The 57,671-nt window shown below is 35.1% G+C and carries 56 protein-coding genes, 7 pseudogenes, 1 riboswitch and 1 other annotated feature (1 of these 65 only partly in view); of the genes and pseudogenes, 43 read left to right on the top strand and 20 right to left on the bottom strand.

The window, feature by feature from the left end; genetic code table 11:
• Window positions 1-59 precede the first annotated feature (59 nt).
• Window positions 60-211 (bottom strand): annotated as a pseudogene (locus tag K6959_RS19295) (MBL fold metallo-hydrolase); the annotation flags it as partial.
• Between the two features lie 643 nt (window positions 212-854).
• Window positions 855-1,112, bottom strand: coding sequence for a DUF6154 family protein (locus K6959_RS13370; protein ID WP_163241502.1), 258 nt, complete (start codon window positions 1,110-1,112; stop codon window positions 855-857).
• Window positions 1,113-1,391: 279 nt separating this feature from the next.
• On the opposite strand from K6959_RS13370, the gene K6959_RS13365 reads away from it, so the two are divergent.
• Complete coding sequence (locus K6959_RS13365) at window positions 1,392-1,721, top strand: hydrolase (RefSeq protein WP_163241569.1); 330 nt, start codon at window positions 1,392-1,394, stop codon at window positions 1,719-1,721.
• Between the two features lie 145 nt (window positions 1,722-1,866).
• Here K6959_RS13365 and K6959_RS13360 read toward each other — a convergent pair whose 3' ends face one another.
• Entirely contained in the window at window positions 1,867-2,718 is an 852-nt protein-coding gene (locus K6959_RS13360; RefSeq protein WP_223086754.1) for a DUF6612 family protein, read from the bottom strand.
• A 292-nt stretch (window positions 2,719-3,010) separates the two neighbouring features.
• On the opposite strand from K6959_RS13360, the gene ytkD reads away from it, so the two are divergent.
• Window positions 3,011-3,484: an RNA deprotection pyrophosphohydrolase gene (gene ytkD, locus K6959_RS13355; RefSeq protein WP_223086752.1), complete on the top strand. Its 474-nt coding sequence runs from the start codon at window positions 3,011-3,013 to the stop codon at window positions 3,482-3,484.
• A 368-nt stretch (window positions 3,485-3,852) separates the two neighbouring features.
• Here the strand turns inward: ytkD and K6959_RS13350 are convergent, their stop codons facing one another.
• From K6959_RS13350 to K6959_RS13340, 3 genes and pseudogenes are all read right to left on the bottom strand, one after another.
• A complete protein-coding gene (locus K6959_RS13350; protein WP_163241508.1) occupies window positions 3,853-4,662 on the bottom strand; it encodes an ABC transporter permease in 810 nt (269 codons plus the stop codon).
• Window positions 4,619-5,419, bottom strand: a pseudogene (locus K6959_RS13345) (ABC transporter ATP-binding protein). Before K6959_RS13345 ends, K6959_RS13350 begins: the two are co-directional and overlap by 44 nt.
• A gap of 38 nt (window positions 5,420-5,457) precedes the next feature.
• A pseudogene (locus K6959_RS13340) lies at window positions 5,458-6,456 on the bottom strand (ABC transporter substrate-binding protein).
• A gap of 277 nt (window positions 6,457-6,733) precedes the next feature.
• Here K6959_RS13340 and K6959_RS13335 point away from each other — a divergent pair.
• Both K6959_RS13335 and K6959_RS13330 read left to right on the top strand, forming a co-directional pair.
• On the top strand, window positions 6,734-7,522 hold the full coding sequence (locus K6959_RS13335; protein WP_223086750.1) for an alpha/beta hydrolase family protein: 789 nt from the start codon (window positions 6,734-6,736) through the stop codon (window positions 7,520-7,522).
• Between the two features lie 44 nt (window positions 7,523-7,566).
• Window positions 7,567-7,812, top strand: coding sequence for a DUF2584 domain-containing protein (locus K6959_RS13330; RefSeq protein ID WP_223086749.1), 246 nt, complete (start codon window positions 7,567-7,569; stop codon window positions 7,810-7,812).
• Window positions 7,813-8,232: 420 nt separating this feature from the next.
• Here K6959_RS13330 and pckA read toward each other — a convergent pair whose 3' ends face one another.
• Complete coding sequence (gene pckA / locus K6959_RS13325) at window positions 8,233-9,819, bottom strand: phosphoenolpyruvate carboxykinase (ATP) (protein WP_223086747.1); 1,587 nt, start codon at window positions 9,817-9,819, stop codon at window positions 8,233-8,235.
• Window positions 9,820-10,208: 389 nt separating this feature from the next.
• Window positions 10,209-10,342, top strand: a riboswitch (SAM riboswitch).
• A gap of 215 nt (window positions 10,343-10,557) precedes the next feature.
• On the opposite strand from pckA, the gene metK reads away from it, so the two are divergent.
• Entirely contained in the window at window positions 10,558-11,760 is a 1,203-nt protein-coding gene (gene metK, locus K6959_RS13320) for a methionine adenosyltransferase (protein ID WP_163241518.1), read from the top strand.
• Window positions 11,761-12,257: 497 nt separating this feature from the next.
• On the top strand, window positions 12,258-14,162 hold the full coding sequence (asnB, locus tag K6959_RS13315) for an asparagine synthase (glutamine-hydrolyzing) (RefSeq protein WP_223086745.1): 1,905 nt from the start codon (window positions 12,258-12,260) through the stop codon (window positions 14,160-14,162).
• A gap of 179 nt (window positions 14,163-14,341) precedes the next feature.
• On the opposite strand, the gene K6959_RS13310 is transcribed toward asnB, so the two are convergent.
• Window positions 14,342-14,857: a gamma carbonic anhydrase gene (locus K6959_RS13310; RefSeq protein WP_163241522.1), complete on the bottom strand. Its 516-nt coding sequence runs from the start codon at window positions 14,855-14,857 to the stop codon at window positions 14,342-14,344.
• Window positions 14,858-15,187: 330 nt separating this feature from the next.
• Between K6959_RS13310 and K6959_RS13305 the strand changes: the two are divergent.
• Both K6959_RS13305 and K6959_RS13300 read left to right on the top strand, forming a co-directional pair.
• Window positions 15,188-16,275 (top strand): annotated as a pseudogene (locus tag K6959_RS13305) (tetraprenyl-beta-curcumene synthase family protein).
• A 38-nt stretch (window positions 16,276-16,313) separates the two neighbouring features.
• Window positions 16,314-17,322, top strand: a pseudogene (locus K6959_RS13300) (LLM class flavin-dependent oxidoreductase).
• A gap of 132 nt (window positions 17,323-17,454) precedes the next feature.
• On the opposite strand, the gene K6959_RS13295 reads toward K6959_RS13300, so the two are convergent.
• Together K6959_RS13295 and K6959_RS13290 are read right to left on the bottom strand one after the other, a co-directional pair.
• The gene (locus tag K6959_RS13295) at window positions 17,455-18,027 is read right to left on the bottom strand and encodes a tRNA 5-(aminomethyl)-2-thiouridylate-methyltransferase MnmM (protein WP_163241528.1); all 573 of its coding nucleotides are present in this window, start codon (window positions 18,025-18,027) and stop codon (window positions 17,455-17,457) included.
• The gene (locus K6959_RS13290) at window positions 18,024-18,989 is read right to left on the bottom strand and encodes a tRNA modification radical SAM protein MnmL/YtqA (protein WP_223086743.1); all 966 of its coding nucleotides are present in this window, start codon (window positions 18,987-18,989) and stop codon (window positions 18,024-18,026) included. Before K6959_RS13290 ends, K6959_RS13295 begins: the two co-directional genes overlap by 4 nt.
• Before the next feature lie 234 nt (window positions 18,990-19,223).
• On the opposite strand from K6959_RS13290, the gene K6959_RS13285 reads away from it, so the two are divergent.
• From K6959_RS13285 to K6959_RS13270, 4 genes are all read left to right on the top strand, one after another.
• Entirely contained in the window at window positions 19,224-19,487 is a 264-nt protein-coding gene (locus K6959_RS13285) for a YtzC family protein (RefSeq protein WP_223086742.1), read from the top strand.
• Between the two features lie 175 nt (window positions 19,488-19,662).
• Window positions 19,663-21,021 carry a sigma-54 interaction domain-containing protein gene (locus tag K6959_RS13280; protein WP_163241534.1) on the top strand — a complete coding sequence of 453 codons (1,359 nt, stop codon included), beginning with the start codon at window positions 19,663-19,665 and terminating at the stop codon, window positions 21,019-21,021.
• Between the two features lie 308 nt (window positions 21,022-21,329).
• A complete protein-coding gene (locus K6959_RS13275) occupies window positions 21,330-22,649 on the top strand; it encodes a GntP family permease (RefSeq protein WP_223086740.1) in 1,320 nt (439 codons plus the stop codon).
• Between the two features lie 26 nt (window positions 22,650-22,675).
• On the top strand, window positions 22,676-23,452 hold the full coding sequence (locus K6959_RS13270) for a 3-hydroxybutyrate dehydrogenase (RefSeq protein ID WP_223086738.1): 777 nt from the start codon (window positions 22,676-22,678) through the stop codon (window positions 23,450-23,452).
• A 109-nt stretch (window positions 23,453-23,561) separates the two neighbouring features.
• Here the strand turns inward: K6959_RS13270 and K6959_RS13265 are convergent.
• Window positions 23,562-23,935: pseudogene (locus K6959_RS13265) on the bottom strand (FAS1-like dehydratase domain-containing protein).
• Window positions 23,936-24,332: 397 nt separating this feature from the next.
• Window positions 24,333-24,559: a binding site (T-box leader), on the top strand.
• Between the two features lie 113 nt (window positions 24,560-24,672).
• Here K6959_RS13265 and leuS point away from each other — a divergent pair.
• From leuS to K6959_RS13235, 6 genes are all read left to right on the top strand, one after another.
• Window positions 24,673-27,090 (top strand): leucine--tRNA ligase, encoded by a 2,418-nt coding sequence (leuS, locus tag K6959_RS13260; RefSeq protein ID WP_223086737.1) that lies wholly within the window; start codon window positions 24,673-24,675, stop codon window positions 27,088-27,090.
• Between the two features lie 190 nt (window positions 27,091-27,280).
• A complete protein-coding gene (locus K6959_RS13255) occupies window positions 27,281-27,487 on the top strand; it encodes a helix-turn-helix transcriptional regulator (RefSeq protein ID WP_163241542.1) in 207 nt (68 codons plus the stop codon).
• A complete protein-coding gene (locus K6959_RS13250) occupies window positions 27,484-27,954 on the top strand; it encodes a hypothetical protein (protein ID WP_163241544.1) in 471 nt (156 codons plus the stop codon). The genes K6959_RS13255 and K6959_RS13250 overlap by 4 nt, the downstream gene beginning before the upstream one ends.
• Before the next feature lie 34 nt (window positions 27,955-27,988).
• Window positions 27,989-28,294, top strand: coding sequence for a rhodanese-like domain-containing protein (locus K6959_RS13245; protein WP_163241546.1), 306 nt, complete (start codon window positions 27,989-27,991; stop codon window positions 28,292-28,294).
• Window positions 28,295-28,526: 232 nt separating this feature from the next.
• Complete coding sequence (locus K6959_RS13240; protein WP_163241548.1) at window positions 28,527-28,712, top strand: sporulation protein Cse60; 186 nt, start codon at window positions 28,527-28,529, stop codon at window positions 28,710-28,712.
• Window positions 28,713-28,814: 102 nt separating this feature from the next.
• Window positions 28,815-30,026: a dicarboxylate/amino acid:cation symporter gene (locus K6959_RS13235; RefSeq protein ID WP_218943927.1), complete on the top strand. Its 1,212-nt coding sequence runs from the start codon at window positions 28,815-28,817 to the stop codon at window positions 30,024-30,026.
• Between the two features lie 27 nt (window positions 30,027-30,053).
• Here K6959_RS13235 and K6959_RS13230 read toward each other — a convergent pair whose 3' ends face one another.
• Window positions 30,054-30,299 carry a hypothetical protein gene (locus K6959_RS13230; RefSeq protein ID WP_163241552.1) on the bottom strand — a complete coding sequence of 82 codons (246 nt, stop codon included), beginning with the start codon at window positions 30,297-30,299 and terminating at the stop codon, window positions 30,054-30,056.
• Window positions 30,300-30,801: 502 nt separating this feature from the next.
• On the opposite strand from K6959_RS13230, the gene K6959_RS13225 reads away from it, so the two are divergent.
• Window positions 30,802-31,662, top strand: coding sequence for a hypothetical protein (locus K6959_RS13225; protein ID WP_223086735.1), 861 nt, complete (start codon window positions 30,802-30,804; stop codon window positions 31,660-31,662).
• A 222-nt stretch (window positions 31,663-31,884) separates the two neighbouring features.
• On the opposite strand, the gene K6959_RS13220 is transcribed toward K6959_RS13225, so the two are convergent.
• Both K6959_RS13220 and K6959_RS19290 read right to left on the bottom strand, forming a co-directional pair.
• Window positions 31,885-32,169: a helix-turn-helix domain-containing protein gene (locus K6959_RS13220; RefSeq protein WP_262421994.1), complete on the bottom strand. Its 285-nt coding sequence runs from the start codon at window positions 32,167-32,169 to the stop codon at window positions 31,885-31,887.
• On the bottom strand, window positions 32,094-32,255 hold the full coding sequence (locus tag K6959_RS19290; RefSeq protein WP_262421793.1) for a hypothetical protein: 162 nt from the start codon (window positions 32,253-32,255) through the stop codon (window positions 32,094-32,096). Before K6959_RS19290 ends, K6959_RS13220 begins: the two co-directional genes overlap by 76 nt.
• A 214-nt stretch (window positions 32,256-32,469) precedes the next feature.
• Between K6959_RS19290 and K6959_RS13215 the strand changes: the two genes are divergently transcribed.
• From K6959_RS13215 to K6959_RS13180, 8 genes are all read left to right on the top strand, one after another.
• Window positions 32,470-32,706, top strand: a complete 237-nt coding sequence (locus tag K6959_RS13215; RefSeq protein ID WP_163241558.1) for a helix-turn-helix transcriptional regulator — start codon at window positions 32,470-32,472, stop codon at window positions 32,704-32,706.
• A 389-nt stretch (window positions 32,707-33,095) separates the two neighbouring features.
• A complete protein-coding gene (locus K6959_RS13210; protein ID WP_223086734.1) occupies window positions 33,096-33,704 on the top strand; it encodes a hypothetical protein in 609 nt (202 codons plus the stop codon).
• Window positions 33,705-33,846: 142 nt separating this feature from the next.
• Window positions 33,847-33,996 carry a hypothetical protein gene (locus K6959_RS13205; protein WP_223086733.1) on the top strand — a complete coding sequence of 50 codons (150 nt, stop codon included), beginning with the start codon at window positions 33,847-33,849 and terminating at the stop codon, window positions 33,994-33,996.
• Between the two features lie 59 nt (window positions 33,997-34,055).
• A complete protein-coding gene (locus K6959_RS13200; RefSeq protein WP_223086731.1) occupies window positions 34,056-34,544 on the top strand; it encodes a hypothetical protein in 489 nt (162 codons plus the stop codon).
• A gap of 141 nt (window positions 34,545-34,685) precedes the next feature.
• Complete coding sequence (locus tag K6959_RS13195; RefSeq protein WP_223086730.1) at window positions 34,686-35,375, top strand: hypothetical protein; 690 nt, start codon at window positions 34,686-34,688, stop codon at window positions 35,373-35,375.
• An 18-nt stretch (window positions 35,376-35,393) separates the two neighbouring features.
• Entirely contained in the window at window positions 35,394-36,803 is a 1,410-nt protein-coding gene (locus K6959_RS13190; protein ID WP_223086728.1) for a DUF6792 domain-containing protein, read from the top strand.
• On the top strand, window positions 36,788-37,003 hold the full coding sequence (locus tag K6959_RS13185) for a hypothetical protein (RefSeq protein ID WP_223086727.1): 216 nt from the start codon (window positions 36,788-36,790) through the stop codon (window positions 37,001-37,003). Before K6959_RS13190 ends, K6959_RS13185 begins: the two co-directional genes overlap by 16 nt.
• A 13-nt stretch (window positions 37,004-37,016) precedes the next feature.
• Window positions 37,017-37,361 carry a hypothetical protein gene (locus tag K6959_RS13180; protein ID WP_163242373.1) on the top strand — a complete coding sequence of 115 codons (345 nt, stop codon included), beginning with the start codon at window positions 37,017-37,019 and terminating at the stop codon, window positions 37,359-37,361.
• Between the two features lie 132 nt (window positions 37,362-37,493).
• On the opposite strand, the gene K6959_RS13175 is transcribed toward K6959_RS13180, so the two are convergent.
• Entirely contained in the window at window positions 37,494-38,765 is a 1,272-nt protein-coding gene (locus K6959_RS13175) for a BaiN/RdsA family NAD(P)/FAD-dependent oxidoreductase (RefSeq protein ID WP_316252494.1), read from the bottom strand.
• A gap of 273 nt (window positions 38,766-39,038) precedes the next feature.
• On the opposite strand from K6959_RS13175, the gene K6959_RS13170 reads away from it, so the two are divergent.
• Window positions 39,039-40,649, top strand: a complete 1,611-nt coding sequence (locus K6959_RS13170; RefSeq protein WP_163242371.1) for a putative polysaccharide biosynthesis protein — start codon at window positions 39,039-39,041, stop codon at window positions 40,647-40,649.
• 225 nt (window positions 40,650-40,874) lie between these two features.
• On the opposite strand, the gene K6959_RS13165 is transcribed toward K6959_RS13170, so the two are convergent.
• Entirely contained in the window at window positions 40,875-41,084 is a 210-nt protein-coding gene (locus K6959_RS13165; protein WP_163242370.1) for a hypothetical protein, read from the bottom strand.
• A gap of 112 nt (window positions 41,085-41,196) precedes the next feature.
• Between K6959_RS13165 and K6959_RS13160 the strand changes: the two genes are divergently transcribed.
• Window positions 41,197-41,910 (top strand): pseudouridine synthase, encoded by a 714-nt coding sequence (locus K6959_RS13160; RefSeq protein WP_163242369.1) that lies wholly within the window; start codon window positions 41,197-41,199, stop codon window positions 41,908-41,910.
• Between the two features lie 58 nt (window positions 41,911-41,968).
• Here the strand turns inward: K6959_RS13160 and K6959_RS13155 are convergent, their stop codons facing one another.
• Window positions 41,969-42,190, bottom strand: coding sequence for a DeoR family transcriptional regulator (locus K6959_RS13155; RefSeq protein WP_163242368.1), 222 nt, complete (start codon window positions 42,188-42,190; stop codon window positions 41,969-41,971).
• 582 nt (window positions 42,191-42,772) lie between these two features.
• Between K6959_RS13155 and K6959_RS13150 the strand changes: the two are divergent.
• The 9 genes and pseudogenes from K6959_RS13150 (at window position 42,773) to K6959_RS13110 (ending at window position 51,441) form a co-directional block, all read left to right on the top strand.
• Window positions 42,773-43,970 (top strand): annotated as a pseudogene (locus K6959_RS13150) (IS110 family RNA-guided transposase).
• 425 nt (window positions 43,971-44,395) lie between these two features.
• Window positions 44,396-45,109, top strand: a complete 714-nt coding sequence (locus tag K6959_RS13145) for an ABC transporter ATP-binding protein (protein WP_163242366.1) — start codon at window positions 44,396-44,398, stop codon at window positions 45,107-45,109.
• Window positions 45,102-46,271: an ABC transporter permease gene (locus K6959_RS13140; protein ID WP_163242365.1), complete on the top strand. Its 1,170-nt coding sequence runs from the start codon at window positions 45,102-45,104 to the stop codon at window positions 46,269-46,271. The genes K6959_RS13145 and K6959_RS13140 overlap by 8 nt, the downstream gene beginning before the upstream one ends.
• Window positions 46,272-46,481: 210 nt before the next feature.
• Window positions 46,482-47,897, top strand: a complete 1,416-nt coding sequence (gene pepV, locus K6959_RS13135) for a dipeptidase PepV (protein WP_223086725.1) — start codon at window positions 46,482-46,484, stop codon at window positions 47,895-47,897.
• A gap of 36 nt (window positions 47,898-47,933) precedes the next feature.
• Complete coding sequence (gene dat / locus K6959_RS13130; RefSeq protein WP_163242363.1) at window positions 47,934-48,791, top strand: D-amino-acid transaminase; 858 nt, start codon at window positions 47,934-47,936, stop codon at window positions 48,789-48,791.
• A gap of 78 nt (window positions 48,792-48,869) precedes the next feature.
• Window positions 48,870-49,220 carry an RNA 2',3'-cyclic phosphodiesterase gene (thpR, locus tag K6959_RS13125; protein WP_223086723.1) on the top strand — a complete coding sequence of 117 codons (351 nt, stop codon included), beginning with the start codon at window positions 48,870-48,872 and terminating at the stop codon, window positions 49,218-49,220.
• Window positions 49,178-49,438, top strand: a complete 261-nt coding sequence (locus K6959_RS19895; RefSeq protein ID WP_223088393.1) for a 2'-5' RNA ligase family protein — start codon at window positions 49,178-49,180, stop codon at window positions 49,436-49,438. The genes thpR and K6959_RS19895 overlap by 43 nt, the downstream gene beginning before the upstream one ends.
• A gap of 145 nt (window positions 49,439-49,583) precedes the next feature.
• The gene (tnpA, locus tag K6959_RS13115) at window positions 49,584-49,982 is read left to right on the top strand and encodes an IS200/IS605 family transposase (protein WP_163242361.1); all 399 of its coding nucleotides are present in this window, start codon (window positions 49,584-49,586) and stop codon (window positions 49,980-49,982) included.
• A 682-nt stretch (window positions 49,983-50,664) separates the two neighbouring features.
• Window positions 50,665-51,441 carry a phosphotransferase family protein gene (locus K6959_RS13110; RefSeq protein WP_223086722.1) on the top strand — a complete coding sequence of 259 codons (777 nt, stop codon included), beginning with the start codon at window positions 50,665-50,667 and terminating at the stop codon, window positions 51,439-51,441.
• Between the two features lie 3 nt (window positions 51,442-51,444).
• On the opposite strand, the gene K6959_RS13105 is transcribed toward K6959_RS13110, so the two are convergent.
• Window positions 51,445-51,732: a YtzH-like family protein gene (locus tag K6959_RS13105; protein WP_316252493.1), complete on the bottom strand. Its 288-nt coding sequence runs from the start codon at window positions 51,730-51,732 to the stop codon at window positions 51,445-51,447.
• 150 nt (window positions 51,733-51,882) lie between these two features.
• On the opposite strand from K6959_RS13105, the gene trmB reads away from it, so the two are divergent.
• Both trmB and K6959_RS13095 read left to right on the top strand, forming a co-directional pair.
• Window positions 51,883-52,551 (top strand): tRNA (guanosine(46)-N7)-methyltransferase TrmB, encoded by a 669-nt coding sequence (gene trmB, locus K6959_RS13100; RefSeq protein WP_163242359.1) that lies wholly within the window; start codon window positions 51,883-51,885, stop codon window positions 52,549-52,551.
• A 174-nt stretch (window positions 52,552-52,725) separates the two neighbouring features.
• Window positions 52,726-53,574: a YtnP family quorum-quenching lactonase gene (locus K6959_RS13095; protein ID WP_223086720.1), complete on the top strand. Its 849-nt coding sequence runs from the start codon at window positions 52,726-52,728 to the stop codon at window positions 53,572-53,574.
• A 401-nt stretch (window positions 53,575-53,975) separates the two neighbouring features.
• Here the strand turns inward: K6959_RS13095 and K6959_RS13090 are convergent, their stop codons facing one another.
• The gene (locus K6959_RS13090) at window positions 53,976-54,311 is read right to left on the bottom strand and encodes a PepSY domain-containing protein (RefSeq protein WP_163242357.1); all 336 of its coding nucleotides are present in this window, start codon (window positions 54,309-54,311) and stop codon (window positions 53,976-53,978) included.
• A 173-nt stretch (window positions 54,312-54,484) separates the two neighbouring features.
• On the opposite strand from K6959_RS13090, the gene K6959_RS13085 reads away from it, so the two are divergent.
• Window positions 54,485-55,558 (top strand): M42 family metallopeptidase, encoded by a 1,074-nt coding sequence (locus K6959_RS13085; RefSeq protein ID WP_163242356.1) that lies wholly within the window; start codon window positions 54,485-54,487, stop codon window positions 55,556-55,558.
• A gap of 105 nt (window positions 55,559-55,663) precedes the next feature.
• Here K6959_RS13085 and K6959_RS13080 read toward each other — a convergent pair whose 3' ends face one another.
• Entirely contained in the window at window positions 55,664-56,110 is a 447-nt protein-coding gene (locus K6959_RS13080) for a YtoQ family protein (RefSeq protein ID WP_223086719.1), read from the bottom strand.
• 160 nt (window positions 56,111-56,270) lie between these two features.
• Here K6959_RS13080 and K6959_RS13075 point away from each other — a divergent pair, with 160 nt between their 5' ends.
• Window positions 56,271-56,783: a hypothetical protein gene (locus K6959_RS13075; protein ID WP_163242354.1), complete on the top strand. Its 513-nt coding sequence runs from the start codon at window positions 56,271-56,273 to the stop codon at window positions 56,781-56,783.
• Window positions 56,784-57,179: 396 nt separating this feature from the next.
• Window positions 57,180-57,671 carry the 5' portion of a PTS sugar transporter subunit IIC gene (locus tag K6959_RS13070; protein ID WP_163242353.1) on the top strand. It continues 531 nt past the right edge of the window, so the window shows 492 of its 1,023 coding nt (coding positions 1-492); it begins with the start codon at window positions 57,180-57,182; its stop codon lies off the right edge, out of view.

Genomic DNA, 57,671 nt, shown 5'->3' with positions numbered 1-57,671 from the left:
GTGTTTTTAAACCCGGCTTGTGTGTAGAGATAAAATTTATTTCATTCGAGAGCCCAGGATTAGCGTTTAGCCCTTAGTTGTAAGGTAAATTTTCGCCCATGACAACAATAGTCATTTTCAGCTTTAAGATTTTTATTTTTATTCAAAACTGTTCTGCTTTCTCAACATTTAAACAAAAGTATGGATTAGCAATAACCAATTTGTCATTTTTCCTCTATACCGCCTGTTAGTGTAAATGCATTACACAAATATGATATGGCGATATGAATGACTTAATGAGAGATACTTCGCAATCTGGCCTTGTATGCAAACAGGCGCACTTCTTATTCGGTTCATTAGCCCGTTTGTTGAACACTCCCCTATTCTAAATACATCATTCGTCAAGCGGACATGCCAATATGCGACCTCAACAGCCCCACATTTGCCACTTCGTCCGAATCCTCGTCAATATGAATCAGATCGCCGTGCTCGGTATCTCCCGGTTGCAGTTCATAGGAATCTCTTTCAGGAGACAACCGTAGGAAAACAGCCGTTTATTAGCAAGCCGTGATTGCTCCTGAAAACGTTCAAACCGTCTGCCATATCTTTGGATACTTTAAAAAAGCGTTCTGTTTCGTAATCATTCATTTTCTGTTAAAAAAGAAATGTCCCCAGACTGATTGAAAATGCTTGACAGTCGAGGCGCGTCGCATCAGGCGGAAGCGAGTAGAACAATTGTTCATGAGCCTACTACGAAGTGCAAGCAAGGAAGAATGCGAACGTTTATCAACAGTATAGGCTAACTGAAAAAATCATTTAGCGTTATTACTTTGATTAGCTTATTTTTGAAACATAACTGCTTTTAAATATGTATTTTAATGTAAATTACGATGTTGAAAAGGGGATATTCTGTTTCGGCCGATTCCTTCCTTTGCAAACTTTCCCTTTAAACTTTCGATTAAATAAAGTCCCATCAAATCAAATAGTTCTTGATCATCCATTTCATTAATTAAATGCAATACGTCATCTCTATCTAATTCCTCAAGAACAGCAAATGCAAGTATGTCAATATCTTCATCATCTCCTGTCAGTTTGTTGCGGTATAGCTCATACAGTTCATCGATCAGTTTCATTTTTTTCACCTCCGTTTTATCCATTGTATTTATAAAAGTTAACGATTGTGTCTTTTCCTGAGCTTTAAATTAAATCCTTAAAAGAATGTTCTTCATACGATAAGGGAATTTTATTTTATATTATATTTATTCAATACCCTTTATTATGAATTATATTCCTGTTCGGTGTAAATAATTGCATAAAATAAAAACGAACATCTATATTTTTTAGTAGAAAGGAAACGATAAATAAAAAAAGCTGTTCTATTCGTTTAATGTTAGAAAAAGGAGCTGAGTAAAATTAACGAAGAAAAGAAAACATATTATATTGGATTGGCGAATGGGGAAATTTCTCGTAGTGCTACTTCATCCCCGTGGAATTTCAGAATAGAAGCAACAGACGATGAAATTACCCTCTTAAGAGAGCTATTTGATCAAAATTATTCAACTGAAATACAAAACTTTTTTCGAGCACACGTTCCATATATTCAATACCATTATGATCGAGAAAATGATGCATATGATAAGACGTTAAAAAAAGTGTATGGAATCATTTATGAACTTGGTGATGAAGAAGCAAGGCAATACATTGAAAGTTTAGGAATTCTTTCGGATGATGAACAACAGTAGGAACCATATGCAGCTTCAAACTTTGAGAAACGATTAAACGATCGGTTTATTCGCTTCGACTTCGACTGACAAGCGTTTTTAAGCAGTATGAGGGGAATTTTAGAAATGAAGAGGCCGCGTTTAAATGCGGCCTTTCATAAGCAGCTTACATTTCAGCTTCTACAGCGTTATCAAGAACTTCTTGAGGAACTTTAATTTCTTTTATTTCATTAAACTTAGAGTAATTACCTTCTAACTTTTGTTCGATCACTAAAGTTTGACCTTCTACAGCCATTTCCATTTCCATGTCAACGTTTAAAGCAGATGGATAAAATGTCTTTTTATCAACAAAAATTTCATAGTTAAGTTTATTAATTTTCATATCCTTAAGAAGTTGTTCATCTAGAGGAACGTCTTTCGGCATTGTTTCTTTAAGTACTTCTTGTAAGAATTCAGTAAATTTATCTCCAGAAGCATCTAAGAGTATAATATAGTTTTTGTCATCTTGTTTAAACTCTAGATCATCAGCAAACTCTTTAAGATTTGTAATTTCTTCTGCTGGGTTTGTTTGTTGATCAGTTAATTGAGAGATTTGATCAAACATTTCATTTGGAAATTTAGACCATTGTTGTTCTACTGGATCATGAACAAAAACACCGTCTTTTGTAAAATAAATTTCCATTTCTAGTTCGCCTTCTTCTTCAATAGAAGTCAGTTTCATATTTTGATGTACAGCGAGTGGCTCTACGATATAGTCCATATCAATATTAGATTTAAAGCTCATCGATTCATCTGCTACTTTCATATTTGAATCCATATCCATTTGGACTGCAAAGCTTTTTAAGCTTTCTGAAGCTTCGATTGATTTTTCCATTACTTCTTCAAGCGTTAACTCTTTAGTTTCCTCCTTTTTATCCCCTTCTTTTCCTTGCTTATCAACAGGTTCAGCTGTTTGATTACATGCTGCTAGGAAAAGAACGAACATAAATGTTGCAATAAGCGATAATGTTTTGCGCAATTTGTATACACTCCTTTTTTAAATTAGCTAAGGTAACTAACTAGATTAAAAATATGTAAGTGCTAGATTAATAACCTTTGCTGTATTTCAATATCATTTTACGTCTTTTATGACAAAGATGTTTCAAAAAAACAAATTTTGATATAAAAGACCTAGTTTTATTGTATTTTTTCATATACTAAATACTTATATTTCAAAAATATAATTGAAAAGATGATTAAAAAAATAACAAATTTTATTATATTTTTTAATCCATTATATAATGATACTTAACAATAAGGAGGTTTTTTTGATGGAAAGTTTTGTTGATGCTAATGGTGCAACCGTACAGTTAGCTTTTGAAAAAGATTCCTTTGCTAAACAAGCTGAGCATGTGTTTATTATTATTGCATATCAAGAATATTGGCTGCTAACTGATCATAAAAAAAGAGGATTAGAGTTTCCTGGTGGAAAGAAAGAGAAGGGAGAGACTCTGGAGGGGGCAGCAAGAAGAGAAGTGAAAGAAGAAACAGGAGCAAATATAAAAAATCTCGTTTTTTTAGGTGAGTATAAAGTGGATAATGGAGAAACCTCTTTTGTAAAGGCAATATATTATGCAGTAATTGAAGATTTAAACCGACAAACTCACTATTTTGAAACAAACGGACCTGTTTTCATACGTAAGGATGAACTATTAACGATTCGATTTGATGAGCGTTTTAGTTTTAATATGAAAGATGATGTTATTTCAAAAAGCATTGAGTATATAAAAAAATTGGACGTGTAACTAGTAAAACATTCATGAGGATAGTTCATAAGAGGATCAATCATGAAGCGCAAGCGAAGAGTCCACATCTAAGGGGCTAGTTAATACTTGAAGCCTTTTTTATTTTGAATAATTGAAAGCCCTTGTCAGCCGAGGCATTGAAGCGAAAAGAACAGTCGTTCATAAGTTGCAACAATGACTGTTTTTCAACAAACTGAGGGTTTACTTTTTGTAAACCCTCAGAGATTGAGGACAAAGTCAAGATGTAGAATCGATTTCCGCGAGATTTGAAAGCGCTTGTCAGTTGAAGCACATAGCATGAGGCGAAAGCAAATAGAACAAGTGTTCATGAGTCTGTTTGTCAACAGCCTGAAGTAAGCCCCAGCCTCTTACAGTTTATTTTTAATTAATTTTTTTTCAAGTACTTCAACAAGCTGGTACATAATTGTAGCAAAGACAGCAATAACAAGTAATGATAACAGAACAAGTGTGAAGTTAAATACTTGAAAGCCGTATATAATCATATAGCCTAGCCCTTTTGCAGAGACGAGAAATTCACCAACAATAACACCAACCCATGATAAACCTACATTTACTTTTAAAGTAGAAATGATTGTTGGAAAAGAAGCAGGAAGTATAGCTTCTTTAAAGCTTTGTGTGCGAGAAGCATTAAATGTTTGTAAAACTTTTAAATAATTCGGATCTACTTCACTAAATGAAGTGTAGACGACAATTGTTGTAATGATAACTGAAATAATTGCTCCCATTGCAATAATGGATGTTAAGCCAGGTCCGATTGCAACTATTAATATGGGACCTAGTGCGACTTTCGGCATTGCATTTAAGACGACTAAATAAGGATCAATTATTTTTGACAGCATTGGCGACCACCATAGGGCGGCTGCTAAAATTGTACCAAGTAATGTACCAAGTATAAATCCTAATACTGTTTCAAATAATGTAACACTCAAATGGGCAATTAATGAACCATCACTTATTTTTTCGATAAACAATGCCCATACTTTTGAAGGAGAGCTAAAAATAAGAGGATCAATCCAATGTTTTTGACTTGCAAGTTCCCAGCCGATAAAAAAGAATAAGAAGATGATCAGTTGATAAAATTTAATCCAACGTTTCTCTCGAATTAATGATCGTTTATATTGTTGATGAAGGAGTTCTACATTCGTTTTGTTGCTCAAGAATCTCCAACTCCTTCCAAATGATTTGAAATAGATGAGCGTATGCTTCTTCATTTCGTACTGTAAAAGGTGATAAGCTTTTCAAATGATTAGGAATTGTAAATATTTTATGCACTGTGCCAGGCTTTGGCGAAAGAAGAAAAATTCGATCACTCATTGCAATTGCTTCCCCAATATCATGAGTGACAAGAAGGGCCGTTTTTCCGAAAGATTTTAGTGTTGTAAAAACTAAATCTTCAAGTTTAAGCTTCGTTTGATAGTCTAAAGCGGAAAATGGTTCGTCAAGCATTAACAATTTAGGATTATTAGCTAATGTTCGCACTAGGGCAACACGTTGTCTCATTCCACCTGACAATTGGTTTGGAAACTGTGATTCGACATCTTGTAAATTCATTTTTTTTTATAAAGAGTAAGCATAGTTTTTTTTCGAATCATTCAGTTGATTTGTTAGCTTTAAACCTAGCAAAATATTTTCCTCAATTGTTTTCCAGGGAAATAAGTAATCTTGCTGAAGCATATATCCAATAGTATTTGTGGCTTCTTTTATCGATTTTCCTTCAAGCATAACTGTGCCTTCAGTTGGCGAGATAAGTCCCGCAATTATTGATAATAAAGTCGTTTTTCCACAACCACTAGGGCCGAGAAAGGAAACAAACTCTCCTTCCTCTACATGAAGGGAGACATCATAAAGGGCGGTTGTGGCTGTTGCTTTAGTAAAATACGTATGATGAATGTCTCGTAAAATTAAAAAACTCATGTAGCTGCCTCCTCATGACTACTAAACTTAAATGCTAATTATTCGTTCATCACTTTTTTGGCAAACTTATTGTCGACTAGTGTTTTATAATGAATTTTTTTTGGAAGTTCTCCAGACTCGGCCATTATATGTTGAAGATGATTCCAATTCTCTTCGCTTATTAATGGATTAGAGGCGAAAGAGCCTTGATTTTTTTAACGATCAACAACTATTTCAATAACTTCTAGCTCAGTATCTTCAAAATAAGAATGAATGGCTTTACTACTCTCTTTCGTGCTGCTTGATGCAACCCATTTTTGAGCATTATATATCGCTCTAGTGAATTTCTCGATTATTTCCTCATTTTCGTTAATATAGCTTTCTTTCGCCATAAAAGTTGTATAGGGAAGCTGCCCGGATTCATTACCGAAAGAAGCAACAATATAACCAACCCCTTCTTGTTCAAAAAGGCTTGCAGTTGGTTCAAATAGTTGAACAAAATCACCAGTACCGGAAGCAAAAGCACTAGAAATATTAGCGAAATCAACATTTTGAATTAACTTTAAATCAGATTGAGGATTTATGCCGTTTTTCTTTAAAACGAATTCTCCAACCATTTGGGGCATTCCCCCTTTACGTTGTCCGAGAAATGTTTTTCCTTTTAATTGCTCCCATGAAAAGTTATCGTTTTTTTCCCGTGAAACGAGAAATGTCCCGTCTGTTTGAGCTAAGCTTGCAAAATTAATAACAGGATCATTTGCTCCTTGTGCATATACATATATAGATGTTTCAGAACCTACTAACGCGATATCGGTTCCATCTGAGAGCAAAGCTGTCATTGTTTTATCTCCGCCCCATGTTGTCGTTAATTCAACCTCCAACCCTTCATCTTTAAAAAAAACTTTTTCAATTGCAACATATTGCGGAGCGTAGAAAATAGAGCGGGTCACTTCCGCAATTCGAAGTTTTGGCATCGTTTTCGTATTACAGGAGGACAACGGTATAATAAGAATGGTTAAAGCTATTAAGGTAAAGTTAATTTTTACCAGTTGCTTCACATTTTAACCTCCTTTTTTAAGTAATCGCTATGTTGGATAACTCGTTGATTGATTAGCTCGTTTCCCTTTTGATAAAGATGAAACAAAAAGGAGAGCATATCGTCAGAACGAACGGATGATCATAAAACAACTTGTTTAACATAGCGTTAATAAGGCCGATTCCTACTGTAGCTTTTACGCTTCAATGACTCAAGATAAATCTACGTTATCGTATGATATGAATAAAAATGTGTGAATGCCTATTGCTCATTTTTTATAATTAAAGGGAGTGTTATGAATGAGATTTAATGGAGAGGTGATTTCAAATCAGAGGTTTCCTTCACCACATCCGAATATTTTATTATCAATCATTACATATTATTCAAATGGACTAAAGGTAAAGGGGCTTCTTGCTGAACCAAAAGAAGAAGGAAAGTATGACGGCTTTTTATATTTACGAGGCGGTATTAAAAATGTTGGTAAAGTACGCCCTGGACGAATCATCCAGTTTGCATCAGAAGGTTTTATTGTATTTGCTCCATTTTATCGGGGAAATCAAGGCGGGGAAGGAAATGAGGATTTTGCTGGTGAAGATCGCTATGATGCATTTTCTGCATTTTCTTTTCTGAGTAATTATCAACGAGTGAATAAAGTACATGTCTTTGGTTTTTCCCGTGGTGGAGTGATGGCGTTATTAACAGCTATTCATTTCCCTGAGACAGCTTCAGTTGTAACGTGGGGGGGTGTAAGCGATATGTTTTTAACGTACTATGAACGAGCTGATTTACGTAAGATGATGAAAAGAGTAATTGGAGGAACCCCTAAAAAATATCCAGAACGATACAAATATCGCACTCCGTTATTTTTTCTGGAAAAAATAACTGCTCCTGTTTTAATTATTCATGGAGAAAAGGATTTGAATGTCTCTATAAAGCATGCTTATCTTTTGGAGCAACAATTACATATTTTAAATAAAGATGTCCAATCATGGTATTTTCCACAATTTAATCATTATTTTCCTCCTGTGGTGAATCGCATCGTTGTCAAAGACTTAACGTCATGGATGAAAAAGCAAGTGAAAAGATGATAAAATATCATTAAGCAAATCATAATCATAAAGGAGAGAAAATGATGGGGATGCCAATCGAGTTAAACACATTAATAGTGACTAAAGGAAGAGAAAAACGGGAAGAGGAGAATATATTTACCCTTGTAAAAAACGGATATAGACTATATCCAATCATCAACATTCCCATAGAAGTAAAAAAAACTCTAGAAAGCGATTCAAGTGGCAGTGCAGTTATTACGAAAGTGCAATGGGAAAATAATCAAACTATGTTAACTTATCAACTCATTTCATTAAAGTCTACAAATTGATTATTAATTTTGAGCAAAGCAGGAGAATAAAAGCTTGAACATTTACATAAACGGTCAAATTTAAAAATGGGTGAACTTTCATCATTTATTATTCTTTCTGAAATATATAGCTCGATAATTTAGCTTTTATTATTCTCCGTTTTTAGACTGTCGAGAAACGCTCTGATTCATTTGTTGCTTGCTTAGATCTATTCGCTTTCGCCTCGTGCAATTGGCCTTGGTTTTAGAACTGTTTTCAAACTCGCGGAAATTGATTCTAATATCGATTGTACTAATGCAAGCAAAGACAATAAAAATTGAAAAGTAATAATGTTGATAAATCAGCATTATTGGTTATAAACAGGGACATTCTAATAGGAAAGTCAACTTTTGGACGAAAAAAACGGCACTTAAACTGTGCCGTTTTTTTAAAAATAATGATTAAGCAATAGGTCCGCCTTTTTGCTCAATGTCATTTGAAACATTTGTGAATTTTTTTAAGTTCTCACGGAATTTAGCAGCGAGTTCTTTCGCTTTCTTTTCGTAAGCATCTTGGTCTGCCCACGTTTTATTTGGTTGAAGAACTTCATCAGGAACACCTGGAACATGCAACGGAATTTCTAAACCGAAAATTTCATCTTTAACGGTTTCAACGTTGGTTAATTCGCCTTCTAAAGCAGATTGAACCATTGCTCTTGTATAAGCAAGCTTCATTCGGTTTCCAACGCCATATTCTCCTCCTGTCCAGCCTGTATTTACTAAATAAACTTTTGCATTGTGTTCATCAATTTTCTCACCAAGCATTTCCGCATAACGAGTTGCAGGTAGCGGTAGGAACGGTGAACCGAAACAAGTTGAAAACGTTGCTTGAGGAGAAGTAATTCCACGTTCTGTACCAGCTAACTTACTTGTATATCCGCTTAGGAAATGATACATAGCCTGTTCTTTTGTTAATTTTGCAATTGGAGGTAAAACTCCAAAGGCATCAGCAGTTAGAAAAATAATTGTATTTGGATGTCCAGCAATACTAGGAACAACAATATTATCAATTGCTTCAATCGGATAAGCTGCACGAGTATTTTCCGTTAATGTGCTGTCGTCATAATCAGCAACACGTGTATCTTCATCAACAACAACATTTTCTAAAACAGAGCCGAATCGGATTGCATCAAATATTTGCGGTTCTTTTTCACGGGATAAATTAATACATTTTGCATAACAGCCGCCTTCAATATTAAATACTCCGTTAGAAGACCAGCCGTGCTCATCATCACCGATTAAGCGGCGATTTGGATCTGCGGATAATGTTGTTTTACCAGTACCAGAAAGTCCGAAAAATAAGGAAACATCACCTTCGCGGCCAACATTTGCAGAACAGTGCATTGGTAAAATGTTATTCTCAGGCAATAAATAATTCATAATTGAGAAAATAGATTTTTTAATTTCTCCGGCGTATTCAGTTCCCCCGATTAAAACAGTACGACGTTCAAATGAAATAATAATGAATGTTTCTGATTTTGTACCATCTACTGAAGGATCAGCTTTGAAATTTGGAGCTGAAATGACAGTAAATTCTGCTTTATGATCTTTTAATTCATCTTCATTTGGACGGATGAATAATTGATGGGCGAATAAATTGTTCCAAGCATATTCATTGATCACTTGAATTGGCAATTGATGTTTTTTATCAGCGCCAGCAAAGCCTTTAAATACGAAAACCTCATCTTTTTCTTTTAAATAATGAATCACTTTATGATAAAGGTTTGTGAAAACCTCTTCCGAAATAGGCTGATTGACGGAACCCCAATCAATTTTATCTTTTGTAGATGCTTCCTCTACGATATATTTATCTTTAGGGGAGCGTCCTGTATACTTTCCAGTTGTGGCTCGGACTGCACCAGTGGAAGTTAACAAACCTTCATTACGGTTTAACACTTTTTCAACTAGTTGTGGAACAGACAATTGAATGTGCACGTTTTTTCCCATTAACAATTCATTTAATTCGTTGGAAATACTTACAGAACTCATCTGATGATAACCTTCCTTTTTTTCCGATTTATTTTACTCGAAATTAGTATAACACATTTAAGTTAATAATCTATACTAAATAAAAAATTTCACTTCGTTGTTTTAAAATTGTAACATTTGCATTATTCATAACTGTAGTATAAGGCTTTGATTTCATTTGTAATTAAGACTGTAAAGTTAGTATATCCAAACATTATAAATAGAAAAGTGAAAAAGTAAAGAGAAGGATTATTTTGATGTAAAAACCTTTAAAAGGATAGTTGTAACAGTTGTTTGTTCAATAGATAAACTAATCATTAGTGAACTGCCCAATGATTGAAATGCCGTTTTAAGGATAAATTAATTGACGTATGGTAATAACATGAGCTATTATGAGTTGAACGGATACTCTCTTATCCCGAGATGGTGGAGGGACAGACCCTATGAAACCCAGCAACCTGCTTTTAAAAAGAAAATGGTTAATCAATCTTTTTTAAGCAAAGGTGCTAATCTGTTGCAAGGACATATCCTTGAACGATAAGAGTGAAAGGCGAATGAGTAAATGATTACCTTTCCTCAATGTGGAAAGGTTTTTTGTATTTAGAAGCTAATTTTTCATTCTAAAAGGTAATGTTTATTTCATACTACTTAGGGAAATGAGTTCCGTCTAAAAAGTAATAAAAGAAGATGCGGTAACGTATGAAAATTGCTTCTTCAATATCTTTCTCTAAATTTAATGAAATAAGGAGGAAAATTTAGATGTCAACTAAACGTCGTTTGTTTACATCCGAATCAGTAACGGATGGTCATCCAGACAAAATTTGTGATCAAATTTCAGATGCAATTTTAGATGCGATATTAGACAAAGATCCAAATGCACGCGTTGCTGCTGAAACATCGGTTACAACTGGATTAGTTCTTGTTACTGGTGAAATAACAACGTCTACTTATGTAGATATTCCAAAAATTGTACGGGAAACATTGGCTAATATTGGATATACGCGAGCGAAATATGGCTTTGATGCTGAAACGTGTGCTGTTTTAACTTCTATTGATGAACAATCTGCAGACATTGCAATAGGTGTCGATCAAGCAATTGAAGCGCGTGAAGGTAAAATGACTGACGAAGAAATTGAAGCAATTGGTGCTGGTGACCAAGGTTTAATGTTTGGATTTGCTTGTAATGAGACGGAGGAGCTTATGCCTCTTCCAATTTCATTAGCCCATAAGCTTTCTCGCCGTTTATCAGAAGCACGGAAAAAACAAATCATTCCCTACCTTCGTCCTGATGGAAAGACACAAGTGACGATTGAGTATGATGAAAATGATCATCCGGTTCGTGTTGATACCATTGTTATTTCGACCCAACACCATCCAGGTGTTAGTTTAGAAAAAATCAAGCAAGATTTGAAGAAATATGTAATTGAACCTGTAGTTTCTAAAGAATTAATTGACGAAAATACGAAATATTTTATTAATCCAACAGGTCGATTTGTTATCGGTGGACCACAAGGTGATGCTGGTCTAACAGGAAGAAAGATTATCGTCGATACGTACGGAGGGTACGCACGTCATGGAGGCGGTGCATTCTCAGGTAAGGATCCTACAAAGGTTGATCGTTCAGCAGCATACGCGGCTCGTTACGTGGCGAAAAATATTGTCGCATCTGGCTTAGCGGACAAAGTAGAGGTACAGCTCGCCTATGCAATCGGAGTTGCACAGCCTGTTTCCATTTCTATTGATACATTTGGTACTGGTAAAGTTTCTGAAGATATCCTTGTAGAAGTTGTTCGGCAAAACTTTGATTTGCGTCCTGCTGGAATTATTAAAATGCTTCGTTTACGTCGTCCGATATATAAACAAACAGCTGCATTTGGACATTTTGGACGGACAGATATTGAACTTCCATGGGAACTTACGGATAAAGCGGATGATTTACGTAATCAAGCTTTAAATCGTTAAATATTAATCCATTTTTTCGAGAAAAACTCGGAGCGTGTCGATCAAGAAGCGGGAACAATAAGCGAATAGATCCGTTGTTCACGAAGGGCTTATAACGGAGTGAAACAATGTCGAATGCGAGCGTTTGTCAACAATCTGAATGGGGTTACATCTAACATGTAACTCCATTTTTTCCTTTTATATTGCTAGATTTAGCTCTTTTCGATTTTATCAGCAATAATTATGTAACCGTTAAGCTATAATCTTATAATGGTTTTTCTATGATATGAGTACATCTTTATGATATTATTAACGATATGTGATGTTTTCTTTTATTTAAGAACTAATATGCTTTTTTCACTTTATAATCTTCGTTACATAAAATTCATCATTCTTTTCTTTTTTTGATTGGTCATTCTCAGTATAATGGTATTATTATGACTTTTCACCGTTGTAATTGACGGATAATTTTTATAAAATAATAACGTGAATGTTAAATATGGAGAAGGTGCGGACGAATGTGTGGTTTTATTGGTTGTGTGCATGATAAAGCACAAAAAGTTTTAGAAGAAAATGAAAAACAGTTTAAAATAATGAACGACTTGATCACTCATCGCGGTCCCGATGACGCAGGATATTACTTTGACGACTATGTTCAATTTGGATTTCGTCGTTTAAGTATTATCGATATTAAGAGCGGCCACCAACCATTATCGTATGAAAACGAACGATATTGGATTATTTTTAATGGTGAAATTTACAATTATGTAGAATTACGTGAAGAACTATTAAAAAACAACAAAGTTACATTTACAACAAACTCTGATACAGAAGTGATCGTTGCTTTATATAGTAAACTAAAAGAAAAAGTGGTTGAGAAGCTTCGAGGGATGTTTGCCTTTGTTATTTGGGATAAGAAAGAGCAGACATTATTTGGAGCACGTGATCATTTTGGAATAAAACCGTTTTTCTACATGGAAGATGAAAAGCGAACTTTTTTTGCCTCAGAAAAGAAAAGTATTTTACACGCGTTAGAAAATGATGTTATAATTTATGAATCACTTCAGCATTATTTAACGTTTCAGTTTGTTCCAGAGCCAAATACGATGTCAGAAGGAATTTGTAAGCTGGAACCAGGTCATTACTTTACAAAAAAGATAGGTTCAAAAATGGAAATCAAACAGTACTGGAAAGCAACATTTAATCCTGTCGTAAAATCAGAAGAAAATTATGTTAAGGAAATTCGTGATATTTTATTTGATTCTGTTGAGAAACATATGCGTAGTGATGTTCCTTTAGGATCGTTTTTATCAGGTGGGATCGATTCCTCAATCATTGCTTCAATTGCCAGTAAATTCAACCCGAAAATTAAAACATTTTCTGTCGGTTTTGAACGAAATGGATTTAGTGAAATTGATGTAGCAAAGGAAACAGCTGAAAAAATCGGTGTGGAAAATATTAATTATGTTATTACTCCTGAAGAGTATATGAATGAACTGCCGAAAATTATGTGGCATATGGACGATCCTTTAGCTGATCCTGCTTGTGTGCCGCTTTATTTTGTTGCTCGTGAAGCGAGAAAGCATGTTTCGGTTGTTTTATCAGGAGAAGGTGCTGATGAGTTGTTTGGCGGGTATAATATTTATCGTGAACCACGCTCGCTAGCCATGTTCGATAAAATTCCAAATATATTTAAAGCGCTGTTAAGAAAAATAGCACGAATGATGCCTGAAGGAATGAAGGGGAAAAGCTTTATTGAGCGCGGATGCACTCCTCTTGAGGAGCGTTATATAGGGAATGCAAAAATGTTTACAGAGGATGAAAAGCGCGAGCTTCTTCTTGTACATAAAGAAGCTATTCAATACCACTCAATTACAAAGCCATTTTACGAAGAATGTCAAAACTATGCTCCTGTGGAAAAGATGCAATATATAGATATTCATACGTGGATGCGCGGTGACATTTTGCTGAAGGCAGATAAAACGACGATGGCACATTCTCTCGAATTAAGAGTTCCATTTTTAGATAAAAATGTTTTTGAAATCGCATCTAAACTACCGACTAACTTAAAAATTGCAAAAGGAACAACAAAATATATTTTGCGAAAAGCAGCGGAAGGAATTGTACCAGATCATGTTTTAAATCGTAAAAAACTCGGTTTTCCAGTTCCAATTCGTCACTGGTTAAAAGAGGAAATGAACGAATGGGCGAAAACGTTAATTTACGAAAGCAAAACAGATCATTTGATTAATAAATCCTATTTATTGCAACTATTAGATGACCATTGTCGTGGAAAAGGGGATTACAGTCGAAAAATTTGGACTGTTCTTATGTTCATGATTTGGCATAGTATCTATATTGAGGAGAAATACAATTTTGCTGAAGTCTCTAGCAAGGAAAAGTCAGTTCAACCAATGAATTAATCCCGAATTCTTTAATTGGGGTACTCCAATACCCCTAAAATAAAGCAGGTGGAGAAAAACAAAACAGTGTTTTTTTCCACCTGCTTTTATATGTTGATTCTGACTAGCTTGTCTAGTAACTTTCAAGAGATTGTGGGGGATAAGAAACATCCCTCACATTTTATGGAAAATAAAGTAATTTATTTTGTTTGTAATGATTTATAATACAAGCCTTTTTCTACATACTCTCTTGAAATACGCTTCATATCTTGAATATCTTCTTCTGTTAACTCACGAATAACTTTTGCAGGTCGGCCAAAAGCTAAAGTATTAGGAGGGATCACTTTTCCTTGAGGAACGAGACTGCCAGCACCGATAAATGCACCTTCACCAATTTCGGCATTATCAAGAATAATTGATCCCATTCCGATTAAAGCTTTCTTGCGGATTTTACAACTATGTAAAATAACTTGATGGCCAATTGTTACCTCATCTTCAATAATAAGTGGATTATTTGGACTTTGGTGCAATATTGAATGATCTTGAATGTTAACTTTTTCCCCAATATATGTTGGGGCAACGTCACCACGGATAACGGTATTAAACCAAACACTTGAATGAGCACCAATTTCAACATCACCTGTAATTGTTACATAGTCTGCTATAAATGCTGTTTCAGATATTTTCGGACTTTTGTCTTTATACGGATAAATCATCGTAACTCTCCTTTTTGTTGAAAAATTTACTATTTAAATTGTAACGAAAATTCAATCATTTTTGTCAAAAAACGAAATAAAATTGTATTGCTTATCATTTAACCTCAAGGAATGCTATCATTAATATGTAGATGTTAGTATACAGAAAGCTATATTACATTAATCCTCACCTTAAAAAGGAAGAAAACTTTTTTGCGAAAATGATCCAGCTTTCATGTTATCATACGTTATTTTCCTAAACAAGGAGTATTTGCTCGGTTACAGAAGGTAAAACAAAACTTCAAATTAGATTTAATTTCGATTAAATATATTATAAATGGTGGTGTTATGATGTCGATTCCTTCAGACCCTTTTTCGCTTATGGTAAAGGTTTATAAGGATATTCTTCCGACTGTACATCGTGAATTAAATTATTGGAAAAAAACGAGCTAAGGGAAATTCCAAATACCGAACTTCGCAATCAAGCACTTGCGAGTATAAAACACAAAACATTTCATTGTGAGGGCGGTTCTATTTTGGCATTAATGGCTAAAGGACGAAATAAAGAGGCAATTCGATTTATTGTTGCTTATCAAACGATTAGTGATTATTTGGACAACTTATGTGATCGCAGTACTTCACAAGATGCCAAAGATTTTACTGCCCTTCATGAATCAATGGAGGATGCAATCTCATTAGAGAGAGAATTAAATAAAAACTACTATCGCTATAGACAAGATCAAGATGATGGCGGTTATTTAGCTGAGCTTTCGGCCACATGCCGGGATGTTTTAAAAAATATTGTTCATTATGATAAAATAAAAGAATATTTAGAGGAGCTTTGCAGTTATTATTGCAGCTTGCAAATTCATAAACATGTAATTGAAGAAGAAAGGGTTCCACGCTTGAAAAACTGGTTTGCCGATCATCAAAAATCTATTCCTGATATGGAATGGTATGAATTTTCTGCTTGTTCAGGCTCAACATTAGGCATTTATTGTTTAGTTTCATATGCGATGCAAAGCGACTTCCGAAGTGAACAAGCGCTAAGAATTCGAAACGGTTATTTTCCATATATACAAGGATTGCACATTTTACTTGATTATTTTATTGATCAAGAAGAAGATTTAGCTGGCGGCGATTTAAATTTTTGTTTTTATTATGAAGATGAGACTCATTTGTTTAAGAGATTAAAACACTTTATAAGAGAGGCAGATAAACATACGAACGGTCTCCCGCATAAGCGTTTTCACCAGCTGATTAATAGAGGATTACTGGGTATTTATTTTTCAGATGATAAGGTAAAAAAGCAGAAGCATGTGCAAAAAGTAGCAAAGGAAATGATGAAATTCGGCGGGTTTATTAGCTACTTTTTTTATTTAAATGGAAGGGTATATCGGAAGTTTCAGAAAAGAACTTTAGTGAAAAGAGCAGAATAAAAATAGTTGTTTTTTTCCTAACAAGAGGTGTATAAAAAATGAAATTAGCACTAAGTGTATTAGATCAATCACCAGTTTCAGAAGGGATGACTCAAGAGGAAGGATTAAAAAATACTGTAAAACTGGCTCAGCATGTTGAAAAGCTAGGATATCGAAGATTTTGGGTTTCTGAACACCATGACACGATGAGTTTAGCAGGATCTTCTCCAGAAGTATTAGTTGCTCATTTAGCTGCAAAAACAACTAAAATTCGTGTTGGTTCTGGTGGAGTTATGCTTCCTCATTACAGTTCGTATAAAGTTGCAGAAAATTTTAAAGTGCTCGCAGCACTTAATCCAAACAGAATTGATTTAGGAATTGGCCGCGCCCCAGGCGGAATGCCGAGAGCGACTATGGCTCTTCATGACGGAAGACCGCGAGATGTGAATCGGTATCCGCAACAAGTTGATGATTTGTTAGATTATCTACATCATATAGAACGAGAAAATCATCCTTTTCCGGGATTAAAAGCAACAACACCATCATAAAAGAAGTGTTCCACAAGTTTGGATGCTTGGTTCAAGTCCTTCAAGTGCATTACTTGCTGCTGAAAAAGGGTTACCTTATACATTTGCACAGTTTATTAATGGTGAAGGGGGAGTTGAATATACAAAAAAATATCGTAAATATTTCCAACCATCACCTTATTTAACTGAACCAAAAAATATTGTCGCAATTTTTGTCATTTGTGGGGAAACGAAAGAAGATGCTGAGCGGATAGCATCAAGCTTAGACTTATCATTACTTATGATTGAACAAGGAATGAAATCATTGGGAACTCCTAGTCCAGAAAAAGCAGCAGCTTATTCTTATAGCCCGTTTGAACTTGCAAGGGTGAAGGAAAATCGTAAAAGAATGATCGTTGGGGATCCTAAAATGGTAAAAGAACAAATAGTAGCTTTAAGTGAAGCATATGAAACGGATGAAGTAATCATTGTCTCAATTATGTATGATTTCCATGATAAATTAAAATCTTTTGAATTAATCGCTAATGAATTTCAGCTTTGAGCCCATTTATGAAAGATTGAATGTACCGTAGTACGAAGTGAAAAAAATTAAAATGGAAAGTATGCGAGCGTTTGTATGTATTGTATTTAAAACTAACAATCAGTGATTTTTCCACTGATTGTTAGTTTTTGTTTATTTTTTTTCAATCGCAATAATAAACGGAGGGTTGTTCACTTGGTTAATAAATTGATATTGCAGTACGTGAGCAATTGACTGATCAAGATTTTTTACATATTGAAGAACGGCTTCTCGTTCTAGCGCACCTTCTTCGTGTCCATGGTAAATAACTAACACGATCACTCCTTCAGATGCCATTAGTTGTAATAATTGCTCTATTGCTTTAATAGTTGTTTTCGGTTTTGTAACAATCTCCTTGTTACCTCCAGGTAAATACCCTAAATTAAACATCGCTCCAGAAATTTTTCCTGTATAATCAGGTGAAATGACTTCGCTTATATGTTCATGACCTATATGGTGTAATGAAGCCCTTCTTAATACACCGTTTTCTGCTAATCTCTTTTCCGTTATTTTGACTGCTTTTTCTTGAATATCAAAGCCAAATACTTTTCCGTTCGAGCCAACAAGATTTGCTAAAAATAACGTATCGTGTCCATTTCCTAATGTTCCATCTACAACGACATCACCTTTTTGCACTGCTTTTTCCATTAATGATCGAGCGAATTGTAAAATTTTTTCTAATTTCATATTGTTTCCTCTCGACAACCATGTTCAAAGAATTTTCCTTGCCAACTATTTCGGCGTTTTAATTCTGCATCTATTGCATTTAACACTTCCCACTTATTAACACTCCACATCGGTCCAATCATTAAATCGATTGGTCCATCGCCAGTAATTCGGTGAATAACCATATCAGGTGGTAAAATTTCAAGTTGATTGCATACTAAATGAATATATTCTTCAAATGTTAAAAATGTAAGCATTCCTTTTTCGTATTGTTTTTCCATTGGAGTTCCTTTTAAAAGGTGTAATAAATGAATTTTGATTCCTTGTACGTCGAGATTTGCAACTTCTCTTGCTGTTTCCATCATCATATCTTTTGTTTCAAGAGGAAGCCCGTTAATAATATGGGCACAAATACGAATTCCGTGTTTACGGAGTTTATTTACACCCTCAAGGTAGCATTCATAATCATGTGCTCGATTAATAAGTTGGGCTGTTCTTTCGTGTACGGTTTGTAAACCCAGCTCGACCCACAAATATGTGCGTTTATTAAGCTCTGCTAAATATTCTACTACATCATCAGGTAAGCAGTCTGGTCTCGTTGCAATCGAGAGTCCAACAACACCTTCTTGCTTCAACACCGTTTCGTAGCTTTCACGCAAAACATCAAGAGGTGCATGAGTATTCGTAAATGCTTGGAAATAGGCCATATATTTTCCGTCTTTCCACTTTCGGTGCATTTTTTCTTTAATCTCTTTAAATTGTGTTTCTAGGCTGTCAGCACGGTTACCTGCAAAATCTCCAGATCCTGCTGCACTGCAAAAAGTACAGCCTCCAAAAGCGACAGTACCATCACGATTTGGGCAGTCAAAACCTGCATCCAAAGCGATTTTAAAAACTTTATGACCAAATACTTTTCGTAAATGATAATTCCAAGTATAGTAACGTTTATTATCACTTGCATAAGGGAAAGGATTTTGAGTCACTTAACATATCTCCTTTTACAGGGGTGTACAATTTCGTTTCATATCCCTCTGTCTGTATCATCATTCTGTCCCATTTGAATTTTAACATGAAGATAACAGCTAATCCAATTGTATTGTTTTTCCCTTAATTAGAAAAAAATCTGTTCTAAATAAAGGTGTAGAATGTCAAGAGATGAATACAATAAAAAATGAAGCGATATGCTTCATTTTTTGTATATACGAGGGGGGTAAAAAATGGCTACTCGTCAATCGATAGAACAATTTATTCAACAATGCGAAGATTCACTTCGATCTGCTCAAGAGCAAATGAACGAGGGCAGCAAACAAGAGTTTTATCATGACGAAGAATTTACAAATGCGATGCAAAATCTTGAAGAAACTTATAATGACTTATTAAAGCTCTATCATAGTGCGAATGCACAGCAAAGAGAACAACTGCATCGGATGAGACTCCAAATTCAGCAAATGCAAACGAATATGATTTTGGTTCACTATTAGTTTAGTTGAACTTTTTGCGGGATCAGTAAAGAAAAATAGGTCACATTGATTAAAAATCCGTATTACTTTAAAGGTGATACGGATTTTTTAATGACTATTTTTCATGATTGACAAACTGTTTAAATCGAATGGTAGAATATAGCATAGAAAATGAATGTTGAACGAGGGTGAGGATATGAATACATTGAAGGATATCCCAATTGCAATGTTAGAAACAATTCTAGAAGAAGCTATTGAATGGCTTGTAGTTGTAGATAAGGCCGGTAATATCATTTATATAAATCGGAACTATTGTCATTTTCTCGGTGTTAATAGAGAAGAAGTCATTGGGAAACATGTATCGAATGTGATTGAAAATTCACGTATGCATATTGTTGTAAAATCAGGAAAAGAAGAGATTGCTGATCTTCAATATATAAAAGGAAATTATATGATTGCAAATCGCATTCCAATTCGTTCTAACGGAGAAGTAATCGGTGCATTTGGGACTGTTTTTTTTAGAGATGCACAAGAATGGATGAAAATGAATAGCCATGTTAGAAGTTTATTTTTAAAAATGCAAAGCTACATTCAAGATATTGATAGTGGAGTAAAATATGGATTATCTGACATATTAGCCGTGTCAAAATCGATGAATGATTTAAAAGAAAAAGTAAAAATGATTGCACCTAGTGATATATCTATTTTAATTTGTGGAGAAAGCGGTACAGGCAAAGAATTATTTGCCCATAGCATTCATCAACTGAGCGGGCGCAGTCATCAACCGTTTGTAAAGGTTAATTGTGCCGCAATTCCAGAACATCTTCTTGAATCGGAGTTATTTGGTTATGAAGAGGGAGCCTTTACTGGAGCAAAAAGGGGCGGAAAAAAAGGGAAATTCCAATTGGCTGATGGGGGGACGTTATTTTTAGATGAAATTGGTGACATGCCTCTAAATATGCAAATGAAGCTTTTACGTGCATTACAGGAAAAGGAAGTTGAACCAATCGGCTCAACAAAACCAATTTCAGTAGATGTTCGGATCATAGCCGCTACAAATAGACCGTTAGAAAAAATGATGAAAGAAAAACGATTTCGAGAAGATCTATATTATCGAATTAGTGTTGTCCCATTTAATATTCCCCCTCTAAGAGACAGAATGGAGGATTTGTCGGTCCTTTGTGATTATTTTATTAAAAAAATATGTAAAAAGGCAGGGAAGCGAATAAGCGGAATTGCTAAAGAAGTGATGAATTTATTTAGTCGTTATCAATGGCCTGGAAATGTAAGAGAATTAGAAAACGTGATCGGTGCATCTATCCATTTATCAAACGGTGATATGATTACGATGGACTCTTTACCCGAACATATGAGAGAACCATCTCAATTTCCGTTAGGTGAAAAAAAACTGAAAGAAATTTTGGAGGAAACGGAAAAAAGCTTGCTTATGCAAAGTTTAAAAAAATATCAAAATGACAAGCGAGAGGCTGCAAAGGCACTTGGGATTAGTAAATCAACCATGTACGAAAAATTGAAAAAATATGAGCTAAGTTAAAGAAGTGTCCGAAAATCCGGAATGAATTCCGAATTTCCGGACACTTTTCATTCTCGTAAAATGCTTGACACTTTTAGGCGGGAATAAAGCAGTCTACTTAGAAAAGCTCTTTCATTAGTAAATAAAAATAAATAATTATTCCGGAAGTTCGGAATGAAATTATGAAATATTCTTGAAATTCGTACGTTTATAAGCGATATCAATTTGGCATGAAAGTTGCTTTATTTAAAGGTGCACTAAAAACGAAAGGAGTCTGTATTATTTTAGAACCGCGAACAAAGGTTGAAATTTTTAAGGGGGGAGAAAAAATGCTCAGCATGATCGGTTTAATTGGGGGACTAGCGTTACTCATTATATTGACAATGAGGGGAATGAACTTATTAATTGTAGGTCCCATTTCAGCACTATTTGTTGCATTATTGAGTGGAATGCCATTGTTCCCGCAACTCGTTTCTGAAGGAGAAGCAAACTTTGTTGGAAATTATATGTCTGGTTTTTCGGGCTTTGTAACGTCCTGGTACTTAATGTTTTTACTTGGAGCGATTTTTGGAAAGGTAATGGAGGATAGCGGAGCTGCGGATAGTGTTTCAAAATTTGTTGTCGAGAAGCTAGGGATGAAATACGCTGTTCTTGCTATTGTAGCTGCTTGTGCTGTTTTAACATACGGCGGTGTAAGCTTGTTCGTTGTTGCTTTTTCTGTTTATCCGATGGCAATCAGTTTGTTCAAAGAGGCCAACTTACCTCGACGCTTTATTCCTGCAGCACTTGCATTCGGTTCAGTCACTTTTACGATGACTTCGGCAGGTTCACCTGAAATTCAAAATTGGATTCCAATCGAATATTTGGATACTACACCTTACGCCGGGTGGGAAGTAAGTTTAATTGTTGCAATATTCATGGCCATTTTCGGTTACTGGTGGCTCAAACGAATGATTATGAAAGCGGTATCAAACGGTGAGACTTTTATCAGACAAGAATCAGATCCAGTGGTAGGGAATCAACCACTTCCAAATCCTTTTATGGGGATGATCCCTTTAATTGTTGTACTCATCATTTCCTTTATTTTCCATAATTCTTTAAAACAATCTGCTCTTATTATCGCTCTTTTATGCGGAGTAGTGGCAACGTATTTATTAAATAGACGTTACTTTAGACATTTTTGGAATGCTGTTTCTGAGGGGACACTTGGTGCTTTAATTGCTATTGGTAATACTGCGGCAGTTGTAGGATTTGGAGGGGTTGCAAAAGCAGCGCCAGCTTTTGAAGCTGCTGTTCATTACATGACAAGTATACCTGGAAGTCCGCTCATTGGCGGAGCGCTAGCAGTTAGTGTAATTGCTGGTATGACTGGTTCGGCATCAGGCGGACAGGTGATCGCCTTACCGGTTCTTGCTCCTCATTATCTTGATATGGGTGTAAATCCAGAAGCACTTCATCGGGTTGCAGCGATTTCGTCAGGTGCACTTGATTCATTGCCGCATAACGGATATGTTGTAACAACTATTAGAGCCATTTGTGGTGAGAGTCATCAAGCTGCTTACAATCCTATGGCTGCGGTATCAGTAATTGTGCCACTAATCGGTGTAGCATTAGCAATTTTATTATTTTCATTTGGACTAGGAATTTAACAGTACTAATTGAAAGGAGCTTACGGATGATTCAAAATAAAGTTGTTTTTATTACAGGAGCTGCTTCAGGGATCGGTTATAAACTTAGCAAAAAATTTGCTGAAAATGGAGCAAAAGTTGTCTTAACAGATATCCAAGAGGACGCTGTAAAAAAATGTGCAGAAAGGCTTCGTCAAGACGGTTTTGAAGCGGCTGGAATAAAGTGTGACGTAACATCTGAAGCAGATATTCAGCAAGCAATCAAAAAAAGTATCGCCCATTATGGCAGTTTGGACATATTAATAAATAATGCAGGGGTACAGCATGTTTCAATGATTGAACAGTTTCCTACTGAAAAATTTGAGCTTTTAATTAAAATAATGTTAACTGCTCCTTTTATGTTTATAAAGAATGTGGTGCCAATTATGAAAAAAAAACGGTTTGGCAGAATCATAAATATGGCATCAATTAATGGATTAATTGGTTTTGCAGGAAAAGCTGCGTACAATAGTGCGAAGCACGGAGTAATCGGATTAACTAAAGTAGCCGCATTAGAAACCGCTTCTTATGGAATTACTGTGAATGCTATTTGCCCTGGTTATGTAGATACGCCACTTGTGAAAAATCAACTGGCCGATCTAGCTAAAACGAGAAATCTTCCAATTGAAAAAGTACTTGAAGAAGTTATTTTTCCATTTGTACCTCAAAAACGATTGCTTTCTGTTGATGAAATTGCTGATGTAGCGATTTTTTTAGCAGGTGAGTCTGCAAGGGGAATGACAGGTCAGGCAGTTGTCATCGATGGAGGATATACAGCACAGTAGCGATGCTATCGATACGAATAAGATATTAATATTGAATAAAATATAGGGAAACTACTCATTATTAAAGTTTCCCTCTTCATTTAAGAGCTGATAAACGATGGAATTTTAGTTAATCTCGAATGATTCCATAACTTGATCCTACTATAACTTCTTTCCCATTTTGATTACGATATACTGACTTCATTTCTACTTTTTTGAAGCCTTCCATTTGTACAACATTTGTAATGGTTATTTCGCATGTTACAGTATCCCCAGTAAAACCGGTCGAATAAATTCACTGACCATCTCTCTTGCGGTGTAATTTAAACGCCCGCCAATTTTCGTTCCTACACTAGCAGTTAATAACCCTTGAACCATTAAACGACCTTTTTCATCATGCTCAATATGATGTCTTCCTTGGTCGTCTGAAAGACGTCCAAAATACAAAACATCTTCTTTAGTAAAAGTTCTTTCCCAAGTATAAACGTCACCAATTTTTATTATAAAAACACATAATTTTCGTAATATTCAGTATATTAATTTTAACATAAAAGTCAATGAATAACCATTCATTCCCCTTTAATCAATCATTAAAATAGAAAATATATGATAAGGCTCTTTAAACAATCATTGAACTAACGAGGGAAAAAGGTGTGATGATTTAAATTGAACAATGGTCAATTAATTGAAGGAGATTTTCATATCGAGGAGGTTAAAAAAATACGAATGATTTTTATAAAAAAAAATAGTTAAATGAAGACTAGTTCAAAAAGGCTTTGCTATTTATTTTTAGTTTTAGTATAATCATTATCAATAAAGGTTAGTTGGGAATCGTGATTCTGACACGATATGCTTCAATACTCCAATAAATAGGAATTTACAATTTTTTGTAGTTATATAACTGATTACGAAGATAAGGAATAGTAGTGGACAATTACTCGTATTAGAGAGTTGGCGGCTGGTGTAAGTCAACCGAGTAAACCATGAACTCGCCTTTGAGTTGCATGCTTGAACGAAAATTACAAGTAAAGCTGCCGTTTTCCGCGTTAAGGATGAATGAAGTGAGTGTCTTATACACTAATGTGGGTGGTACCGCGGGAGTAAAAGTAAAATCCTCTCGTCCCAAATTTGGGATGAAGGGGATTTTTTTTTTTTCATCTATATAAAGTGTAAAAGCGTTAAGTTGCATATCGTAAAATGGTAATTTGACTGGATTAACAAGGTGAAGGAGGATTTTTTAAATGAGTTTTAATCATAAAGAAATTGAGGAAAAATGGCAAAAATATTGGGAGAAAAATAAAACATTTAAAACGATTGAAGAAGAAGGAAAGCGAAAGTTCTACGCACTTGATATGTTCCCATATCCTTCAGGAGTAGGTCTTCACGTCGGACACCCAGAAGGATATACTGCAACAGATATAATATCAAGAATGAAACGTATGCAAGGATTTAACGTCCTCCACCCAATGGGGTGGGATGCGTTTGGTCTTCCCGCTGAGCAATATGCGTTAGATACTGGTAACGATCCAGCACAATTTACTGAAAAAAATATTCAAACATTCCGTCGTCAAATTAAATCTTTAGGCTTTTCCTATGACTGGGATCGAGAAATTAATACAACTGATCCGCAATACTACAAGTGGACACAATGGATTTTTAAAAAGATGTTTGAAAAGGGGTTAGCTTACATTGATGAGGTTCCTGTTAATTGGTGCCCAGCTTTAGGTACGGTGTTAGCAAATGAGGAAGTCATTGATGGTAAAAGTGAACGCGGTGACCATCCAGTTGAACGCCGTCCGATGAAGCAGTGGATGTTAAAAATTACTGAATATGCCGATCGTCTCCTCGATGATCTAGAAGAATTGGATTGGCCAGAGAGCATTAAAGAAATGCAACGTAATTGGATTGGCCGCTCAGAAGGAGCAGAAATCACATTTAGTATTGACGGATTTACTGAAACGTTTACTGTTTTTACAACTCGTCCAGATACTCTTTTTGGATCAACATATGCTGTACTTGCACCAGAACATCCTTATGTCGAAAAAATAACAACTGATAGTCAGCGTGAAGCTGTAACTGCTTATTTGGAAAAAAATAAACGCAAAAGTGATCTTGAACGAACGGATTTGGCAAAAGAAAAAACAGGTGTTTTTACTGGAGCATATGCTATTAATCCAGTAAATGGAGAAAAAATGCCAATTTGGATTGCGGATTATGTATTAATGAGCTATGGAACAGGAGCAATTATGGCGGTTCCGGCTCATGATGAGCGTGACTATGAATTCGCTAAAAAGTTTAAATTACCAATAAAGGAAGTCGTTGCAGGCGGCAATATCGAAAAAGAGGCGTATACAGGAGACGGAAAACATATGAACTCGGAGTTTTTAGATGGTTTAACTAAAGACGCCGCAATAACAAAAATGATTGAATGGCTTGAAGAAAACAAGCTCGGAACAAAAAAAGTCACCTATCGTCTTCGCGACTGGTTATTTAGCCGTCAACGTTACTGGGGTGAACCGATCCCTGTTATTCACTGGGAAGATGGGACAATGACAACCGTATCTGAAGAAGAACTTCCGCTTAAACTGCCAAAAACAACGGAAATCAAACCTTCAGGAACAGGCGAATCACCTCTTGCAAACATAAAGGACTGGGTAGAAGTAGTTGATGAAAAAACAGGTAAGAGAGGCCGCCGAGAAACAAATACGATGCCTCAATGGGCAGGAAGCTGCTGGTATTATTTACGCTATACCGATCCTGCGAACGATCAAGCGCTTGCTGATCCAGAACGGCTAAAAAAATGGCTTCCAGTCGATATTTATATTGGTGGCGCAGAACACGCGGTTCTTCATTTGCTTTACGCACGTTTTTGGCATAAGTTTCTTTATGATATCGGTGTTGTTCATACAAAGGAGCCATTCCAAAAGCTCTTTAACCAAGGGATGATACTTGGAGCAAATAATGAAAAAATGAGTAAATCAAAAGGCAACGTTGTGAACCCTGATGAAGTGATTGAAAGTCATGGAGCAGATACACTTCGATTGTACGAGATGTTTATGGGGCCGCTTGATGCCTCAATTGCTTGGTCAACTAATGGACTTGATGGTTCACGTCGCTTCCTAGATCGAATATGGCGTTTATTTGTAAATGAAGATGGTTCTTTAAATTCAAAGATTCAAGACGTTGAAGAATGTAAATCGTTAGAAAAGGTATATCACCAAACAGTTAAGAAGGTAACAGAGGATTACGAAATTTTACACTTTAATACGGCAATATCTCAGTTGATGGTATTCATAAATGAATCTTACAAAGCGCCCGTTTTATCAAAAAGTTACATGGAAGGGTTTGTAAAGCTTCTTTCACCGATTTGCCCACATATTTCTGAGGAACTTTGGGAAAAGCTTGGCCATAAAGAAACGATTACGTATGAAGCTTGGCCTGCTTATGACGAAGGGAAACTAATTGATGATGAAGTGGAAGTTGTTATCCAAATTAATGGTAAAATAAAGGCAAAAGTAATGGTTCCAAAAGATGCTTCAAAGGAAGTATTAGAACAGCTTGCGATGGAAGACGAAAAAATAAAAGAGCAAATTAGCGGAAAAACGGTTCGAAAAGTTATTGCTATTCCTGGTAAGCTTGTTAACATTGTAGCAAATTAATTAGTTCACTAAAAAACAATTGGTGATGTCGGCATTAACTAACTTAAAAATAAACTGGTGTATTATTACCAGTTTATTTTTTTTAGAGCTTAAAGATGATGGACTGAAAAAATCCCTGAATGTAAAGTATACTTGACAAAATGTAAATTGAACTTTACAATAATAACGAATTAAAGAGGTGAGGTTATGAATGACATTATCAAATCGAGTAAGAGAATTACGAGCCAAATATGGGTTGACACAATCTGACCTTGCTAAATCTGTTGCTGTTACTAGGCAGACGATTGTTGCTTTAGAAAAAGGGAGCTACATACCGTCATTATTATTAGCGATGAAAATTGCTCATGTGTTTAACTTACAAATTGAAGAAATTTTTTTCATGGAGGGAGAAGAATGAATATACGGCGTAACGGCTTCATAACAGTTACTGTATTAGTCTTGTTCGGTTGGGCGATGGTGGCATTTTATGATGCGCAAATTCAGTTTGCGGAAGTCATTAAAAATCAACCGTCTAAGTGGGAAATCGAATTACATTTAACACCTTTATTAGCAGCTCTATTAATTGGCGGGGCTCTATCTGCGATTATGTTTGTTAGTAATAGAAAGAAGCGAAGCTCATTAAAACAAGCATTTTTGTTACCCCCAGAATTAGAAGAGATGGATGAACGGGAAAAACAAATTACAGCAAAAGCTTGTCGTGCCTCTTATATTTCTATGGGTTACCTTTATCCGATTGTAACAGGGTTAATGCTTTTTTATCCATTTGTAAATGAAATGATTCCTTATTATCCAATTATAGTGATTTTGTTGTTGCCGTTCATTCAGTTTGTAGTGTATTTTATTTCATTAAAACGAAACTATTAAAGTAGCTATTTCGCCGAAGGGGGATTTTGAAAAAATGGAAGAAATTCAGATTATTACTCCTGAACAAGTAAAAGCAAAGGTTGAAGCTGGTGAAAAGTTAAATATCATTGATGTACGAGAAGAGGAGGAAGTTGCGTTAGGTACAATTCCGGGAGCTATTCATATCCCAATGGGAGAAATTCCTTTTTCTTTAGCTTCTTTTGATAAAAATAAAGAGTATATTTTTATTTGCCGTTCTGGAAATCGAAGTGGACACGTTTGTTATTACTTGCAAGAACAAGGATTTAATGTATGGAATATGATTGGCGGAATGCTTGAATGGACAGGGAAAACGATCTAGTAGATCGAGAGCGTCTAGCTAAGTATAGGCGCTTTTTATTTTTTACGATCGAAATGCTAAACATCCTTCTAATCTCCTCCATTCTGCTTCTTTAAAGTGGAAAAAGCCCCACCTTATTTAAAGCACTGAAAGATCATGATGAATGAAATCTTGCTAATCTAACGATTGTTATATGAATAATTGACTGCTTGTTTTAATATAATAATAGAAAAAAAGAAAGGGAGAGAAACGCTTGATTCAGGTCAAATTGTTTGACTATGAGCATGAACAAGATTTAGAAATAGAAATGAATCAATTTTTAAAACGTCTGGATGAGGAGAAAATAGTGGATATTAAATACAATATCGCAATTATACAAGAGGATGAAGACGAACAAATTTATTGTTTTTCTGCAATGGTTATATATCGCTCTAATTAATATGCATGTCCCTAACTTTCTAAAGTCGTTAAAAAATTTTCATAATTTTCAGTAAAATGAATATTTTTTATTGACGACTTGCATAATGGGGGAGTGGAAACGTTGGTTAAAATAAATTTATTAACACAAATTTTTATTGCTTTTGTTATCGCAATTATTTTAGGAGTTATTTTTGGGGCATCTATTAGTGTATTGCAACCATTTGGTGATTTATTTTTACGATTAATTAAATTTATCATCGCTCCATTAATATTATCTTCTTTAGTTGTAGGGATAGCCAGTACAGGTGATCCGAAACAGCTTGGAAGAATGGGTATAAAGACAATGGCGTATTATTTAGTAACAACTGCTATAGCAGTTATGATCGGATTAAGCTTTGCTTTCATTATTTCTCCTGGTTCAGGAGTAGAGTTAACTGTTACTGAGACAACTTTAGAGGCACAGGAAACAGCTGGCGTTGTTCAAACTATTTTAAATATTATTCCAACTAATCCATTTTCTGCACTAACAGAAGGAAATGTGCTACAAATTATTTTTTTCGCTATTTTTATCGGTTTAGCGATCACATTAGTAGGAGAAAAAGCAAAGCTTGTCTATACTTTTTTTGATGGCTTTGCGGAGATTATGTTTAAAATCACGGGGATTGTCATGCGGATAGCGCCGTTAGGTATTATTGGCTTAGTCGCACCGATAGTTGGTGAATATGGACTTTCAGTTTTGATGCCATTAATAAAGGTTGTTGCGGCAACAGCGATTGCTTGTACAGTTCATGCTTTAGTTATTTATTCATTTGCTGTAAAAAGCTTTGCAAAGATGAATCCGTATACTTTTTTTAAAGGAATTGGACCAGCAGCATTAGTTGCTTTTAGTACTGCAAGCAGTGCTGGAACACTCCCAGTTACATTAAAGAATACGAGGGAAAACCTAGGTGTATCAAATCGAGTAAGTAGCTTTATTCTTCCACTTGGAGCAACTATTAATATGGATGGAACTGCGATATATCAAGGAGTTGCTATTTTATTTATTGTTCAGTTTTATGGGCTTGATTTATCATTTGTTCAGATTTTGACTGTCATTTTTGCAACGGTATTAGCTTCTATTGGTACAGCTGGTATACCAGGGGCGGGTCTCATTATGCTTACAATGGTGCTAAGCTCTGTACATCTGCCGCTTGAAGGGATTGCTCTTATTGCAGGTATAGATCGAATTCTTGATATGTTCCGGACAACAGTAAATGTCGTAGGGGATGCATCTGCAGCTGTTGTAGTGGCTGGATCAGAAAAGGAACTTAAACATTTGGAGAATTCTATTTAAAAACTCGGCTATGCCGAGTTTTTAATCTTAAAATAAATCATTAGGTTTTGGTTCTTTTTCCTGACTTTGCTGTAAGTTTTGATTAAGCTCTAATTGCTGTATTGCTAGAATAAGGCGTTCGTCATTTTGAGTTTTCTTTTTCATATAACTCATCCCTTTAAACATAAATACAATTGTAAGCACAACGATAAAGACCAACGCAATAATATATATAAAACCGAAAAGACCAAAAAACAATCCAAAAGTTGCTTCTAATGGATCAGTACTTGACATTCTTATCAACTCCTTTTCTTACGATAATATTCAAATTAAACAATTGGATTTCATGTTACTAAAACACTTAACTTTAAAACTAGCAAATAAGGATTGAACCTTTGTTTTTTGGCTTCCTTACTATTATAAACATTTTTTCCAACAAGACAATTACTTTTTTATTATTCGGTTATTATGATATTAATGAAGTTTATGATCTATTTGTTCATTTTCCCCTCTCTGATAAAGCGGATCAGCATAGCTGAAAAGCGTGGTAACAAACATTGTTTTTCGCAGTAAAAGATAAAGAAGGTTTTACATAGGATACATTGTCGAAACTCTTATTTTTGTCATTGTTTATCAAGAATAATCACATATAATTGGGGTTATACGTGAATATTTGTAGGAGGGCGCTTATATGAAAAAAATTTATCATAAGTGTGTTGCAGGGAACGTTTAACAGATAACAGATATATATCATTATTTAAATCATTTAACTGAAAAAACAATTGAACAGCAACAATTGTTGCAAAAATACGAGAAACGTTTTTTTACTGACCCACCAAACATAGCTGTCGAGGTAGAAGATCAATGGATAAAAAAAGTGATAACAGCCTATTATCACTATTTTATTGTTGTCTTAACGAATAAGTTAGCACAACAGTCAGCCGAACAGCAATTAATAAATGCTTTACATACACTTCTTCCTAATAAAGTAAAGTTAAAGATGGAAGTGATAGAGGAAGGGCTAAAGGAAATTTTTTATGAGAAAGGTTGGTATTTCCTTGGTGGAAGAACAAGCCCTCATTATGGTCCATATATATGGAGAGTAATGGAGAAGAAAACTTATGATGTTGAATTACCGAATGGGATTGAAACGGTGGACGTATACTTTATGGATGATTTTATTATGTTAAGTTGGCTTCATTTTGCTACCTTTGGTAATCTCTATGCAGGTGGCTGGGCAAAGGAAAATGGACTTTATTGTGTTGCAAGTGGATACAAAACTGATTCAGATAGTTTCCTAAACTCCTATTTAAAGCATGAGGCTCAACACTTTAACGATTATAAATTATTTCCAAATTTACTCCAAAACGATCTTGAATATCGTGCAAAGTTAGTAGAGTTAATTTACTATCCTGACTTTACTATTTTTGAGAAATTTCTCACTACTGCGAATAAAAATGAGGAAAGTCCTCACAGTTATTCAGCTTTTAAAATAATTGAGGCGTTTTCATTTAGATTTTTCCGTTGTGAAAAACTAGAAATGGATATTAAAAAATGGAAAGGTCTAGACTATAAAACGATTCAACAGTTTGCTAGACAGCTTTATGATCAACACACAAATTTGTTAATAGATCAGGGGTTAAAACAGAAGGTATAATCTAAAGAATCAAATCTCCCTTTGGATAAAAAATACATCATTTTTCCTAGAAGAGAAGTAATATTTATTAAAAATATAATCTATTTTTGGCTTTGTTATACTGTTTACTTTTATTACGTATCGATTTTTATTTCTAAATATGTTTAAGAACGAAGAAAAAGTTTAATTAGAAAATAAAAGGACATGATCGCCACAGGATCATGTCCTTTTTATGAACGCAACTTATTCTTCGTTTTTTAAAATTTTCCAAACCTTATGCAGCTTTTTCAATTCTTCTTCACCGATTTCGGGAAGTTCATTGTACCAGCGTTTTAATTCTGGGTCGTTTATAATAAACTTTGCTTTTTCTTCGTTTATTTGTTGAAAGTTTCTTATATCAGTTCGCCCTTGTAAATAATCAGTTGTTACGTTAAAAATATCAGCGAGTTTATTCACTGTTTCAAGCGATGGTTCTTTTGTGCCGTTTTCATAGGCGGTATATGTTGTACGTGCAACACACCAATTAATTTGCCAACATATTCTTGTGTGAATCGTTTATCTTTTGCCTTTGCTTCCGCTCGAAGTGCTTTTAAACGTTTCGCTAATATATCCATGTTATCACACCATTCTATACGCAAGAGGCTTTACACTAACCAACAGTTAGCGAACTCCTGCATTAAGATTTCGCTTATACATATTGTAATGTTACTGAGAGAAACTTTCAAAAAAAGCTCCATAAAGCATCGTTTGATATTGACGAGTCCCTATAGGGAACTTATAATAAAAGTAGATTACGTTACTTTAGAGAACAAACCGGAGGTGGGCATCTTGAGAGCTTGGATGAAAAAAATTCGAATAAACAAGTCATTAACCCAAGAAGATATTGCAGAACAATGTAAAATTTCAAGAAGCTACTACACACATATAGAAAATGGAACAAAAACGCCGACAGTTCCAGTAGCAAAGCGAATTGCGAACTTTTTTGATTGCGAATGGACCATTTTTTTTGAAAATGAACGTTCCTTAGAGGGTCGAAATAAAAAGAATACGCAAAAGGTAGTTTGATGAATATGAATGAAAAGGAATATATGGGGTCAAAAAAAGATGATTTTTAAACAAGGAGCAGCATGATGGTGGATCGATATTTTGCATAAGTCAAAATAGTAAAAAATCGGAGAAAAAGGTTAGGTAAAGACGGAAAAAGCAATTTAATCATTGGGGGTAACGTCAATAGATAAAAAAGGTACGATGAGAGGTGCAATTAATTGCAGCACTTTTATTTTTGTTTTTTTCCCCATTTTTACATCTAACTAAGCGTGAAACAAGCTCGTTCCAATAGAAAACTCCAAGTAATAAGTGGTAATCGCTAATGCTATAAAAACGTAGATTGTAGTTCTCTTTGGATTTGTAATAGCTCTTCCATTAGCTTCATTATAATAGGAGTGATTTTTGCTGTGAACAAATGGACAACACCAGATACACCCGCGTATCAAGATGAATTTACGCGTGAGTTTTTTTTAAAAGACGGCGAAGCACCAGAAGGCTTTCATTTATTTGAATCAGGAACGGGAAAATATACGATGATATTTCCAGCTAACTATGTCGTTGAAGAATCATCTTATTATCGTAAAAAAGGCCGGGGTTCAGGGGTTATCAATACAGAGAATGTATATCTTCATCAGGACGGTGTTCATCCGAAAAAAAATCAACAAATTAAAGGAATTAATCTGTTTTTAAAACCAGATGGAAATGTATTAGTCGATGCAGCTTTAAGAGTGATGTTAAAAAAAATAAATGCTCCAAGTGATACGAAAATTGAAACGATAAAGGATGACAACAAAACGGTATATTATGCGGAAAATATTAGTGACTATGAAGCTGAAGATGGCAGTATCAATACAACCTTTTTCTTATACGGGCTTATTACAGATAACCGTTCAAAACAAGCACTTTATTTTAATTTAAGACAAAAATGTTTTGATAGCAATGAAAAATGTGAAATTGACTTTGATAAAGAAAAAGCGATGGCATTAAAAATGCTTGAAAGTGTTCAATTTAAGTAAAATAATGAGATGATCTGACATTAAAATGATACATAAACCATCTTGTAACATATTAATCCATTTGTTATATTAAACCTATTATGTAAGATTATTATTTTGATATTGTTTATCAATCAACTTTTTTCAAGCAAGGAGTGGCACGATGGCATTTACGTGGACAACACGAAAAATAATCCTCTCATTAATCATTGTTAGCTTCATTATGATAGGAGTGATTTTTGCTGTGAACAAATGGACAACACCAGATACACCCGCGTTTCAAGATCAATTTACGCGTGAGTTTTTTTATTAAAAGACGGCGAAGCACCAGAAGGCTTTCACTTATTTGAATCAGGAACGGGAAAATATACGATGATATTTCCAACTAATTATGTCGTTGAAGAATCATCTTATTATCGTAAAAAAGGCCGAAGTTCAGGGGTTATCAATACAGAGAATGTGTATCTTCATCAGGACGGTATTCACCCGAAAAAAAAATCAACAAAAATTAAAGGAATTAATCTCTTTTTAAAACCAGATGGAAATGTATTAATAGACGCCGATTTGAAAATCCTGTTAGAACAAATAAATGCTCCAAGTGATACGAAAATTGAAACGATAAAGGATGACAACAAAACGGTATATTATGCGGAAAATATTGATGATTATACATTCGAAGATGGCAGTACAGATACATCTTTTTACTTGTATGGGTTTATTACAGATAACCGTTCAAAACAAGCACTTTATTTTGATTTAAGACATAAATGTTTCTACAGTAACGAGAAAAAATGTGAAATTGACTTTGATAAAGAAAAAGCGATGGCATTAAAAATGCTTGAAAGTATTCAATTTAAGTAAAATAATGAGATGATCTGACATTAAATGATACATAAACCATCTTGTAACATATTAATCCATTTGTTATATTAAAACTATTATGTAAGATTATTATTTTGATATTGTTTATCAATCAACTTTTTTCAAGCAAGGAGTGGCACGATGGCATTTACGTGGACAACACGAAAAATAATCCTCTCATTAATCATTGTTAGCTTCATTATGATAGGAGTGATTTTTGCTGTGAACAAATGGACAACACCAGATACACCCGCGTTTCAAGATCAATTTACGCGTGAGTTTTTATTAAAAGACGGCGAAGCACCAGAAGGCTTTCACTTATTTGAATCAGGAACGGGAAAATATACGATGATATTTCCATCAAATTATGTGATTGAAAAAGAATCATATTATCGTAAAAAAGGGAGAGGATCAGGGGATATAAATACAGAAAATATATATCTTCGCTTAGGTGATACTCATTTGAAAAAAGATAAATTCCTTAAAGGAATTAAACTTTTTTTAAAACCAGATGGAAATGTAATTGTTGATAGTAGATTAAGGAATATGTTAAAAAAAATAAATGCTCCAAGTGATACGAAAATTGAAAAGATAAAAGATGACAACAAAACAGTTTACTATGCGGAAAATATTGATAATTATGAAGCTGAGGGTGGCAATATAAATACAAATTTTTTCTTATATGGATTTATTACAGATAATCATTCAAAACAATCGCTCTATTTCAATTTAAGACAAAAATGTTTTGATAGCAGTGAAAAATGTGAAATTGACTTTGATAAAGAAAAAGCAATGGCATTAAAAATGCTTGAAAGTATTCAATTTAAGTAAGTTGGCGAGGTGGAATAAATGAAGCAGGAAGGCGTATTAGGTGAACTCGTTCGGGCGAGATTAACGAGTGCGGAATATGATGGTTTAACGAAAGAAACAGTGGAAAAGTTTTATATTGAAGAGTACGGACAATTGCCGCCGCCATTTGAGATTATTCATTCAGATAAATTGCAAATTGGCGAAGAGTCTGGCTTTAACGGGACGGCAATCCACTTTTTTGATGACAAGCAAGCGATTAATGAAGTTTATGTTATAAACCGCGGTACAGAAGGGGACTTAAGTAAATTTGCGGAATTAGGCGAAAAATGGTTTAAAACGTTAAAGAATTATAAACAAAATCCTGAAAATTTAAAAGAAATAGTTTTTAGCGGAAATGAAGATATATATACAGACGCTTATGAAGTGCTGTTAGGTGACGATCAATCGCAAATTGAGGATAATCAAGATTTTAAAGACAAAGTGATTCAAAAAGTAAATGAAAAAAATTTACTAACTAAACCAGTTTTCTTTTTAGATGCTCATTCGTTAGGCGGAAATCAAGGGCAAACATTAATGGTGACGAGCGGGGATTTGTTTACAGATGTAAATGTGTATAACGATGCCCCAATGAATATTTACACTATCGTTAGAATGCATGATAAAATAAGAAAAATTATAGAGGATAAATATGGTATTTTAGCCGACGAACACGATATTTACAAAATTAAACCATCTGAATTATATTCAATTCTCGACAAAGAGCTAGGCAGCTATGCTAGTAAAATCACTTACTATCGAAATGAGGAAGATTTGTTAACGAATTTAACGCTTCCTTATGCTTATCGGTTAACGAATAAGATGAATGTCGTTACATTTGATTCTGATTCGAAAGTAGGCAGACCAGTAGACTTAGCCGCCAAGTATCCGGATTTAACGGGAATGATTGTGTCTATACTAGATCGGGCGAATCAAGTGAAAGGTTTATCTTATCCTGAAATAGCATTCTTCGCAAAATCAGGCTTCGTTGCGGCAGCTCTTCCATCATTATTCCATAATGATTTTGAGCGAAGGATTGGTCATTTAATTGATGACTTTGAAGGAATCGATTTGACAGGTCATGCAATGGATGTCGTGATTGCACAAATCGCGAAACAATCGCAGCAAAAAATTGTGAACAACGAGCTAATGATAAAAGTGGCGGATATTGATGGCGGAGAAATTGAGATTAACCTTGATGCTGCCTATCGCTTTTATAGCGAAGGTTATTCGCTTTTGTTTGGAAAAGAGGAAACAATTCCAGCAATGGAACGTGTCTTTCAAACGTATATTGTCGAAAGTTATCAAAGACATGTGACATATACAACACAGCAGTGGCTGAAATTGAAGAGAATCCAGAAGCATTTTTATCATCATCTGACCGCTATACGGTCGATGTGCAATATCATGTAAAATATTCGAATTTTCGCTTTTTAGATCGTCCAAGACCACAGCTTGCACCAAATATTACGATGCTTTTTGATGAAGTGATTGCAGGGATTCGGTTAGAAACGAATCGCCAAAAAGAGTTTTTAGAAAAATATAAAGACGGAATTAAAAAAAGTTGGCGGAAACAGATGAGCGTATTGCCCTATTATTTGATACCCATTTAGAAAGAAGACAGTCATGGTGAATCGAGGTTTTGTCCAGTTACAATTACATCACTTTGTTGAAGAGTCTGTCATGGATGCTGAAAAAGCATTAAAAAATTATTTGTCAGCAATCGAAAATCAAAATGATCATTTTTTTAATAAAGGATACACGACAAAGTCATCTGGGTTCAAAGGCAAGTTTCGTCAGGAATTTACCGCTCGTCTTTACGACGAAAAAGAAATGATGCTCTCGTTGCATAGTTCGAATGAAGCGAAAATGTCACAGTTAATTCGTTATTTTCAACAACAGCTTCAAGATACAGTGAACCAAGAATATCAATATGAAACAGAGCTCGTTCCGATAGAAACTTCACGATAATATTTGTTCATAAAGACGATATCGGAACGAAGGAGAAAGCGGACTTTCTTTTTCGTTTCATATTGCGAGAACGAATAAGCTAAAAATAAAGATTAAAAGCTCCGATATGAAACAAACAACACGTGAATACCATTAGCAGCTAGTTAATGCATAATGTGCAGCATTCACCCCAGCAAGATGGCCAGTGACAAGGGCAGATGTAATATTGAAGCCGCCTGTATAACCATGAATATCTAATATTTCACCACAAAAATACAGTCCTGCTACTAATTTTGATTCCATTGTTTGTGGTTGAATTTCTTTTATTGATACACCGCCACCAGTGACAAATGCCTTTTCTATTGGTAACGTTCCATTCACTTTAAACTTAAATTGTTTACAGCTTTGTGCAAATTTTCGGAGTTTATCGTGAGAAATCGCGCTTCCTTTCATTAAAGGATCGATTTGATTTTCTTCTAGTAAAAATAATAAATAACGTTCTGGAAGAAGTCCTTTTAATAAATTTTTCATTCCTTTTTTTGGCTCTGCTTTCATCAGTAGAATCATTTTTTTAAACAGTTGTTCTTCATTCATGTTAGGCAAGGAATCAAGGCTCATTACAACTTCTGAAAGCTTTCGTTTTTTCATTTCTTTCACGACAAATTGGCTACAACGAAGAACGGCGGGGCCACTGATACCAAAATGAGTGAAAATCATATCCATTTTGTGAGTAACAAGTATTTTTCCTTTTTGGTTAAGAACAGATAAAGCGATATTTCTTAATGACAAGCCTTGTAACCTTCTATCTTGAATAAATGTTTCTGCTGAAGTAAGCGGGACTTCTGTCGGAAATAAATCGGTAATCGTATGGCCAGCTTTTTTTGCCCATGCATAGCCGTCGCCTGTTGATCCGCTATGCGGAACAGATTTACCACCGACGGCAATAACGAGTGCTGATGTGTTCACTATTTGTTTGTCTTTAAGTATGACCGACTTTATTTGTTTACTAGCAAAGTCGATTGTTTTGACAGGGCTGTTTGTCCAAATCGTTACGCTTAAATCATTTAATTGGTTTAATAAAGCATCTACGACCGACTGAGCCTTGTCTGTAGCAGGGAACATTCTCCCGTGGTCTTCTTCTTTTAATTTGATGCCAATTTTTTCAAAAAAGTAAATAATATCTTCGTTATTAAAGATTGAAAAAGCGCTGTATAAAAATCGACCGTTTCCTGGAATGTGTTTAATGATCTCATCAACAGGCAATCGGTTCGTCACATTACAGCGACCACCGCCTGAAATTGCAAGTTTACGGCCAAGCTTATCCCCTTTATCGACGAGTAAGACTTTTGCTCCTTTTTCTGCTGCCCCGATTGCTGCCATTAAGCCTGAAGGCCCCCCGCCAACAACGATTACATCATATATCATAAAACCACCAACTTTAATTTTTTTATTATAGAAAATAGTTGTCGATTAGTAAGCTGAAAGCTTTTCACCAAATTTATTATTTATTCCTTTGTTTTTATTGTTCTGAACGCTTTTCTTTGGAAACTAATTTGATTATAGACCATCTTTCTTTCATTACAAAAGAAAATAAGTGTTTTTATAAGAATAAAGAAGGTGGCACAATACGTTATTTAGCGGTAAACTACAAATAGTAAAATAAAAAAGTTGGGGAATTTTGTTTAGGATGGGATCTAGATGTCTTCAAAGTTGTTAAGAGGAACGTTTATATTAACGTTAGCCACGATTATTTCAAAAATACTAGGACTCTTTTATGTTATACCGTTTAAAGCGCTTGTCGGAGATGCTGTGTTATATACATATGCTTATGTTCCATATACGATTTTTATTAGCATCGCAACCGCGGGTGTTCCTTTAGCTGTCTCGAAGTATATTTCAAAATATAATACACTAGGCGAATATGCAGTTGGCAGAAAGTTGTTTAAATCTGGATTGCTCATAATGACTATTACCGGGGTAGTTTCATTTCTCGTTTTATACATGCTCGCACCTATTGTAGCACCGGAAATAATAGTTGATACAGATCAAACGACAAAAGTTGAAGATGTAGTAACGGTCATTCGATCGGTTAGTTTTGCGTTAATACTTGTTCCAGTTATGAGTTTAATTCGCGGCTTTTTTCAAGGGCATGAATCGATGGGTCCTTCGGCTGTTTCGCAAGTTGTTGAGCAAATTATTCGAATTGGATTCGTCCTCATTGGTGCGTTTGTTGTTTTAAAGATCATGGACGGAGATATCGTATCAGCGATTAGTGTCGCAACGTTTGCAGCATTTATTGGAGCTGCTGGCGGCCTTATTGTGCTTATCTGGTACTGGCTTAAGCGAAAGCCTTATTTTGATCAACTGTTAAAAAAAGATAAAGGGACAATGGACATTTCTTTAAAAGATATTTATTGGGAAATCATCCAGTATTCTATTCCATTTGTCATTGTTGGAATAGCTAATCCGCTCTTTCAATTGATTGATCAATTTACCTTTAACCGTGCAATGTCAGCCATTGGATTAGCGGCACAATCGGATACGAGTTTAGGGATTATTAATTTTGACACACATAAGCTTGTGATCATCCCTGTTTCATTGGCAACTGCATTTTCGTTAACGCTCATTCCAAGTGTAACAAAAGCGTTTACAGAAAGAGACCGGCAAAGCATGACGAGTCAGCTTAACCAAACATTTCAAGTTGTATTATTTTTAACGCTCCCTGCTGTTGTAGGAATTTCACTATTGGCAGAACCGACCTATACAGTGTTTTATGGTCATAATCAATTAGGGGCAGATGTGTTGCAAGTTTATGCTCCGGTTGCCATCTTATTTGCATTCTTTTCGGTCACTGCAGCCATTTTACAAGGAATTAATGAGCAACGCTTTACAATTTTAAGTTTATTAGTTGGCCTTTTAATTAAGCTAAGTTTAAATATACCGCTTATTAAAATATTTGAAACAAAAGGGGCAGTGTATGCAACTGCATTAGGGTATTTAGCTGCAGTAATCATTAATATTATTGTCATTAAACTGTTTGCCCGTTATTCATTCCGGCTGGTTATTCATCGTAGCTTGCTAATTAGTTTTTTTACATTTTTGATGTTTATAGGAGCAGCAATCGTTTATAAATTGCTTGGATTCGTATTGACACCAGATACTAGAATGGAGTCGCTTATTATTATCATCATTTGCGCAGTTGTCGGGGCTGGAATTTACTTTTATTTAAGTTTTCGAACGCAGCTTATGAATGTTTTATTTGGAGAAAGAGCAGATCGTTTACGAAAGAAATTACGTTTGCCTTTTTAAAATGGACGCCCTAAAAAATGACTGAGATTGTAGTCAAAAGAAATTCTCAGACTGGTTGAAAACACTTGTCAGTCGAAGCAGAAGCGAAAGAACATATCGTTCATGAGCTTCGACGAAGTGCAAATAACATAGAATGCGAGCGTTTGTCAACAGTCTGAAACGGTCTTTGTAAAGACCGTTTCAGTTTGCAGATAAAGTCAATATTTAAGGTGAAAGATTGTATAGTCAATAACTCATATCAGAATAATAATCGGTCATTCCAAAGCGACGTTCAAGGCGTTGAACACGGCGGTCTAACCGATCTAACTGGCGATTAAATCGATTTACTTGCCGCTCAAGCCGTTCTAAGCGCTGTTCTGTCCCGCCTCCTGGGTAGCCTGGTGGTGGAAATCCAGGGGGAGGGTAAAATTGTCCTTGTTGCTGCCGGTAATTCATGTTGATCAGCTCCTGTATATAAGTAATGTGTAATGATAATAGTCTATGTAAAATAACGATCTAGGTAACGGGCATCCGCCCATCGGACTAGTTATTTTCGGAGGAACAAATAATGCGAATAGATAAAATGCTTGCTAATTTAGGTTATGGCAGTCGAAAAGAAGTAAAGAAGCTGCTGAAAGAAGGTATAGTGAAGGTTAATGATTCTATTGTTAAAGACGGGAAACAGCATGTAGACCCTAATAAAGATGTCGTGACGCTACTTGGTGATGTAATTGAGTATAAAGAGTTTATTTATTTAATGATGAATAAGCCGCCAGGTTTTATTTCAGCAACAGAAGATGCTGTTGAAGATACAGTGATCGATTTATTGCAGCCAGAGGAATTAGTGTTTCAGCCATTCCCAGTAGGCCGGCTCGATAAGGACACGGAAGGTTTACTGCTTTTAACAAACGATGGCCAACTTGCTCATAAACTTTTAGCACCAAAAAAAAATGTTCCGAAAACATATTATGCAATTATTGATGGTGAAGTAAATTCAACGGATGTAAATGCATTTAATAAAGGAGTAGTTCTTGATGATGGTTATAAGACAAAGCCTGGGAAGTTAACGATTATAAAGTCAGGAGTTCGCTCGGAAATAGAATTAACGATAACAGAAGGAAAGTTTCATCAAGTAAAAAGAATGTTTCAAGCCGTCGGAAAACGTGTAATTTATTTAAAACGATTATCTATGTGTTCGTTAAAGCTTGATGATACACTTCTTCTCGGGGAATATCGAGAATTAACAGATCAAGAAGTTAAAATGTTAAACCAACAAGTATAGAAAAACGGGTGTTTAGATTCCACACCCGTTTTTTATATGTCTGTTTGTTTTAGTGATTTTAAGATGACATCTTAACTTTTCTTTTTGTTGTTGTCCATTTGCCTCGGCTGGGGCTTTGAACTAAATCATTATAAGCCAAGACGTTTAGATCCCTTTGTATCGTACGAGGAGTGATACCAAATTCCTCTACAAGCTCCTGCGTCGTCACGGTTCCATTTTTTTGAATAAACATGTAGACGGATTTGATACGGTTTAACATCCGGTTAGTTGAAGGTTTCAAAAAACCACTCCCTATCCTTTTTTCAAACCATTGGCATAATCCTACAACAGACCTTTAAAAAATCGATCTTCAACAACATGTCAGTTTTCTTTTCCGCAGACAACTCCTTTATAGATTGTTCCTTGCAGAATGGCTCCAGGATGTCATACCTCTAGTACATTTTACACTTAATTGAATTAAATTGCCACAATTATAAACTAATTTACGAAAAAAAGCTAGTCGTTTTGTAACCCTTATTTTGTATGAAAGGGTCATGAAGGTGTTTTTAGCTACCTTTTTTGTTAATCTATCATATGGATAAAAGGTGGAATATATGTAGGATAAGAAAATAAAAATATTCTTTTTTGAAGAGTGAACCTTTTTGATCTATTTCTTCGTATAAGATAAGTAGAGGAGCATTCCTGTAATTAAGGAAATTTGAGGATTGCACAAAAAAGAGCCCCCTTGGTATGATACGAGGTGTCCCAAGCTGATCAGCAAAAGGGACCCTTAATTGATACCCAAGGAGGACTCAAAATGAATTATACGCAAAATCAAAAGATCTCGCAAATCACACCATCAACTCTGATTATTGGCATTGATATTGCCAAAGACAAGCATGTCGCACGCGCTCAGGATGACAGAGGCATTGAGTTTGGCAAGCGCCTAATCTTTGAGAATAGAATCCACGGTTTCCAAAACCTTCTGCAATGGGTGGAACGCCACCAGAAACAGAATGAGAAAGACCGTGTGATCTTCGGCGTTGAGCCGACAGGGCATTACTGGCTGAATCTGGCTTATTTTCTTACTGCCAAGGGGTATGACTTTGTTTTGGTCAATCCCATGCATGTCAAGAAAAGCAAAGAACTGGATGACAACTCTCCAACCAAAAACGATACGAAAGATGCCAAAGTGATTGCACAGCTGATTAAAGACGGGCGATACTCCGTACCCAATCTCTTGGATGGTATTTATGCCGAGCTGAGGGAAGGCGTCAAAATAAGAGATCAGCTCGTCGAACAGCTTATGATCACAGAAGGCCGTATCCAAAACGTCATCCAACGTTACTTTCCGGAGTTCTTCGATGTCTTCAAGGACTGGAAAGGAAAAGCAGCCCTTTGTACATTAAAGCTGTTTCCGTTCCCTTTGCAGATCAATGAAAAGACATCTGAGGAAGTGCTTGCGGCATGGAAGCCGTTTGTCCAAAGGGGCGTAGGCATCAAGAAGGCAACGAAGCTGGTGGAGACAGCAAAGAAGAGCATCGGCGTTCAAAATGGCATCCAGTTTGCCAGGCGTGAAATGGATTGTCTGCTTGAGCAGTATGAACTTTACAATGAACAATTGGAACAGTTGGATCAAGAACTGGAAGGCCTGGTGGAAACCATGCCAGGAGCCAAGGAAATGATGGTCATCAAAGGCCTGGGCCCACCCACAGTCGCTTTATTTTTCGCTGAGGTGGGTGATATCACGAAGTACAGCCATCCCCAGCAGCTCGTAAACCTGGCAGGGCTGTCATTGCGTGAACATAGTTCAGGAAAAATTCAAGGGGCAAACAAGGATCACCAAGCGAGGCCGAAGCAGGCTTCGAAGGGCCTTGTATGTGGCGATTCGTCCATTGGTTGCACACAACCCAACCTTTAAAGCCCTGCATCATTTCTATACCAAACGCCCTGACCGCCCTTTAAAGAAACAGCAGTCTCTGATTGCCCTGTGTTGCAAGTTGTTGCGTGTCTTGTTTGTCATCGGTAACAGACAGTGTGAATTTTTGGTTCCAAACTATTGCAAGGTCTGCCCCAAATAGAAACGTTACAGGCAGCATGAAACAAGTAAAGTAACTCCTTAACTACCTGCTTCATTCTCAAAACAAACACCAATAGCGCAGAGCCGGAGTTTATTTACACCATTCGGGCATAAGACCCAGCAGAGGAGCATATCCGGCCTCCACCTCATGGATACGCAGGACGAAGGAATGTATGGACCCGATCCGGAGAGACATAGGAGGGTGAGCGACCGTGAGTCGTGTGGAGACCTTACGCGCGGGTTATACCTTTTGTTTACCAAACTTATCCAGTTTGGTCGTTAGGATGGACCATACCATGCAAGAAAATTCTGTCTATATCCACTTTAAGGTGCAATAGCAATTAGGTGTAAATAAAGTCTCTATGAAAATTTGAGAATGAGTAAGTATTCAAGAGATAATTTAACTTTATTGAAGGAGGGGAAAAGGTGGTATTATTAACCGTTGATATTAAACAAGCCGGATACGAAATAAATAAAATGGTTATTTCTAATATACAGTTTGAAGTGAAGTCTGGAGAGCTGATCGGATTAATTGGACCGAACGGTGCTGGGAAAAGTACAACGATAAAATCTATTATTGGTTTAATGAGTCATCTTGAAGGTAGAATTACCTTTAAACAAAATGTGAAATATTCATATATTCCTGAAAGACCGATTTTTTATGATGAACTTACCCTTTGGGAACATCTTGATATGATTTCAACAATTGAAGAACTTGGTGAGCAAGCGTTTCAAGAGCGTGCGAATGAATTGTTAAAAACGTTCAAACTTGACCAGCATGCCCATAAATTACCGACTACGTTTTCGAAGGGTATGCAGCAAAAAGCGATGCTCATTTTATCATTATTAATAAAACCAGATGTCTATATTATTGATGAGCCTTTTATTGGGCTTGATCCAAATGCGATGAAAATCTTTTTGAATGTAATAGAAGAAGAGCGCAAACGAGGTGCAGGAATTTTAATGTCAACCCATGTGTTAGATACTGCGGAAAAGGTATGTGATCGCTTTTTGCTTATTACGAACGGTAAACTAACGGCAAAAGGAACTTTAAATGAAGTAAGAACACAGTGCGGTTTACAAAATGGCTCCCTATACGAATGTTATCATGCTTTTTCTGAAGGGGATCATCATGTCTAGCAAGCAATTATTTTTAAAACGATTATTTGCTGAGTGGAAGTTTCAATATGGGGTCTTTCGTACTGTTCTTGATTGGACAGTTATTGTTTATTTAGTGATTCCGGCCATTGTTATCTTCACATTTATCTATCGTTCTTGGTGGTTTGAAACACCAGAATGGCTCACATATACTCAATTAAGTGCTCTGTTTTTAGTTGGCTATCTCATAGTGTGGGTTGGTCATTTTCGCACGTATATTCTAGATGCTGATATCGTATTTTTAATAAAACATCAGCAGCTTTTTATCGGAGTGAAAAAAATTGCATTTGTTTACTCCCTTATCTTTCATGCACTTGGAATCGGCGTGCTTACAGTTATTTTTTTGCCTTTTTTTATCCGTCATTTTCAGTTGTCTAATGTTCAAATTTTTCTATATTTCCTTTTATTCACATCATTAAAATGGTTATTGATGACGTTAAAGCGTTTACTAATAAGAATAGAAAGACGATTTTTAAAACAAGTAATAAATACATTACTATTTATTATATTTGCTTTTGTTCTAGCAGGTTTATATGTAGCGTGGGTGAACGAAGATGTACTCGTTTGTTTCTTAGCTGCTACTACTTTTATCGTGACTAGTGGATTTATTTACATCCCAACTTTAGCAAAGCTCTCAGAATTTAATCTAGATTTAATGGTTGAAAAGTTAGAAAGGATAAAATATATTGGTTTTATTTTACAGTTTTCTTATGGTGTTGAAAAAACAAAGGTGATGACAAGAACAAAACCGTTACTTTTTAGACGGTCACAGCGAATTTTTAAAAAAAGGACACCTGAAAGTGGATTAATAGAGCTATTTATAAAAGTATTTATCCGCAACCCACTATATTTGTTCAGTTATTTTAAAATTATCGCAGTTTCTTCAACTGCTATCACATTAATTCCCCCAGTTTGGATTAAGATTTTAATATTTGGGTTTGGGATTGTTGCATTACTGTTTTGGATTTCACTAGCTTGGGAAAAAATTTTATTAGATCATCCAATAACAAAAAAGTATGGCCAGTTAAATGCTTATTTTGTTGCTAAAAAGAAGGTGACTATCATATTATTATTAGTCGGTATATTTATTTTACTCGTTGTTTTTATATTAGCAATGATGTTCAGAAATTTTCTTCCGCATTAATTGAAAGGTGTAAATAAATTAAAATTCATTATATGATAAAGATAAGGATATCTCATTTCAACGTATAGTTTTAATCGAAAAACGCTGAGTAAAGACTTGATAACGAATAGAAAGCAGTTCATAGACTAACAACTAAGTGTAATGAATAATAGAATATAGGTGGGTGTTTGTCAACGGATATCAAACTCACTTTTAGAGGGGGATTTATTTGTGAAAGAAATCAATTGGATGAAAGAAGTAGAAAAAAGTAAGACAAGCTTGCTTGAAGACACACAGCAGCTGCTTAAAATTAAAAGTGTATTAGATGAAGAGAATGCTACTCCAGACGCACCTCTTGGCGAAGGAGTGAAAGAAGCTTTACAATTTATGCTGAATCTCGGTGAAAAAGACGGATTTAAAGCTAAAAATGTAGACCATTTAGCAGGTCACTTAGAATTTGGCGAAGGGGAAGAATTAATCGGAATTTTATGTCATGTTGACGTTGTTCCAGAAGGTGACGGTTGGTCAAGTGATCCATATGGGGCAGAAATTAGGGATGGAAAAATATTTGCTCGCGGTGCGATTGATGATAAAGGACCTACATTGGCTGCTTACTATGGGATGAAAATTGTGAAAGAGCTAGGTTTACCTATTAGTAAAAGAGTTCGAATGATTATTGGTACTGATGAAGAAAGTAAATGGCGGTGTGTAGAGCATTATTTCCAACATGAAGAAATGCCTACAATGGGTTTTGCCCCCGATGCTGATTTTCCTATTATTTATGCCGAAAAGGGAGTTGCAGATATTGAGTTAGCCCAGCTGCCTGTACAAGTCGAAAAGAAAGAGAATGAAATAGAAGTCGTTTCTTTCTCAGCAGGAAGAAGAAAAAATATGGTACCTGATTTTGCAACATGTTCATTAAATATTGATGGAAATCAGATTGAAATTATTCAACAATTTGATCAGTTTGTAAAAGAACATTCCTTAAAAAGCAAATATTATGTTGATAAAGGCGATCTTATTCTAGAAGTTGAAGGAGTATCTGCTCATGGGATGGAGCCAGAAAACGGAAAAAATGCAGGGCTATATTTAAGTCTTTTCCTCTCTAAGTTGGATTTAGAAGCTCAAGCAGCACAATATTTTCAATTTGTTACTCAATATTTTATGAATGATTCAAGAGGAAGGAAACTAGGAGTCGCTTTTTCCGATCATATTACTGGCGAGCTTACGATTAATGCAGGAGTACTGTCATATAAGGATAAAGCTGGTGGTATGCTCGGTTTAAGTATCCGCTATCCTGTGACAAATGATGCTGAAAAAATGTTTACTATTTTGGCTGAAATAGTAGAAAAGTCTCATTTTAAAATAACACATTTTTCCGATTTGCAGCCTCATTATGTTGATGAAGAGAATGTTCTCATTCAAACTTTGAAAAAAGTATATGAAGAACAAACTGGAGAAAAAGCAGAACTTCTTTCAATTGGCGGGGGAACTTATGCTCGTTCATTAAAATCTGGAGTTGCTTTTGGACCGCTATTCCCAGGGCGACTTGATATTGCTCATCAAAAAAATGAATATATAATGATTGATGATTTATTGAAAGCAACAGCCATTTATGCTCAAGCCATTTACGAACTGGCTCGCTAACTTAAAGTATTTAAACTACATAAGGAGTTGTACAGAATGGAATACGTCATATTAGATGGTGAAATATTGAACCGTAAAGAGGCAAAAATTGATATTGAGGATCGAGGATATCAATTTGGTGATGGTGTATATGAAGTAATTCGAGTTTATAACGGGACAATGTTTACTAGAAATGAGCATTTACATCGTCTAATTGAAAGTGCTGAAAAAATCGGAATGAAACTGCCATATACACTTGAAGAAATGGGACAGCAGCTTGAAGAGTTGGTAGAGCAAAATAAGCTTCGCCTCGGAACTGTTTACTTACAGTTTACAAGAGGAGTTTCCCCACGCGGTCATGCTTTTCCTAGTTCGAATGTACCGCTTACATATGTAGCCTATACAAGAACTGTTCCCCGCCCTGCTTCGGATATGGAAACAGGTGTAAAAACGATTACAAATGAAGATATTCGCTGGCTTCGTTGTGATATTAAAAGCTTAAATTTACTTGGCAACTTGCTCGCTAAACAAAAAGCAAAAGAAGCAGGATGTTTTGAGGCAATAGGGTATCGCGACGATATTGTAACAGAAGGAAGTTTATCTAATATATCCATTGTTAAAAATGGAAAAGTCATAACCCATCCAGCAAATCATTTCATTTTAAATGGAATTACGAGACAACAAGTTCTACAGCTTTGTCATAATAACGGGATTCCATTTGAAGAAAAAACATTTACTTTACACGATCTATTTCAGGCAGATGAAATATTTTTAACAGGGACAACAGTTGAGGTAATGCCAATTGTTGAAGTTGATGGAAAGGCAGTTGGGGCTGGAAAACCTGGATCTACAACAAAACGACTCCAACAATTGTTTAAACAAGAAATTATTAACCAATGCGGGGGCTTAGAATAAGACCTTATATGATTCAAAAATTAGATGATGGCTCATTAGATCACTATTGATAAAATAACGATTAGAAAGGAGCTGAAAATGAAGCATCCACATTATTTTATCGCACTAAAGCTACCTAAAGAAGTGAAATACAAGCTTTATAACTGCTGTGAAAAGCTAAAAAAACAATTTTCATTTTCTAAATGGGTTCATATGGAGGATTATCACTTAACATTGGCGTTTCTGGGTGCATTATCGAATGATCAGCTTACATTGACATGCGAGTATGTAGAAGCTGCAACGAAAGCTGAAGAAAGTTTTACGTTGGCGGTTAATAAAATGGGGATTTTCGGAAACGTTCAAGCTCCTCGTGTATTTTGGGCAGACGTTGAAAAGGAAAAAAAAAGATTTATTTTTCATTACAGAAAAAAGTATATAACGCATGTATAAATGCTGGATGTCAATTAGAAACGAGGCCATTTTGTCCACACATAACGTTGGCACGTAAATGGAGAGGGATAGAACATTTTGATCTAGAAATGATCAATTCCACTTTAATTAATAAAAAGCGATTAGAATTTTTTGTTGAACATGTTGTTCTATATAAAACAAATATTGAAAAGGTACCGAAATATGAACCGTTAAAAGTTTTTCGATTACAAAGTTAAAACTGATGATCGAAAGTTATCACGGCATTTAACGGATTTCCGAAAGAAATCTCCCATCCTCAAGGAATGTGAAGGGCATTCGATTGGCTTTAGCCAAAGCCAATGATATAATCAGTATTAGATAGAATAAAGGACTGATATATCAATGAAATTAGATAGTAATAATCATTCGGTGTTCTCGATGTGTTATCATCTTGTGTTGGTTGTAAAGTATCGCAGAAAAGTCTTTGACACTGAAATATCTGATTTTGCAAAAAGGAAGTTTGTTGAGATTGGAAGTAAATACAATATCACTTTAGTGGAATGGCATCACGATAAAGATCATGTCCATATCCTGTTCAATGCACATCCTAACTCCGAACTATCAAAGTTCATTAATGCTTATAAGAGTGCTAGTTCTCGATTGATAAAAAGAGACTTTCCGTACATTAGAAAAAAACTTTGGAAAGAGATGTTCTGGTCAAGAAGTTTCTGCCTTCTAACAACAGGCAGTGCACCAAGCGATACCATTAAGAAATATATCGAAAATCAAGCTCAAAAGTGAGGTGAATAGATATGACTAAGCAAAACAAATTGCAAGACGGTCATATCAATTACCAAAACTGAAATGAGTAAAACTCAAACAACATAATGAAATCCATGAAAATTTCAAGTTAAAATTATGTATGTACGATTTCCAAAACAAAGACAGGAACATATTATGTGTCTGTACGAGCAGAATATGAAAAAGACATTCAGCCTAAAGCGATAGAACATGTTGTTGGGTTATATTTTGCTGAGATGTGAGTAGTAAGAATGAAAAAGCCAATGATCGTCGTTGCTATCGTATAAATTCAGAAAAAGCACAACGTATTCCGTCTAAACGTAAGAAAGGTTCTGCACATTGGAAGAATAAGTAACGCATAGTAGTGGGGAAATTAAGTCGAGAAGTTCCCACTTCAATCAACTCGTAAGAGAGAGAAGTGGCGAGCAGTTCACAAAATGATTGACACTGTTTAATTTCATTATATATAATATGAGTTTCTCGTATACACTTGACGAAAAAAGCCTATTGGAGATAAAATTTATAAGATAGCTGTTGTAACATTGATTATTACGATGGCTGTCTTTTTTATTCTAACTGCTATCGATCGTGAAAAATTGCCATTGTCATCATTATTAAATTATAATACATATCTTAAATTCGGGGCTGTTAGGAAATCGCAAATAATTGAAGGTGAACAATTTTGGAACATTTATTAGGTCAAGATTGGGATATTTTCCCTGCTGGAGGAGCGACAGGAGAAGCTTTTTTTGCTCAACATAAAGAACAAAAATTATTTTTAAAACGTAATTCTTCTCCGTTTTTAGCAGTACTCTCGGCAGAAGGAATTGTCCCAAAGCTTGTATGGACAAAAAGATTAGAAAATGGCGATGTCATTACTGCCCAACAATGGTTAAACGGTCGAGAGCTAAAACATGAAGAAATGAATGACATACGTGTGGCAAAGTTGTTAAGGAAAATTCATTGTTCAAAACCGTTACTTTCTATGTTAAAACGTTTGGGAAAAACACCTCTTCAGCCCGAAAAGCTGTTGTTGAAAATTCAACTTGAAATGGAACAAGAATTAATCGAGCTTGAAGCAATAAAGAAATCTCTTCATTTTTTAGAAGAGGAAGTATCAAATATTCAATCAAATGATAAAGTTGTTTGCCACTGTGATGTAAATCATAATAATTGGCTTTTATCAAAAACAAATAAATTATATATAATTGATTGGGACGGAGCAATGATTGCCGATCCCGCAATTGATTTAGGTTTATTACTTTATTGGTACATTGATCAAAGTAATTGGGAAACATGGCTTGAAAAATATGGGATAAAGTTATCTGACCATTTAAAGCTTCGAATGAAGTGGTATGTGATTTCACAAACACTTTATTCAATTCAATGGCATAAAGATAAAAATCGATTTCAAGAAATGAATTACTGGATTGAGTATTTAGACGTTGTGTTACCGTAAACTTTAAGAGAAATTTTTAAAGCTTGAAACCCATTGAGATAATGTCATTTGGTAATTCTCAATATGTTGATTGATATTTGTTGAGTTCAGCCCGTTTTGACTATATTCCTCTATTTCTTTTAAGACTGACTTAACAGATTGATCAATATTGCAGTTTAGTGTTAACGATTTGACTAAACGACCCAACTGTTCATACTCTGACGGTGATCCACAACAATCGGCTTGATGATTTTTTAATATATATGTTAATAAGTTTATTTGATCTTCGTAATTTAATGGCAGAGCGATCAAATCCTTTCATACATAAAACTAAGAACGAAAGAGGAATTCATTCATAGGTTATGGATTCCTTTTTTGTTTATACGTGTTTTTATTATTTTACTTGCATGCTTAAATTGTGCATGATATTGTTTGTATTGATTAAATTTTAGGGGTGGCAACATGCGTTTGCGAAATAAACCATGGGCAAAGGAAAAGCTAGAGCAATATCCTGAATATTATATTTCTTGCCCGGAAAGATATAAAGGTTCATGGACGAAAGTGTTCAGTAAAGATCAGCCTTTACACATCGAAATTGGTACGGGAAAAGGCCGATTCATTTCTGAAATGGCAAAGACGAATCCACACATTAATTATATAGGGATTGAGCTTCAAAAAAGTGTCATTGTTTCGGCATTAGATCGGTTAATTGAACTTGATTTGCCAAATATTAAATTATTAAATATTAATGCAGCTGAATTAACGGACGTTTTTTCTAAAGGGGAAGTTCAGCTTATTTATTTAAATTTTTCTGATCCTTGGCCAAAAAACCGTCATGAAAAGCGCCGATTAACGCATAATAATTTTCTTCGAATATATGAAAATATTCTTGTAGACGAGGGAGAAATTCATTTTAAAACAGATAATCAAGGTTTATTTGAGTACTCTTTATTAAGTTTCTCAGAGTATGGTTTGTTATTAAAATTTATCAGTTTGGATTTACATTCTAGTCATTTTGAAAAAAATATTATGACTGAATATGAAGAAAAGTTCTCTTCATTAGGTAATCGAATATATCGTTGTGAAGTAAAATATTGTTCTTGCACTGGAAGCAATTTGTCCCAAAAATGAAAACCAAAAAAGACGACCATTTTTTAAATAAAGGGCAGTTAAGATTTCACATTAAAAATGGAGTGAGATTTAACTGTCTTTATAAAGATTAGAACAGTTTAAGATTAATTATTTTCAAAAGAGTTTGAAAAGTGATAAAATATAGTGAAAAAAGATCATTTTTTGGAGGTAGTTATGGAGAAGCTTACAATAGGGAAAATAAAGCTAACATGGCTTAATGGAGGAGTTACTCATTTAGATGGGGGAGCGATGTTTGGAGTAGTTCCGAAACCGCTTTGGACGAAAAAATACCCTCACAATGAAAATAATCAAATTGAATTGCGAACAGATCCAATTTTAATCCAGTATGAGGGAATCAATTTTTTAATGGAGACAGGAATTGGGAAAGGGAAAATGAATGATAAGCAAAAGCGTAATTTTTGTGTAACAGAGGAATCTAGTGTAGAAACATCATTAATAAAGCTTGGATTATCTCCTTCTGACATTGATTATGTCATTATGACTCATATGCATTTTGATCATGCTTGCGGTTTAACAAAGTTACATAATGGCGAATATGTATCAGTTTTTCCAAACGCTAAAATTATTACTTCAGTTGTAGAGTGGAATGAAATGCGTCATCCGAATATTCGCTCACAAAATACATACTGGAGAGAAAATTGGGAGGCTGTTGAAGGACAGGTTGAATCATTTGAACGAGAATGGTCATTCAAAGATAAAATTAAGATGATTCATACAGGGGGGCATAGTGATGGCCATTCAGTTGTTATCATACAAGATGAGGATGAAACTGCTGTTCACATGGCTGATTTAATGCCTACTCATGCCCATAACAATGTTCTCTGGGTCATGGCATACGATGACTATCCAATGGATTCAATTAAAGGGAAAAAAAAGTGGATGGAATATGGTTTAAAACAAAGTGCTTGGTTTACATTTTATCATGATGCATATTATCGTGCCATTAAGTGGGATCATGATGGAAAAATCATAGAAGATCATATTAAAAGAGTACGTCCGTAATTAAGTGGAAAAACTGCTCTGCTAGTTAAAAAGCACAGTACTAGCTTAAGAGACGTTAACTATATAAGATTAGTTTTGGACAAGGTGAATAGTTCATTGAAAGCGCTTGCTATTTCAACTCTAGTTAAAAGAGGTTGGGACATAACTAAAAACAATCAACTCTAAAAACGAACGATATGCTCATTCAGCGGAGAAAATATACGTAGACTCCTGCGGGAAAAGCAACAGCTGAAAATCCCGCAGGAAGCGGTTTTTGCTTCCGAGTTTGAGGCGTTGCCTGCGGAAAGCGAAGTATATTTCCGGAGCGGGATATAAGCACTAACTATCTCATTGTTCGGATTTATCTTTGATTAAAATGGTTTTGTCCCGACCTTCTTTTAAGGAGTAGCTTCTTTTAACAATTAGTTTGAAAGGGATTTTTCTATTTGTATCGGATAAAGATCGATAACAGTTCCTGTTGAAGCATCAGCTATAAATTCAAACTGTTCTTTTTCTCCATTGTGATTTCGAGAAATTCCACCTTTAAAAACTTCATACTGAAGCTGTTTCGATACATAAGGCTCGGATTGTATTTGAATCCATGATCCAGTGATCGGCCCTTCTTTTTTAAAAGCGGCTTTAACGTTGTCTAATACTTTTTCAGGTGAAATAGTTGATTTTTCATCAATTAGCCCTTTCGTTAAATAACCGCCAATAAATCCAATTCCTAATCCGGCAAGCAGCGTTTTCCAATTCATTTCATGGCACCTCCATGTTTAATTTTAACAAAATATAATCATGATTTCAGTGTTTACTAGCTTTTATAAGTATGTTTTTTACAAACAAGGCGGTAATAGTGGAAAGGCATTTCAAAGTTCTGTAAAATACAAATGATACATATAAATCTGCTTGTTATTAAGGGGGAGTAAAAATGCACGAAGAAACTTTACAACTTTTCAAAACATTAACAGAGTTGCCTGGAGCTTCAGGTAATGAGCATAAAGTGCGCCATTTTATGAAAAAAGAGCTTTCCAAATATACAGATGAACTTGTACAAGATCGATTAGGCAGTATTTTTGGAGTAAAGAGGGGGAATAATGATGGACCTGTTGTGATGGTTGCGGGTCATATGGATGAAGTGGGATTTATGGTCACTTCTATTACTGAAAATGGAATGATTCGTTTTCAAACTTTAGGAGGCTGGTGGAATCAAGTATTGCTTGCTCAACGTGTTCAGATCATAACTGATCAAGGTTCAGTTATTGGAGTTATTGGCTCAATTCCTCCCCACCTATTGAATGAGGCAAAGCGAAATAAACCGATGGAGATCAAAAATATGCTTATTGACATTGGTGCAGATAATCGTGAAGATGCTGAAAAAATTGGCATTAAACCAGGACAGCAAATTGTCCCTATTTGTCCATTCACGCCGATGGCAAACGAAAAGAAAATTCTTGCAAAGGCTTGGGATAATCGTTATGGCTGTGGTTTAGCAATTGAGCTATTAAAAGAATTGCAACATGAAACAGTTCCAAACGTATTATATTCTGGTGCAACTGTCCAAGAAGAGGTCGGTTTAAGGGGCGCACAGACAGCTGCAAATATGATTAAGCCCGATATTTTTTTTGCTCTTGATGCAAGTCCAGCAAATGATATGTCAGGTGCAAAAAACGAGTTTGGTCAGCTCGGTAAAGGGGCGTTATTAAGAATTTATGATCGATCAATGGTTACTCATCGTGGAATGAGAGAGTTTGTTCTCGATACAGCTGAAGAGCATCATATTCCTTACCAATACTTTGTATCCCAAGGCGGAACAGATGCGGGTAGAGTTCATTTATCTAATGGTGGCGTTCCAAGTGCTGTCATCGGTATTTGTTCACGATATATTCATACGCATGCATCAATTATTCATATTGATGATTACGCAGCAGCGAAAGAGTTACTTGTTAAATTAGTGAAAACATGTGATAAAGCTACTGTTAAATCCATTCATCAAAATAGCTAATTAAAAAGGGGCGGTTCCAAAAGTCATTTTTCAAAGACTTTTGAGAACTGCCCCATTATGTGATTGCTCAAATATCGAAGAATAGATTGTGAGAATTTAATTGATTTATGCTTCTTCGAAAATATAAGATAACGCCTTTAATGCTTGATTAACAGTTTCAACTGTGACATTCGCTTTTCGTGACAGTTCTTTTAAAGGGTGATGAAACTCTTTCGGTCTGATTAAAATAAGCGGTTTCCCTAAACTAATCGCTGCACTAGCGTCCATTGCAGTATTCCATTGTTTATATTTTTCACCAAACAAGGCAATGACAAGATCAGATTTACTCATTAAAATTTGTGTGCGCAAGTTATTTATACTTGAAGCAGCTTCATCTTTGTAAATAATATTTGGCTGTTCACCAAGGATTTCTTCCCCAATTGAATCAGAACGATCATGATTTTCCATTGGCCCTACAAATGTAACGGGAAGATTTAATGATTTCGCTTTCTCCTTTAACTCATTTCTCCAGTTTGTATGAATCTCTCCTGCTAAATAAATGGTTAACTTCATTTTTTCCACTCCTTACATTGATTCTTCATCCATTTTACCATTTCAGGTAAAAAGTAACCTGTAAAAAGCTTTAAAATAGTAAGGGGAAGGGTTGTTATGAATTAACAAGAACGGTATGATTAAAAAGTAGTTATTAATTCCTAGTAAGGAGGAAGAGAATATGGGACCTATGTTCAGGTCAACTATTTTTATGATTACAATTCTAGTTCTATCTGCTTGTTCAGTATCGGTTGAAGAACAGAAAGAAATTACTAAGGAAGCTGTAACTGAAGTTTTTAAAGGGGATATAAAAGCAGCAAATAAAAAAAATGATGAGATTGAATTTTACATGCCTGACGGTGTTACGATAAAAAAAGAGATGACAAAAAATAATATTGTTTTTGAAAAGGGATTACAAACGTTTATACTTTTTTATAATCCGAACGAAGGATCTGAGAGTGAAGTTGTTTATCAATCGTCTGTTTCCCCTAACATGAAGTATTTAGTGAATGAAACATTTAAAGCAAATGGGAAATTTGGTTTCTTATTAATAAATGAGACAGAACATAATAAATACGAACTTACAGTAGGAATTGGCGGAGTAAAAGTAACGACGGAAACAAAGGCTGGAGATTTAGTCGAAGATGCTAAAATGATGGTTGAAATGGCTTCCTCTGTAAAACTAAAACAATAGAAATTTCATTTGATTTCCAGATTGTTGGCTATTCGCTTTTCGCCTCGGTTGACCATTCAAACAGTCTAAAGAAATGAATTCAAATATTGACTTTGTCTTGCAAGTTCTTAATCGAGCTTGCTTTTTTATTTACATAAAAGTAATTTTAATGAATTTAGATAAGAGTGGCAAAATAAAAGGGGGAAGTTGCTTTAACTAAAGTGTTTTGCTTGCACTTTTCATTAGAATGACTTTCAATCTCTAGTAACCATTTTGTTTTTTCGGTACGGAATATAGTTTAAAAATTATTATTGGAAAATTATATTCCCTTCTATTCAAATGAAGATTACAATATAACTATTATCATGTGTCTTGACAATTGTTAAGAAAAATTTAAAAAGAGTAGGGGGTAACAGAATGAAAGCTTTTTTTGAAAGAAAAGGAGTACGTCTTTCAGCAAAAGTTTATTTTATTGATGCATTGAGCAGTATGGCTTTAGGTTTATTTTCATCATTAATTATTGGACTTATTATAAAAACAATTGGCGAACAAGCTAAGATAAGTTATTTGGTGGAAATGGGAGAACAAGCAATGGGGTTAATGGGGCCTGCGATTGGTGCAGCTGTTGCTTACGGGTTGAACGCTCCGCCTTTAGTTATTTTTGCAGCACTTGTGAGTGGTGCAGCTGGTGCTGAATTAGGGGGACCTGCCGGCAGTTATATAGCTGCGCTCATTTCAACTGAGGCAGGTAAACTAGTTAGTAAAGAAACAAAAATCGATATTATCGTTACTCCTTTTGTGACAATATTTTTCGGTTTTACAGTAGCAGCATTTATCGGTCCTTCAATAGATTATTTTATTAAAGGATTTGGGAGCATGATTATGTGGGGAACAGAACAACGGCCAATT

This window comes from Bacillus aquiflavi (genome assembly GCF_019915265.1).
Classification (GTDB): domain Bacteria; phylum Bacillota; class Bacilli; order Bacillales; family Cytobacillaceae; genus Bacillus_BT; species Bacillus_BT aquiflavi.
Note: the sequence above shows the minus strand (reverse complement) of the source record. Positions and strands in the feature narration are given on the sequence as shown.

Coding starts and splice junctions, on each gene's coding strand:
- K6959_RS13370 (WP_163241502.1), bottom strand. CDS start 1,112: ATGAAACTGATCGATGAACTGTATGAGCTATACCGCAACAAACTGACA.
- ytkD (WP_223086752.1), top strand. CDS start 3,011: ATGGAAAGTTTTGTTGATGCTAATGGTGCAACCGTACAGTTAGCTTTT.
- K6959_RS13335 (WP_223086750.1), top strand. CDS start 6,734: ATGAGATTTAATGGAGAGGTGATTTCAAATCAGAGGTTTCCTTCACCA.
- K6959_RS13330 (WP_223086749.1), top strand. CDS start 7,567: ATGGGGATGCCAATCGAGTTAAACACATTAATAGTGACTAAAGGAAGA.
- pckA (WP_223086747.1), bottom strand. CDS start 9,819: ATGAGTTCTGTAAGTATTTCCAACGAATTAAATGAATTGTTAATGGGA.
- metK (WP_163241518.1), top strand. CDS start 10,558: ATGTCAACTAAACGTCGTTTGTTTACATCCGAATCAGTAACGGATGGT.
- asnB (WP_223086745.1), top strand. CDS start 12,258: ATGTGTGGTTTTATTGGTTGTGTGCATGATAAAGCACAAAAAGTTTTA.
- K6959_RS13310 (WP_163241522.1), bottom strand. CDS start 14,857: ATGATTTATCCGTATAAAGACAAAAGTCCGAAAATATCTGAAACAGCA.
- K6959_RS13295 (WP_163241528.1), bottom strand. CDS start 18,027: ATGAAATTAGAAAAAATTTTACAATTCGCTCGATCATTAATGGAAAAA.
- K6959_RS13285 (WP_223086742.1), top strand. CDS start 19,224: ATGGCTACTCGTCAATCGATAGAACAATTTATTCAACAATGCGAAGAT.
- K6959_RS13280 (WP_163241534.1), top strand. CDS start 19,663: ATGAATACATTGAAGGATATCCCAATTGCAATGTTAGAAACAATTCTA.
- K6959_RS13275 (WP_223086740.1), top strand. CDS start 21,330: ATGCTCAGCATGATCGGTTTAATTGGGGGACTAGCGTTACTCATTATA.
- K6959_RS13270 (WP_223086738.1), top strand. CDS start 22,676: ATGATTCAAAATAAAGTTGTTTTTATTACAGGAGCTGCTTCAGGGATC.
- leuS (WP_223086737.1), top strand. CDS start 24,673: ATGAGTTTTAATCATAAAGAAATTGAGGAAAAATGGCAAAAATATTGG.
- K6959_RS13255 (WP_163241542.1), top strand. CDS start 27,281: ATGACATTATCAAATCGAGTAAGAGAATTACGAGCCAAATATGGGTTG.
- K6959_RS13250 (WP_163241544.1), top strand. CDS start 27,484: ATGAATATACGGCGTAACGGCTTCATAACAGTTACTGTATTAGTCTTG.
- K6959_RS13245 (WP_163241546.1), top strand. CDS start 27,989: ATGGAAGAAATTCAGATTATTACTCCTGAACAAGTAAAAGCAAAGGTT.
- K6959_RS13230 (WP_163241552.1), bottom strand. CDS start 30,299: ATGTCAAGTACTGATCCATTAGAAGCAACTTTTGGATTGTTTTTTGGT.
- K6959_RS19290 (WP_262421793.1), bottom strand. CDS start 32,255: ATGGATATATTAGCGAAACGTTTAAAAGCACTTCGAGCGGAAGCAAAG.
- K6959_RS13205 (WP_223086733.1), top strand. CDS start 33,847: ATGGCATTTACGTGGACAACACGAAAAATAATCCTCTCATTAATCATT.
- K6959_RS13200 (WP_223086731.1), top strand. CDS start 34,056: ATGATATTTCCAACTAATTATGTCGTTGAAGAATCATCTTATTATCGT.
- K6959_RS13195 (WP_223086730.1), top strand. CDS start 34,686: ATGGCATTTACGTGGACAACACGAAAAATAATCCTCTCATTAATCATT.
- K6959_RS13190 (WP_223086728.1), top strand. CDS start 35,394: ATGAAGCAGGAAGGCGTATTAGGTGAACTCGTTCGGGCGAGATTAACG.
- K6959_RS13180 (WP_163242373.1), top strand. CDS start 37,017: ATGGTGAATCGAGGTTTTGTCCAGTTACAATTACATCACTTTGTTGAA.
- K6959_RS13175 (WP_316252494.1), bottom strand. CDS start 38,765: ATGATATATGATGTAATCGTTGTTGGCGGGGGGCCTTCAGGCTTAATG.
- K6959_RS13170 (WP_163242371.1), top strand. CDS start 39,039: ATGTCTTCAAAGTTGTTAAGAGGAACGTTTATATTAACGTTAGCCACG.
- K6959_RS13165 (WP_163242370.1), bottom strand. CDS start 41,084: ATGAATTACCGGCAGCAACAAGGACAATTTTACCCTCCCCCTGGATTT.
- K6959_RS13160 (WP_163242369.1), top strand. CDS start 41,197: ATGCGAATAGATAAAATGCTTGCTAATTTAGGTTATGGCAGTCGAAAA.
- K6959_RS13140 (WP_163242365.1), top strand. CDS start 45,102: ATGTCTAGCAAGCAATTATTTTTAAAACGATTATTTGCTGAGTGGAAG.
- dat (WP_163242363.1), top strand. CDS start 47,934: ATGGAATACGTCATATTAGATGGTGAAATATTGAACCGTAAAGAGGCA.
- thpR (WP_223086723.1), top strand. CDS start 48,870: ATGAAGCATCCACATTATTTTATCGCACTAAAGCTACCTAAAGAAGTG.
- tnpA (WP_163242361.1), top strand. CDS start 49,584: ATGAAATTAGATAGTAATAATCATTCGGTGTTCTCGATGTGTTATCAT.
- trmB (WP_163242359.1), top strand. CDS start 51,883: ATGCGTTTGCGAAATAAACCATGGGCAAAGGAAAAGCTAGAGCAATAT.
- K6959_RS13095 (WP_223086720.1), top strand. CDS start 52,726: ATGGAGAAGCTTACAATAGGGAAAATAAAGCTAACATGGCTTAATGGA.
- K6959_RS13090 (WP_163242357.1), bottom strand. CDS start 54,311: ATGAATTGGAAAACGCTGCTTGCCGGATTAGGAATTGGATTTATTGGC.
- K6959_RS13085 (WP_163242356.1), top strand. CDS start 54,485: ATGCACGAAGAAACTTTACAACTTTTCAAAACATTAACAGAGTTGCCT.
- K6959_RS13080 (WP_223086719.1), bottom strand. CDS start 56,110: ATGAAGTTAACCATTTATTTAGCAGGAGAGATTCATACAAACTGGAGA.
- K6959_RS13075 (WP_163242354.1), top strand. CDS start 56,271: ATGGGACCTATGTTCAGGTCAACTATTTTTATGATTACAATTCTAGTT.